Source organism: Mesorhizobium sp. B2-4-12 (assembly GCF_006441575.1).
Classification (GTDB): Bacteria; Pseudomonadota; Alphaproteobacteria; order Rhizobiales; family Rhizobiaceae; genus Mesorhizobium.
Genome location: NZ_VFVC01000051.1, coordinates 1 through 40,717 on the forward strand (window position 1 = coordinate 1; position 40,717 = coordinate 40,717).

Annotated in this window: 45 protein-coding genes and 2 pseudogenes; 12 read left to right on the top strand and 35 right to left on the bottom strand. The window is 63.6% G+C overall.

From position 1 onward, the window contains the following. Positions 1 to 247 precede the first annotated feature (247 nt). The 6 genes from FJ934_RS23785 to FJ934_RS28790 all read right to left on the bottom strand — a co-directional run bounded on the left by FJ934_RS23785 (position 248) and on the right by FJ934_RS28790 (position 4,552). Positions 248 to 1,027, bottom strand: coding sequence for a succinate dehydrogenase iron-sulfur subunit (locus FJ934_RS23785; RefSeq protein WP_140612875.1), 780 nt, complete (start codon positions 1,025 to 1,027; stop codon positions 248 to 250). Further along, on the bottom strand, positions 1,027 to 1,464 hold the full coding sequence (locus FJ934_RS23790) for a DUF3052 family protein (RefSeq protein ID WP_140612913.1): 438 nt from the start codon (positions 1,462 to 1,464) through the stop codon (positions 1,027 to 1,029). Before FJ934_RS23790 ends, FJ934_RS23785 begins: the two co-directional genes overlap by 1 nt. 2 nt (positions 1,465 to 1,466) lie before the next feature. Next, positions 1,467 to 3,302 carry a succinate dehydrogenase flavoprotein subunit gene (gene sdhA, locus FJ934_RS23795; protein WP_140612876.1) on the bottom strand — a complete coding sequence of 612 codons (1,836 nt, stop codon included), beginning with the start codon at positions 3,300 to 3,302 and terminating at the stop codon, positions 1,467 to 1,469. A gap of 1 nt (position 3,303) precedes the next feature. Continuing rightward, on the bottom strand, positions 3,304 to 3,699 hold the full coding sequence (gene sdhD / locus FJ934_RS23800) for a succinate dehydrogenase, hydrophobic membrane anchor protein (protein ID WP_140612877.1): 396 nt from the start codon (positions 3,697 to 3,699) through the stop codon (positions 3,304 to 3,306). Between the two features lie 2 nt (positions 3,700 to 3,701). Then, a complete protein-coding gene (sdhC, locus tag FJ934_RS23805) occupies positions 3,702 to 4,121 on the bottom strand; it encodes a succinate dehydrogenase, cytochrome b556 subunit (RefSeq protein ID WP_140612878.1) in 420 nt (139 codons plus the stop codon). Between the two features lie 239 nt (positions 4,122 to 4,360). Continuing rightward, on the bottom strand, positions 4,361 to 4,552 hold the full coding sequence (locus tag FJ934_RS28790) for a hypothetical protein (protein ID WP_348640945.1): 192 nt from the start codon (positions 4,550 to 4,552) through the stop codon (positions 4,361 to 4,363). 593 nt (positions 4,553 to 5,145) lie between these two features. Between FJ934_RS28790 and FJ934_RS23815 the strand changes: the two genes are divergently transcribed. Then, the gene (locus tag FJ934_RS23815; RefSeq protein ID WP_140612879.1) at positions 5,146 to 5,499 is read left to right on the top strand and encodes a hypothetical protein; all 354 of its coding nucleotides are present in this window, start codon (positions 5,146 to 5,148) and stop codon (positions 5,497 to 5,499) included. 57 nt (positions 5,500 to 5,556) lie between these two features. Here the strand turns inward: FJ934_RS23815 and FJ934_RS23820 are convergent, their stop codons facing one another. Further along, the gene (locus FJ934_RS23820; RefSeq protein ID WP_140612880.1) at positions 5,557 to 6,762 is read right to left on the bottom strand and encodes a GGDEF domain-containing protein; all 1,206 of its coding nucleotides are present in this window, start codon (positions 6,760 to 6,762) and stop codon (positions 5,557 to 5,559) included. A 76-nt stretch (positions 6,763 to 6,838) separates the two neighbouring features. Continuing rightward, positions 6,839 to 8,035 carry a GGDEF domain-containing protein gene (locus FJ934_RS23825; protein WP_140612881.1) on the bottom strand — a complete coding sequence of 399 codons (1,197 nt, stop codon included), beginning with the start codon at positions 8,033 to 8,035 and terminating at the stop codon, positions 6,839 to 6,841. Positions 8,036 to 8,184: 149 nt separating this feature from the next. Here FJ934_RS23825 and FJ934_RS23830 point away from each other — a divergent pair, with 149 nt between their 5' ends. Continuing rightward, positions 8,185 to 8,502, top strand: a complete 318-nt coding sequence (locus FJ934_RS23830) for a hypothetical protein (protein WP_140612882.1) — start codon at positions 8,185 to 8,187, stop codon at positions 8,500 to 8,502. A 36-nt stretch (positions 8,503 to 8,538) separates the two neighbouring features. Here FJ934_RS23830 and leuC read toward each other — a convergent pair whose 3' ends face one another. The 8 genes from leuC to rplS form a co-directional block, all read right to left on the bottom strand. Beyond that, entirely contained in the window at positions 8,539 to 9,948 is a 1,410-nt protein-coding gene (leuC, locus tag FJ934_RS23835; protein WP_140612883.1) for a 3-isopropylmalate dehydratase large subunit, read from the bottom strand. A 70-nt stretch (positions 9,949 to 10,018) separates the two neighbouring features. Next, a complete protein-coding gene (locus FJ934_RS23840; RefSeq protein ID WP_181165747.1) occupies positions 10,019 to 10,171 on the bottom strand; it encodes a hypothetical protein in 153 nt (50 codons plus the stop codon). 269 nt (positions 10,172 to 10,440) lie between these two features. Next, positions 10,441 to 11,076 carry a class I SAM-dependent methyltransferase gene (locus FJ934_RS23850; RefSeq protein ID WP_140612884.1) on the bottom strand — a complete coding sequence of 212 codons (636 nt, stop codon included), beginning with the start codon at positions 11,074 to 11,076 and terminating at the stop codon, positions 10,441 to 10,443. A 101-nt stretch (positions 11,077 to 11,177) separates the two neighbouring features. After that, complete coding sequence (locus tag FJ934_RS23855) at positions 11,178 to 11,984, bottom strand: amino acid ABC transporter permease (RefSeq protein WP_140612885.1); 807 nt, start codon at positions 11,982 to 11,984, stop codon at positions 11,178 to 11,180. A 201-nt stretch (positions 11,985 to 12,185) separates the two neighbouring features. After that, positions 12,186 to 12,983 (bottom strand): transporter substrate-binding domain-containing protein, encoded by a 798-nt coding sequence (locus FJ934_RS23865; protein WP_140612886.1) that lies wholly within the window; start codon positions 12,981 to 12,983, stop codon positions 12,186 to 12,188. A gap of 202 nt (positions 12,984 to 13,185) precedes the next feature. Next, complete coding sequence (locus FJ934_RS23870) at positions 13,186 to 13,728, bottom strand: MarR family winged helix-turn-helix transcriptional regulator (RefSeq protein ID WP_140612887.1); 543 nt, start codon at positions 13,726 to 13,728, stop codon at positions 13,186 to 13,188. Continuing rightward, complete coding sequence (locus FJ934_RS23875) at positions 13,725 to 14,138, bottom strand: organic hydroperoxide resistance protein (RefSeq protein ID WP_140612888.1); 414 nt, start codon at positions 14,136 to 14,138, stop codon at positions 13,725 to 13,727. The genes FJ934_RS23870 and FJ934_RS23875 overlap by 4 nt, the downstream gene beginning before the upstream one ends. A 157-nt stretch (positions 14,139 to 14,295) precedes the next feature. Continuing rightward, on the bottom strand, positions 14,296 to 14,835 hold the full coding sequence (gene rplS / locus FJ934_RS23880) for a 50S ribosomal protein L19 (protein ID WP_137930413.1): 540 nt from the start codon (positions 14,833 to 14,835) through the stop codon (positions 14,296 to 14,298). 327 nt (positions 14,836 to 15,162) lie between these two features. Here rplS and FJ934_RS23890 point away from each other — a divergent pair, with 327 nt between their 5' ends. Then, entirely contained in the window at positions 15,163 to 15,915 is a 753-nt protein-coding gene (locus tag FJ934_RS23890; RefSeq protein WP_140612889.1) for a sulfite exporter TauE/SafE family protein, read from the top strand. A gap of 26 nt (positions 15,916 to 15,941) precedes the next feature. On the opposite strand, the gene FJ934_RS28535 is transcribed toward FJ934_RS23890, so the two are convergent. From FJ934_RS28535 to rimM, 3 genes and pseudogenes are all read right to left on the bottom strand, one after another. Beyond that, positions 15,942 to 16,133: a KTSC domain-containing protein gene (locus tag FJ934_RS28535; RefSeq protein WP_281407629.1), complete on the bottom strand. Its 192-nt coding sequence runs from the start codon at positions 16,131 to 16,133 to the stop codon at positions 15,942 to 15,944. Continuing rightward, positions 16,128 to 16,802: pseudogene (gene trmD / locus FJ934_RS23895) on the bottom strand (tRNA (guanosine(37)-N1)-methyltransferase TrmD); the annotation flags it as partial. The pseudogene trmD and the gene FJ934_RS28535, both read right to left, overlap by 6 nt. Beyond that, positions 16,799 to 17,398, bottom strand: coding sequence for a ribosome maturation factor RimM (gene rimM, locus FJ934_RS23900; protein WP_140612891.1), 600 nt, complete (start codon positions 17,396 to 17,398; stop codon positions 16,799 to 16,801). The gene rimM and the pseudogene trmD, both read right to left, overlap by 4 nt. 225 nt (positions 17,399 to 17,623) lie before the next feature. On the opposite strand from rimM, the gene FJ934_RS23905 reads away from it, so the two are divergent. Together FJ934_RS23905 and FJ934_RS23910 are read left to right on the top strand one after the other, a co-directional pair. After that, positions 17,624 to 18,562, top strand: coding sequence for a tyrosine recombinase XerC (locus FJ934_RS23905; protein WP_140612892.1), 939 nt, complete (start codon positions 17,624 to 17,626; stop codon positions 18,560 to 18,562). A 376-nt stretch (positions 18,563 to 18,938) separates the two neighbouring features. After that, entirely contained in the window at positions 18,939 to 20,006 is a 1,068-nt protein-coding gene (locus tag FJ934_RS23910) for a TraB/GumN family protein (RefSeq protein ID WP_140612893.1), read from the top strand. 69 nt (positions 20,007 to 20,075) lie between these two features. On the opposite strand, the gene FJ934_RS28125 is transcribed toward FJ934_RS23910, so the two are convergent. The 14 genes from FJ934_RS28125 to mdh form a co-directional block, all read right to left on the bottom strand. Continuing rightward, a complete protein-coding gene (locus FJ934_RS28125; RefSeq protein WP_181165744.1) occupies positions 20,076 to 20,240 on the bottom strand; it encodes a hypothetical protein in 165 nt (54 codons plus the stop codon). A gap of 551 nt (positions 20,241 to 20,791) precedes the next feature. Then, positions 20,792 to 22,198, bottom strand: a complete 1,407-nt coding sequence (gene lpdA / locus FJ934_RS23920; protein ID WP_140612894.1) for a dihydrolipoyl dehydrogenase — start codon at positions 22,196 to 22,198, stop codon at positions 20,792 to 20,794. Positions 22,199 to 22,224: 26 nt separating this feature from the next. Beyond that, positions 22,225 to 22,974: an SDR family oxidoreductase gene (locus FJ934_RS23925; RefSeq protein WP_140612895.1), complete on the bottom strand. Its 750-nt coding sequence runs from the start codon at positions 22,972 to 22,974 to the stop codon at positions 22,225 to 22,227. Further along, the gene (locus FJ934_RS23930) at positions 22,971 to 23,474 is read right to left on the bottom strand and encodes a hypothetical protein (protein ID WP_140612896.1); all 504 of its coding nucleotides are present in this window, start codon (positions 23,472 to 23,474) and stop codon (positions 22,971 to 22,973) included. The genes FJ934_RS23925 and FJ934_RS23930 overlap by 4 nt, the downstream gene beginning before the upstream one ends. 35 nt (positions 23,475 to 23,509) lie before the next feature. After that, positions 23,510 to 24,181 carry a DUF4241 domain-containing protein gene (locus tag FJ934_RS23935; RefSeq protein ID WP_246671615.1) on the bottom strand — a complete coding sequence of 224 codons (672 nt, stop codon included), beginning with the start codon at positions 24,179 to 24,181 and terminating at the stop codon, positions 23,510 to 23,512. Positions 24,182 to 24,275: 94 nt separating this feature from the next. Continuing rightward, complete coding sequence (gene odhB, locus FJ934_RS23940; RefSeq protein ID WP_140612898.1) at positions 24,276 to 25,562, bottom strand: 2-oxoglutarate dehydrogenase complex dihydrolipoyllysine-residue succinyltransferase; 1,287 nt, start codon at positions 25,560 to 25,562, stop codon at positions 24,276 to 24,278. A gap of 25 nt (positions 25,563 to 25,587) precedes the next feature. Further along, a complete protein-coding gene (locus FJ934_RS23945; protein WP_140612899.1) occupies positions 25,588 to 28,575 on the bottom strand; it encodes a 2-oxoglutarate dehydrogenase E1 component in 2,988 nt (995 codons plus the stop codon). A 36-nt stretch (positions 28,576 to 28,611) separates the two neighbouring features. Continuing rightward, on the bottom strand, positions 28,612 to 29,358 hold the full coding sequence (locus tag FJ934_RS23950) for a hypothetical protein (RefSeq protein ID WP_140612900.1): 747 nt from the start codon (positions 29,356 to 29,358) through the stop codon (positions 28,612 to 28,614). A 41-nt stretch (positions 29,359 to 29,399) separates the two neighbouring features. After that, positions 29,400 to 30,302, bottom strand: a complete 903-nt coding sequence (gene sucD / locus FJ934_RS23955) for a succinate--CoA ligase subunit alpha (protein ID WP_140612901.1) — start codon at positions 30,300 to 30,302, stop codon at positions 29,400 to 29,402. A 13-nt stretch (positions 30,303 to 30,315) separates the two neighbouring features. Next, positions 30,316 to 30,735: a PIN domain-containing protein gene (locus tag FJ934_RS23960; RefSeq protein WP_140612902.1), complete on the bottom strand. Its 420-nt coding sequence runs from the start codon at positions 30,733 to 30,735 to the stop codon at positions 30,316 to 30,318. Continuing rightward, the gene (locus tag FJ934_RS23965) at positions 30,725 to 30,967 is read right to left on the bottom strand and encodes a hypothetical protein (RefSeq protein WP_140612903.1); all 243 of its coding nucleotides are present in this window, start codon (positions 30,965 to 30,967) and stop codon (positions 30,725 to 30,727) included. Before FJ934_RS23965 ends, FJ934_RS23960 begins: the two co-directional genes overlap by 11 nt. 60 nt (positions 30,968 to 31,027) lie before the next feature. Then, entirely contained in the window at positions 31,028 to 31,399 is a 372-nt protein-coding gene (locus FJ934_RS23970) for a cupin domain-containing protein (RefSeq protein ID WP_140612904.1), read from the bottom strand. A 4-nt stretch (positions 31,400 to 31,403) separates the two neighbouring features. After that, positions 31,404 to 32,597: an ADP-forming succinate--CoA ligase subunit beta gene (gene sucC, locus FJ934_RS23975; protein WP_140612905.1), complete on the bottom strand. Its 1,194-nt coding sequence runs from the start codon at positions 32,595 to 32,597 to the stop codon at positions 31,404 to 31,406. Between the two features lie 32 nt (positions 32,598 to 32,629). Continuing rightward, positions 32,630 to 33,598: a malate dehydrogenase gene (gene mdh / locus FJ934_RS23980; RefSeq protein ID WP_140612906.1), complete on the bottom strand. Its 969-nt coding sequence runs from the start codon at positions 33,596 to 33,598 to the stop codon at positions 32,630 to 32,632. 233 nt (positions 33,599 to 33,831) lie between these two features. Between mdh and FJ934_RS28720 the strand changes: the two genes are divergently transcribed. After that, positions 33,832 to 33,954, top strand: a complete 123-nt coding sequence (locus FJ934_RS28720; RefSeq protein ID WP_281407628.1) for a hypothetical protein — start codon at positions 33,832 to 33,834, stop codon at positions 33,952 to 33,954. A gap of 137 nt (positions 33,955 to 34,091) precedes the next feature. On the opposite strand, the gene zapE is transcribed toward FJ934_RS28720, so the two are convergent. Together zapE and FJ934_RS23995 are read right to left on the bottom strand one after the other, a co-directional pair. Next, positions 34,092 to 35,294 (bottom strand): cell division protein ZapE, encoded by a 1,203-nt coding sequence (zapE, locus tag FJ934_RS23990; protein ID WP_140612907.1) that lies wholly within the window; start codon positions 35,292 to 35,294, stop codon positions 34,092 to 34,094. Positions 35,295 to 35,482: 188 nt separating this feature from the next. Continuing rightward, positions 35,483 to 36,022, bottom strand: a complete 540-nt coding sequence (locus FJ934_RS23995) for a protease inhibitor Inh/omp19 family protein (RefSeq protein WP_140612908.1) — start codon at positions 36,020 to 36,022, stop codon at positions 35,483 to 35,485. Positions 36,023 to 36,277: 255 nt separating this feature from the next. On the opposite strand from FJ934_RS23995, the gene FJ934_RS24000 reads away from it, so the two are divergent. The 6 genes and pseudogenes from FJ934_RS24000 to FJ934_RS24025 all read left to right on the top strand — a co-directional run. Further along, positions 36,278 to 37,282, top strand: a complete 1,005-nt coding sequence (locus FJ934_RS24000) for an MBL fold metallo-hydrolase (protein ID WP_140612909.1) — start codon at positions 36,278 to 36,280, stop codon at positions 37,280 to 37,282. 77 nt (positions 37,283 to 37,359) lie between these two features. Next, positions 37,360 to 37,926 (top strand): hypothetical protein, encoded by a 567-nt coding sequence (locus FJ934_RS24005; protein WP_140612910.1) that lies wholly within the window; start codon positions 37,360 to 37,362, stop codon positions 37,924 to 37,926. A 75-nt stretch (positions 37,927 to 38,001) separates the two neighbouring features. Then, positions 38,002 to 38,163, top strand: a complete 162-nt coding sequence (locus FJ934_RS24010; RefSeq protein ID WP_140612911.1) for a DUF1328 family protein — start codon at positions 38,002 to 38,004, stop codon at positions 38,161 to 38,163. A gap of 98 nt (positions 38,164 to 38,261) precedes the next feature. After that, positions 38,262 to 39,146 carry a diaminopimelate epimerase gene (dapF, locus tag FJ934_RS24015; protein WP_140612912.1) on the top strand — a complete coding sequence of 295 codons (885 nt, stop codon included), beginning with the start codon at positions 38,262 to 38,264 and terminating at the stop codon, positions 39,144 to 39,146. Beyond that, the gene (mtaB, locus tag FJ934_RS24020; RefSeq protein WP_181165746.1) at positions 39,143 to 40,489 is read left to right on the top strand and encodes a tRNA (N(6)-L-threonylcarbamoyladenosine(37)-C(2))-methylthiotransferase MtaB; all 1,347 of its coding nucleotides are present in this window, start codon (positions 39,143 to 39,145) and stop codon (positions 40,487 to 40,489) included. Before dapF ends, mtaB begins: the two co-directional genes overlap by 4 nt. Positions 40,490 to 40,501: 12 nt before the next feature. After that, positions 40,502 to 40,717: pseudogene (locus FJ934_RS24025) on the top strand (signal recognition particle-docking protein FtsY); the annotation flags it as partial.

The following is a 40,717-nucleotide window of genomic DNA, read 5'->3' on the forward strand; positions in this document are numbered from 1 at the left end:
AGATCGGTCATTGGGTTGCTATCCTTGCTAAGGTCGGAGGGACAGCGCCCCCCTCTGTCCTGCCGGACATCTCCCCCACAAGGGGGGAGATCGGCAGCTTTTGCGCCGCTCGATCATTTTGCGGCCGTCGAAGATTAGCGAAAGCCGCAATGACGGCAATCTCCCCCTTGCGGGGGAGATGTCCGGCAGGACAGAGGGGGCGCGAAGGAACGCTGCCTTCGAAATTCCCGCTAACAAATCCGCGAGCCTAAACCCGTCTCTCCACCATCATCTTCTTGATTTCGGCAATCGCCTTGGCCGGGTTTAGGCCTTTCGGGCAGGTCTGCGCGCAGTTCATGATGGTGTGGCAGCGATAGAGCCGGAACGGATCCTCCAGATTGTCGAGCCGCTCGCCCTTGGCCTCGTCGCGGCTGTCGATCAGCCAGCGATAGGCCTGCAGCAAGGTCGCGGGGCCCAGATAGCGGTCGCCGTTCCACCAGTAACTCGGGCAGGAGGTCGAGCAGCAGGCGCACAGGATACATTCGTAGAACCCGTCGAGCTTCTCGCGGTCCTCATGGCTCTGCAGCCATTCCTTGGCCGGCGTCGGCGACACCGTCTTCAGCCACGGTTCGATCGAGGCATGCTGGGCGTAGAAATTGGTGAGGTCAGGCACCAAATCCTTCACCACCTGCATATGCGGCAGCGGATAGATTTTCACGGCGCCGGAAATGTCCTCGGTGCCCTTGGTGCACGCCAGCGTGTTGGAGCCGTCGATATTCATGGCGCAGGAGCCGCAAATGCCTTCGCGGCAGGAGCGGCGCAAGGTCAGCGTCGGATCGATCTTGTTCTTGATCCAGAGCAGCGCGTCGAGCACCATCGGCCCGCAATCGTCCATGTCGACGAAATAGGTGTCGATGCGCGGATTCTCGTCATCGTCCGGCGACCAGCGGTAGATGCGGTATTCCCTGAGATTGGTGGCGCCTTCCGGCTTCGGCCAGGTCTTACCCTGCTGGATCTTCGAATTCTTGGGGAGCGTCAGTTCGACCATTACCTCAGGTCCTTTCGGATGACGAGCTTCAGCCCGGACCAGATTTCGTTCACGGCGGCGACCTTGACGTCGACGAGGTCGAGTTTCAGCGCCTCGGCGCGGACAACGGCCTCGGTGACGTTGGTCGGCACTTTCGAGGCCTTCTTCGGCCAGGAGACCCAGACCATGCCGTCGCGCTTGATCGCCGTTTCGAGTGCGCCGAGGCGATCCTCGATCTCGGCGCGTTGCTTGGTGAAGGCATGGACGGCATCGTATCTCTGGTGAATGCCCGAGATACCGGACCAGTCGGCCAGCCGGTCGACCGAAGCGAAATTCGCCGCCTCGGCGAGTTCGTCGAGTTCGGGCGGCAGCGCGATGAAGGCAGCGATCATGCCGTCCTTCAGGCCGAGCTTGGCCGGAAGAGGCGTGCCGGAATACCCCGTGGCCGCCAACGCCATCATCAATACACCCTGGCCTTCGGCGCGATCTTGGCGAGGCTGATGCCGCCGTCCTTTTCGGCCAGCAGCGGCTCGGTATGCACCGGGCGGTAGCTGAGCGTCACCGTGCCGTCTTCGCTTAGGTGCGCCAGCGTGTGCTTGCGCCAGTTGGCATCGTCGCGCGCGGAAAAGTCCTCACGCGCATGGGCGCCACGGCTCTCCTTGCGCGCCTCGGCGCTGTAGACCGTGGTGATGGCGTTGGCCATCAGGTTCTCCAGTTCCAGCGTCTCGACCAGGTCGGAGTTCCAGATCATCGAGCGGTCGAACACCTTGATGTCCTTGAGCTCGCCCCAGATTTCCGAAATGCGCTTGCAACCATTTTCGAGCGATTCCTGCGTGCGGAACACGGCTGCGTCTTCCTGCATCGCCTTCTGCATCTTCTCGCGCAGCACCGCCGTCGGCGTCGAGCCGTTGGCGTGGCGCAGTTTGTCGAAGCGTTCCATGATCTTTTCGACCGAGGCTTCATTGGGCGAAGGGATGGCCGACTTGCGGTCGATGACCTGGCCGGCGCGGATCGCCGCCGCACGGCCGAACACCACCAGATCGATCAGCGAGTTCGAGCCCAGTCGGTTGGCACCGTGCACGGAGGCGCAGCCGGCCTCGCCGACCGCCATCAGACCGGGCGACACCTGGTCGGGGTTGAAGGCGGTCGGGTTCAGCACCTCGCCCCAGTAATTGGTCGGCACGCCGCCCATATTGTAGTGCACCGTCGGCAGCACCGGGATCGGCTCCTTGGTCAGGTCGACGCCGGCAAAGATCTTGGCCGATTCCGAAATGCCGGGCAGCCGCTCATGCAGCACCGCCGGATCGAGATGGTCGAGATGCAGGAAGATGTGGTCCTTCTTCTTGCCGACGCCCCGGCCCTCGCGGATCTCCAGCGTCATGCAGCGCGAGACAACGTCGCGCGAGGCCAGGTCCTTGGCCGACGGCGCGTAGCGCTCCATGAAGCGCTCGCCCTCGGAATTGACGAGATAGCCGCCCTCGCCGCGCGCGCCTTCGGTGATCAGGCAGCCGGCGCCATAGATGCCGGTCGGGTGGAACTGCACGAATTCCATGTCCTGCAAGGGGAAGCCGGCGCGCGCCGCCATGCCGCCGCCGTCGCCGGTGCAGGTGTGCGCGGAGGTTGCCGAGAAATAGGCGCGGCCATAGCCGCCCGTCGCCAGCACCACCATCTTGGCCGAGAAGCGGTGGATGGTGCCGTCATCGAGGTTCCAGGCGACGACGCCGGTGCAGGTGCCGTCCGGCTCCATGATCAGGTCGAGGGCGAAATACTCGATGAAGAACTGCGCGTTGTGCTTCAGCGACTGGCCGTAGAGCGTATGCAGGATGGCGTGGCCGGTGCGGTCGGCGGCGGCGCAAGTGCGCTGCACCGGCGGTCCTTCGCCGTAATTCATCATGTGGCCGCCGAACGGCCGCTGGTAGATCTTGCCCTCTTCGGTGCGCGAGAACGGCACGCCGTAATGCTCGAGTTCGTAGACCGCGGCCGGTGCTTCGCGCACCAGATATTCCATGGCGTCGACATCGCCCAGCCAGTCCGAGCCCTTGACGGTATCGTACATGTGCCACTGCCAGGAATCGGGCCCCATATTGGAGAGCGAGGCGGCAATGCCGCCTTGCGCGGCCACCGTGTGCGAGCGGGTCGGGAACACCTTGGTGATGCAGGCGGTACGCAGGCCTTGCTCGGCCATGCCGAGCGTGGCGCGCAGGCCCGCCCCGCCGGCGCCGACGACCACCACGTCGAATTTGTGGTCGACAAAGCTATAGCCTGCCGTGTTGGCTGATTTCGCGTCCTTGGCCAACTCAGCCTCCGAATGCCAGTTTGAGCAGGGCGAAGAGCGAGGCGACGCCGACCGCTACGGTGAAAAACGTGTTGAGGGCGATCAGCGCCAGCTTCATGCCTTCGCCATGGACATAATCCTCGATGATCACCTGCATGCCGATCCGCATATGGTAAAGCGGAGAGATCAGCACCAGGGCCAGCAGCAGCGCCACGAATGGATTGGCGAGTGCCGCGCGCACCTCGGCGTAACCGGCGCCGTTGAGCGCGATCAGGAAGCCGACGAAGAACAGGATCAGCGGGATATTGGCGATGGCGGTCAGCCGCTGGCGCCAGAAATGTCCGGTACCTTCGTGGGCGGAACCCAAGCCGCGGACCTTCGCCAGCGGCGTGCGCATGTCGATGTTGTTGCCGCTCATGATCAGGCCCCCCGCACCGTGTAGCCGACGATCCAGATCAGCAGCGTGAGCAGGATCGAGCCGGCGAGCGTCGCCCAGGCGATCCTGGAAGCCGTATGCTTTTCAAGACCGGCGCCGGTGTCCCAGACCAGGTGGCGCACACCGCCCAGCATGTGATGCATCAATGCCCAGGTGTAGCCGAAAAGGATGAGCCGGCCGAGCCACGTGCCGAACGCCCAATTGATCCAGTCGAATGCGCCCTGCGAGGTTGCCGCCGCCATCAGCCAGGCAGCGACCAGCAGGGTGCCGAAATAGAGCGCGCTACCGGTGATGCGATGGATGATCGACATCGTCATGGTGATCGGCGGCCGGTACACGCTCAGGTGCGGCGAAAGCGGCCGTTCACGTCTGATATTCGCGCGGGTGGCTGGTGATCTGCTCATGGCTCCCCCAGTTCGACGTCTCTGGAGCCTCAGGTGGAAATGCGGCAATGCCGCTTCCGGTTGCGACTTCGGACAGCCGGTTTCTAATGCTCTTTTTGCACCGCGTCAAAGCCAGAAAACCGTTTCGAAAACGTAATTTAGTCTGATTAAATGGGCCGATCAGGCTTCAATCGATTAACGCGCTATTTCGAAGCCGGCGCAGCGTCGTTGCACTGCAGCATGTCGCGATTCGGGAGGGCTTATCGCTTGCAGGTTTGCGGTGTCGACCCCTTCTTCATGACCAGCGCCTCGCGTCCGTCGATCACGATTGCGTCATGCGTCGCCGCCTGGTAGCGGCTGGTCTGGTTGGCGGGTGAGGCCGCAAACTCCTCGGTCATGCCATCCGGCCCTACCGCGCGAACCGACGTGCCGAGACTCTGGATCGTGATCATATCACCGTTGCCGCATTTATAGGTGGCCGTGCCGGTGCCGATCGCGGCACGGTAAGGTCAGTGGTGATCTTGGTTGCGGGTGCCGCGGTTGCCGGCGGCGAGGGCACCGCGGGCGCGGTGGACTGCTGAGCCAGAGCGGGCGAGACCGCGTGCGATGCCGCCTGCGGCGCACCATCTTGCGGCACACAACCTGCGGCAGCGAGAAGCAGCGGGATAATGATCACCCGAACCGTGTGGCCAAAGGTCATGCGCTGCCCCTTTCGTGCGCCGCACGCTAGAGCAATTCCAGGAAAAGTGTGAGCGGTTTTCCGCCCGGAATGGCGTCAAAACAAAGAGATATGGCATTTCGCCGTCTCCGTGAAACGGTGAAATGCTCTAGCCACGCGGCGCTGCAAGATCAGCTTCATCTGGAGCCAGCAGGTCGGAGCAGGCAAGCGGATTGATGCCTGCGTCCCATCCCGTGAAAATTAACCATATTCGTCAAGATCTGCCGCCGAAGGCCATCCGCCCCTTAACAAAGATTAAGAAAGAGTTAATTTCTCGGACGAAGTCCGGGCCGAGGCCGAAGGTCGCGCCGGTGAACGGAGGACAAAATGCGTTCGAATTCAGTGCTGGCTTGCCTCGCCGCGATTGCGGCCATGGCCGGCGGCTTCGCCGCGCCGGCATGCGCCGGACAGCATCAGGACCGTGTTTATGCCGATTCCTTCGGCAATCTCGTCATCGACAGCGCCGCCGGCTATAAGCGCATCATCGTCGGCGAGGGCAAGCTGGCCAAGAAACTGTCGGCCTACACCAGCGCCGGCCAGCCGAAGGTGATCTATCAGAACGAAGCCGACGAGATTACGGGCTACGGCGATTGCTACCGGCCGCCGGTGTTCGTGAAGGGCCGCAGCTACATGTACGGGCTTTCCGACGGCGAGATGCCGCAGCTCAGCCGCTGCCGATAGTCTGGAGTAATTCCAAGAGACGCTTTTCCGTCTGGGATTGCGTCAGGCCACAAAGAGTTAGAAGTGGCTTGCTTCGGTGCCGGCTGACGAAGGGACGCCGACTGGCCCGGCGGAGACGCGCACGCAGTCCCGCCCGGCATGCTTCGCCTTATAGAGCGCCGCATCCGCACGCCGCATGAGATCGGCGACGTTCTCGTTCGGATGGAGTTCGGCGACCCCGAAACTCGCGGTGCAGCGACTATCCGCCGGCAGGCCGTCGATGGGCAGCGCGCCGAACGCGCTGCGTGTGCCTTCGGCGAACAGCCGGGCGGCGGCGATGTTGGCCCCGCGGAGCATGATGGCGAATTCCTCCCCGCCGATGCGGCCCGCGACATGGTGGCCGGCGGCGGCCTCGCGCAACAAGCCGGCAAAGGTCTCGATAACCCGGTCGCCGGAGGCGTGGCCGAAACCGTCGTTGATGCTCTTGAAATCATCGAGATCGGCGATGACCACGGCCACCGGCATGCCTTGCCGCGTGGCGCCAAGCACCGCAAGTTCGGCCCGACGCGTGAAGGCGCCGCGGTTGAGCAATCCCGAGAGCGTATCGGTCTCCGATTTTGAAGTCACCTCAGCCAGCACGTCGCGAACCAGGATCGCCAGCATCAGCAGCGCCAGCGCAAGGCCGAAGATGGTGCCGAGCGATTGCGACACCAGGGCGTAGTTGCTTTGCAGATAGGCCTGCGGATCAGCACCCCAGCCGCCGAGCGCATGCGCGATGAACGGCTTGGAGGCAAACTGCATGCCGCTGAGCGCCAGCACGGCCATCAGGATGCGGTCGAGCCGGCCGAACCTCTGCCTTGAAGACCAGACTATACCGAGGCCGACGAACTGCATGGCGGCATAGGGAAGCTGGTAAGCCATCATGCGGGCCAGCGACTGGCGCGGTAGGTCCTGCAAGCAGTAGACCGCGATGGTGGTGGCGAACAGGAAGAACAGCATTGGCCGCCACGGCGGCGCCACGCCATATTTGTGGGCCAGCCCGCCGTTGAAACTTATAGTGGCGCCAAGGAACACGGCAAAGGCGACGGCCACCGGAAGCCGCGCATCGGTGAAGGCGGGGATGCTGAATTCGATGGCGAAATAGGCCATGCCCAGGAGATAGCCGTAGGCAAACCACCGCGCGGGGGCGCGGCCGGCATCTTGAAAGGCGATCGTCATGAAGGCGGCCGCCAGCAGGCCGGCAACCGACAAATTGATCAGCAGGATGAAATTGGCGCCGCTCATTTCTTTTTCGAACCCCCGGCCTCAGCTAACATCGACGGGCGAAAAAGACGTTAACGCGAGGTTGGAGGTTGCGGCGTCAGCCGGTCTTGGAGAGCTCCGGCACGAACGCCGTTTCCGGTCGTTGGTAGGAGAGGCGCACGCTGTCGCGGCCATTCTTCTTGGCCTTGTAGAGCGCCTCGTCGGCGCGGCGCATCAACGGCCCCAGGGCCTCGTCACCAGTGCGGGCCGCCACGCCGAAACTTGCGGTGACCTTGGTGCCGGTTGGAAGCCCGTCGACGCCTCCTGCCGAATAGAGCGTGCGCACCGCTTCGGCGAACATTCGCGCCGCGGCAAGGTCGCTCAACGGCAGGAGCACCGCGAACTCTTCGCCGCCGACGCGGCCGGCGGCTCCGCGCTCGCCGGTGGCGGACCGGAGCTTGGCGGCGAAATCGGCAATCACCCGGTCGCCGGCGGCATGCCCGTGCGCGTCGTTGAGCGCCTTGAAATGATCGAGGTCGGCCAGCACCAGCGCCACCGGAAACTTCGCCGCCGCGCAACGCTGCAACAGGAACTCCGCGCGCTCCTCGAAGCCGCGCCGGTTGAGCAGGCCCGACAGGGGGTCGGTGTGCGTCTCGGCCTTCAGCGCCTTCATCACGTCGAGCGCCGCGGCGGTGAACAGGCAAAGCGCGATCAGCAACGACAACAGCGCATGCGACAGCAGCGCCGTCGTCCAATAGGACGAGCCATAGAATCCGTCATAGGTGGTGAACGGCCCGTGCGCGATGACGACGGCAAGGGTGCGCACGAAGAAATTGAGGCTCGACAGCAGCGACAGCACGAACAGGATTTTCTCTGTCGGGCCGTTGTTGCGAACCGGCCGCAATTCGGCGCCGACCAGAAGGCTGATGCCGCCGAAGGCGAAATTCATCGCCAGGATACGCCAGGTGAGATCCGGCTCAACGAACAGGAACCAGCAGAACGATGCCAGGCCGCCCCCTGCCAGCACGCCGAGCCCCGGATAGGGCACCTTGCGGCCGTAGCGGGCGACGATGGCGCCGGACAGGCAACAGCCGGCGATGATGAAGCAGATGTTGGACACCAGCTTGGTCAGCACCATGCCAATGGGCAAGGTGAAATACTGCAACAGAAAGCCGGGTGCCGAAACACAGTAGCTGAACGCCAGCACAGCAAGATAAGGACGGTGGCGCTGATAGGTCCATAGCACGAGGAAGGCCGCGCCGAGGGCCAGCGCGATCGTCGGATTGAGCAGCGCTATCAGCAGGCCGGTGTCCAAAGGACGGTGACTTCCCCTTGCTTGACGTCGGGGAAGAGCTTAGAGGGCAAGCGCAAACAAGCGGTTAAACTCGGAGTGTCGCCACGATATGTTGCGGGGGAACCCAGCGCTGTCGGCGGCGTTCATGCATTCACCATCAGGAGCAGAGCATGGCCGACACGATCACATTGACCGACCACGATGCAATCCGTTCATGGACTGCCGGGCGCGCCGGCTTTCCGGCAATCGTCGACATATCGCCCGAGGCGGGAACGCAGCCGATGTTGAGGCTGGTCTTCGGCCAGCACGCCTATCAGGATCAGGACCAGCCGGAACGGCCGGTCAATGCCGGTGGCTATGAGCTCGTCGAATGGGACGAGTGGTTCAAGATCTTTGAGGAGCAGCAACTGGCGCTTGTCGTCGCGGCCGACGAACCTGGGCACCGGGAGGAATTCCACGAACTCATCCGGCGCGACGGGAAGGCTTGACCCGGGCCGCGCGGCCCGGGTTCCGCCCGGGCTGGATTATTTCCAGTCGCGGATATCGACAAAGTGGCCGGCGATCGCCGCAGCCGCCGCCATGGCAGGCGACACCAGATGGGTGCGGCCCTTGAACCCCTGCCGGCCCTCGAAATTGCGGTTCGAGGTCGAGGCGCAGCGTTCATGTGGCTTCAGCCGGTCGTCGTTCATGGCCAGGCACATCGAGCAGCCCGGCTCGCGCCAGTCGAAACCGGCGGCGAGGAAGATCTTGTCGAGACCCTCGGCTTCCGCCTGTTCCTTGACCAGGCCGGAGCCCGGCACGATCATGGCGTTGACACGTGGATTGACTTTTCTGCCCTCGACCACCTTGGCAGCGGCGCGCAGATCCTCGATACGGCCATTGGTGCAGGAGCCGATGAAGACGCGATCGAGCGCGATGTCGGTGATCCTGGTTCCCGGCGTCAGCCCCATATAATCGAGCGCGCGGATCTTCGAGGTGCGCTTATTCTCGTCGGTGATCTCCTCCGGATTTGGCACCACGCCCTGGACCGACACCACGTCTTCCGGCGAGGAGCCCCAGGAGACGATCGGCGGCAGTTTCGCCGCGTCGAGCACGATCACCTTGTCGAAATGCGCGCCTTCGTCCGACTGCAGTGTCTTCCAGTATTCGAGCGCCGCGCCCCAGGCCGCGCCCTTCGGCGCGCGCGGCTTGTCCTTGACATAGGCGAAGGTCGTCTCGTCGGGCGCGATCAGGCCGGCGCGGGCACCGCCCTCGATTGACATGTTGCAGATGGTCATGCGGCCTTCCATCGACAGCGAGCGGATCGCCTCGCCGGCATATTCGATGACATAGCCGGTGCCGCCGGCGGTGCCGATCTCGCCGATGATGGCCAGGATGATGTCCTTGGCGGTCACGCCTTCCGGCAGTTGGCCGTCGACGCGCACCAGCATGTTCTTGGCCTTGCGCTGGATCAGCGTCTGCGTCGCCAGCACATGCTCGACCTCCGACGTGCCGATACCGTGCGCTAGCGCGCCGAAGGCACCGTGCGTCGAAGTGTGGCTGTCACCGCAGACGATGGTCATGCCGGGCAAGGTAAAACCCTGCTCCGGGCCGATGATGTGGACGATGCCCTGCCGGATATCGTTCTCGGAATAATACTCGACGCCGAAATCCTTGGCGTTCTTGGCCAGCGCCTCGACCTGGATGCGGCTTTCCTCGTTCTTGATGCCGAACTTGCGCTCGGGCGAGGTCGAGACGTTGTGGTCGACCACGGCTAGCGTCTTTTCCGGATGCCGGACCTTTCTGCCGCTCATGCGCAGGCCTTCGAAGGCCTGCGGGCTGGTCACTTCGTGGACGAGGTGGCGGTCGATGTAGAGCAGGCAGGTGCCGTCGTCCTGGCGGTCGACGACATGGTCGTCGAAAATCTTGTCGTAGAGGGTGCGCGGTGCGCTCATGTGCGTAAATCCGTCGATTTGGAATGAGGAAAGGAGCAGATGCCGCAAGCCTGCGGCCGACCGTCGGGGATCAGCGAAGTCGGCTGGTCAGGGCGCCGGACACGCGCGCGGAGAATCGCGACGGCAGGCGTTTCCTGTCCTGCAGCACGAAACCCTTATAGGCCGGATTGCCAAAAAGCTCTTCCATGGCGGCGTAGATAGCAACGTTTTGCCTTTTCGGCAATTGGTTGATCCGATGACTCAGGCAACCGCTCAGGCTTTGAATTATCCCTCAACCCATCCAGACGTTGGCGCTGCCCCTCACCTGCCTGCCGGCATCCTCTCCCCGTATAGTGACGGGGAGAGGGAAGCTCTCTTCGCTGACTTCGCCAATCGTCTACGTCGCCAGAGAAAGGCGTCGAGGCTGCGGCCAGCCCCTTCTCCCCGTCACTATACGGGGAGAAGTGCCCGGCAGGGCGATGAGGGGCAGCGCGACTCCGCGAATTTGAGACCCTACAGAACCTCGAACACAAACGTCTTCACCAGCGCATCGGGCTCGGCGATGGCATAGCAGCGGAACCACGGGCTTTGCTCGACCAGGCGCCATTTCCTTGCCTGTGTGAGGTCGTCGAACACGGCCTGGAAACCGCCGCTTTCGAAAACCTGGTCGCGCACGGTGAAGATGGCGTGGCCGCCTTTGCGCGTGATGCGCACCAGTTCGTGCAGGCCCGACGCCGGCGCGTGGCTGATGGTGAACACGCCAGTCGAGAAGAGGGCGCGGAAATGGCCATCCGGCCATGGCAGCGGTCCGCCCAGCATCGCCTTTTTCAGCTCGCCATACGCATTGCGGCTGCCGGCGATCTTCAGCATGTCGTCGGACAGGTCGAGCCCGGCAATATCGCCGTAACCCAGCGCCTTCAGCGATGGCCCCGACAGGCCCGTGCCGCAGCCGGCGTCGAGCAGCGGCCCTTCACCCGCCGGCACATGGCGCGCTATCCAGGCGGTGATGAGGAACGGCAGGAGATAGCCAAGCGAAGCGGTCTCGCTGTCATAGGTCGCGGCCCATGCGGCATAGGCTTGCGCCAGCGTTTCCGGCGTGTCGGCTCCATAGACGGAATCCAGCGCCGCATTGGCCTTGTCGACGATCATCGGTCTTGCTTCTCCCGCTTATGCATGTCGCCCAAAAGGGCGTCGCGGTTTTGGGCCAATGACATGCATAAATGCAAGATAACCCTGTCTTTGCCCAAAAACTATTCCTCGTGCTGGCGGCGCAAGCGCCGCTCCAGTGCCCTGAGTGCCAGCGACAGGCCGACGGTCAGGATGAGATAGATGTAGGCGACGATCGAATAGGTCTCGAAGAAGCGGAACGAGCCAGCGGCATAGACCTTGCCCATCTGGGTGATGTCGGCGACGCCGAGCACCGAGACCAGCGAGGAATCCTTGACCAGGGCGACGAAGTCGTTACCCAGCGGCGGCAGGATGGTGCGGATCGCCTGCGGAAACACGACGAGCCGGAAGCGCTGGGAGCGGCTCAGGCCAAGCGCCTTGGCCGCTTCGATCTGGCCCTTTTCGACCGCCTGGATGCCGGCCCGGAAAACCTCGGAGATGAAGGCGGAGTAGCCGATGGTCAGCGCCATGATGGCGCGCCACAACAGCGAGACGTCCCGCACCAGAAGCTCGCCGAGCAGGCCGGCGCTCTGCAGCGGCGCGGTCAGCGTGTTCCAGGCCGCGACAAAGGCCGGCGCGCCGGCGAACGCGATCCAGAACAGGAGCACCAGGATCGGCACGCCACGGATGATCTCGACATAGAAGCGGGCGATCTGCCGCAACCAGGGCGAACCCGACAGGCCCATCAGCGCAATGCCGAGGCCGATCATCGAGGCCAGCGCAAAGGCGACCACCGTGACGAAGACGGTGATGCCGATGCCCTTGGCGACGGTGGCGAAGACCTGGGCGTAGAGATCGCTGGAGGCGATGAACAACGCCGCCGCCAGGGAGAGGACGGCGGCAACCGCCAGCCACCAGGGGAATTCGGGTTTGGAGGAAGAGGGCTGCATCAAAAGGATCGCGCCAAGGCACCCCCCTCTGGCCTGCCGGCCATCTCCCCCTCAAGGGGGGAGATCGAATGTCGCGTTGGCTTTCGCCGATACCCAGCATCATAAAATGAGTGACGAGGCCGCAGCTGCCAATCTCTCCCCTTGAGGGGGAGATGCCCGGCAGGGCAGAGGGGGGCGTTCAAGCGCAAAGTCAGCAGGAAATCACTGACCCATCTTGTAATCAAGGAACCACTTCTTGTTCAGCGCATCGAAAGTGCCATCCGCCTTCAGCGCCGCGATCGCGGCATTGACCGGCTTCACCAGGTCGGAGCCCTTGGGGAAGATGAAGCCGAAATCCTCGCTGCCGAGCGGTCCGCCGATCAGCTTCAGCTTGCCCTCCGAAGCATCGACATAACCCTTGCCCGCCGTGCCGTCGGTGAGCACCACATCGACGTCGCCCGACTTCAATGCCTGCACCGTGGCGCCGAAGGTCTCGAACAGCTTGATGCGCGGGTTCTGCTCATTGCCGTCGAGCACGCTGTAGACGGCGGTGTAGAAGGGCGTGGTGCCCGCCTGCGCGCCGATCAGCCCGTCCTTGAAGGCGCCGAACGTCTTGGCGTCGGTGAAGCGGCTTTCATCGCCGCGCACCAGCATGAACTGCTCCGAGCGCATATAGGGGTCGGAGAAATCGACTTTCTCCTTGCGGTCGTCCTTGATGGTGATGCCGGTCATGCCGATGTTGTACTGGTTGTCGGAAACCGCCTGGATCATCGCGTCCCAGGAGGTGTTCTGGTATTCGACCTTGAAATTCAGCCGCTTGGCGATCTCGTTCATCGCGTCGTACTCCCAGCCGATCTGCTTTCCCGTCTTGGCGTCGATGAATTGCAGCGGCGGATAGGCGTTTTCGGTCACCACCACCACCTTCTTGCCGCCAAGATCGGGCAGCGCCTGGGCAAAAGCGGCGACGGGCGCCAGAACGAGGGCCAACAGGCCGGCCAGCAGCAGTTTCGACTTGATCATGACACACCCCCGGAAATTAAAGCGCCCGGACGTCGGCCGGGCCTGCAGGAAATCCGGCGCCGACTTTAGCTTTCCGCAAGCGCCATGCAAGACGGTCCGCTGCATCAGGACAGGTGAAAACGGATTTGGCTGCCTTCAACCCCAGCTTTCCGCAACGATCCGTGCCCCGGCGGGCGGGTGCGGTGGGCGGCTGCATTGGCGGCTACAATTTTCCCATGTCCGAGATCGAAACTTCCGCGTCCGTCGACCCGTCATCAGCCGTTGCCTTGCGCAAGTCAGCGACAAGACGCGTGAGCGTTGCGTGCAGGGTTTTCAACTCGTCTGGCCCCAGCGGCACGGCGCAGGCAAGTGCCGACAACACGTCCTTCATGCGCGCGCGAAGGGCCTGGCCCTTGGCCGTCGGCTCGACCAGCACCCGGCGCTCGTCGGCGGCATCGCGCCGGCGGGTGACGAGGCCGCCCGCCTCCATCCGCTTGAGCAGCGGCGTCAGCGTTGCTGAGTCCAGGCCCAGCACTCCGCCAAGATCGCCGATCGTGCGCGGCGCGCGCTCCCACAGCGCCAGCATCACCAGATATTGCGGATAGGTCAGGCCAAGCGGCTCGAGCAGCGGGCGGTACATCTTGGTCATCAACCCGCTCGCCGAATAGAGGGCGAAGCAGAGCTGCTGGTCGAGACGCGGAACCGGGATCGCCCCGGCGGCTTCCGCCGGGACATGCTTGGCTCTCGTTTCGATTTTTGTCGTCATGCCGCCTTTACCGAAAGCGCCACATCGACATTGCCCCTGATGGCGTTCGAATAGGGGCAGATCTTGTGCGCCTCCGATACAAGCGCTTCCGCCGCCGCCTGATCAAGGCCTTTCGTTTCAGCCGCGAGCGCGACGCCGAGCTTGAAGCCCTCGCCATTGGGGAGCAGGCTGACGGTGGCGGTCATCGCGGCGTCCTGAAGCGGCAGCTTCTGGTTGCGCGCGACGAAGCGGATGGCGCTTTCGAAGCAGGCGGCGTAGCCGATGGCGAAGAGCTGCTCGGGATTGGTAGCGCCGCCCGGCCCGCCGAGTTCCTTGGGCATGGCCAGATCGACTTTCAGGAGGCCGTCGCTGGTCTCGCCGTGGCCGGCGCGGCCGCCGGTGACGTGAGCCTGTGCCGTGTAGAGTGCCATATTATGTTTCTCCATTTACCTTGTACACTATTATTTAGTACGCAAAATAATATGCCGTCAACACCCGGATCCAGCTTCCGAGAATGGAGGCGTTCACAGATTGGTGAAACGAAAAAAGGCGGCCGAAGCCGCCTTTTGAAAACATCGTCGTCGAAACTTATTCGGCGGGGGTCGCTTCCGCGGCCTTGGCTGCCTCGTCGGCTGCCTTCTTCTCGGCGGCTTCCTTGGCGGCCGTCTCGGCGGCCAGCGCCTGGGCGGCGGCGACCTTCTCGGCCTCGATGCGGGCCTTCTCGGCGTTCAGCGCATCGCGCTCTTCGTCATTGAGCTTGCGGGCGCGCACGCCGGTGTTTTCCGAGATGCGGGCCGACTTGCCGCGGCGATCGCGCAGGTAATAGAGCTTGGCGCGGCGCACCTTGCCGCGACGGACGATCTCGACGCCTTCGACCATCGGCGAGTAGACCGGGAACACGCGCTCGACACCTTCGCCGTAGGAGATCTTGCGGACGGTGAAATTTTCCTGGAAGCCGGCGCCGGAGCGGGCGATGACGACGCCCTCATAGGCCTGGACGCGGGTGCGGGTGCCTTCGGTCACGCGGACCTGGACGCGCACGGTGTCGCCGGGCTGGAATTCGGGAAGCTTGCGCTTGGCTTCGATCTTGGCGGCCTGCTCGGCCTCGAGCTGACGGATGAGATCCATCTTAAAAATCCACTTCTTGTTCTTCCGACAGTCAGAGCGTCCGACACTCGCCTTGCAGTCCCATCGACCGCTCGGCTATGTCCTTTGTCCCTGAGACATTTGTCTCCGAGACCCTCGGACAGGGGCGACTACACCGTCATTGTTGACGGGTCCGGCGGGTTTTCCAGCCAGTACGGGCGGGCACATACAGCTATTTCGGCGCTTTGTCACGCCCCGAACGGTGTATTTTTCGCCGGCATGGCATCATCGTAATCGCGCCGTGCCGGGTTGTATACGTTCGACAAGCTTTCTAAGCCAGAGATAGCACAGTTCTCCGCGGCCGCACCCATGTCTCTCTTCGACGCCATCCTTCTCTTCTTCGCGGGCTTCCTGTCAGGCGCCGCCAATGCGGTCGCCGGCGGCGGCACCTTCATCACCTTCGGCGCCATGACATTGGTCGGCCTGCCGCCGATCGTCGCCAACGCGACCTCCTCGGTCACGCAATTTCCAGGCTACGTCACCTCGACGTTGGCCTATTGGAACGACATCCGGCATTTCTGGCGCGGCGCCCTGCTGCTCAGCCTGATATCGGCGGTCGGCGCGCTGGCCGGTGCGCTGATCCTGCTGGCGCTCGACAATCCGTCGTTTCGCGTCCTTGTGCCCTGGCTGCTTCTGGGCGCAACGGCGCTGTTCGCCGCCGGACCTTGGCTGAAGCCGGCGCCGAAACCCGGCCATGAAGCGTCGGTAGGCTCATTCGCCGGCTCGCTCGCGCAATTCGCCACCGCCACCTATGGCGGTTTCTTCGGCGCCGGCATGGGCGTGATGATGCTGGCGACGCTGGGGCTGACGCAAGCCGGCGACTATCACCGGCTGAACGCGCTGAAGAACATGCTGGCCATCGTCATCGCGGCCGTCGCCATTATCGTCTTCGTCTCGGGCGGCGTCGTCGCCTGGCCGCAGGCGATCGTCATGATCCCGGGCGGTGCGCTTGGCGGCTATGCCGGTGTCTGGATCGCCAAACGCGTACCGCAGAACGTGGTGCGCGGCTTCGTCATCGCCGTCGGCCTGTTTCTCGCCTTTTACTATTTCGGCAAAGCATAACCAGCCGACGGGGTGCTCAGTACGCGCTAGTGCCCGACGCGACGGTACTTGTAGTGGTCGCGGATGAATTCGGTGAAGAACCGACCCTTAGAGAAGGCAGCATTGAATTTCGCGAAGGTCTCTGGCTCGACTCCCTCATAGTCATATTGGGTCCCGCTTGGTGCGAACCGCACCGAAAGAACCTTTGTCGAGGGGTCGTAGTCTACGACCGTCAGCAGGTCCGGCCGCCGTTCACCCGTCAGCTTCTCTGCCTCACCGCGCCGCCAGTGCATGATCTTTTTGTGGTTGCCAGAAACCAGGACATCGGGAATCTCCCGTCCTTCGAATTCCTGCGGGCGCGTGTAGTGCGGGTGTTCGAGCAGGCCGTTCTCGAAACTTTCCTCCTCGCCCGACACCGCGTTGCCCATCACGCCGGGCAGCAGCCGCACAACCGCGTCGAGCAGCACGAGCGCTGCCGGCTCGCCGCCCGACAGGATGAAATCGCCGACCGATATTTCTTCCAATGCCCGCGCGTCGATCAACCGCTGGTCGACGCCTTCGAAGCGGCCGCACAGGATGACGGCGCCCGGACCAGCCGCGAGCTCGCGCACACGCGCCTGCGTCAGCGGCTTGCCGCGCGGGCTCATCAGCAGGCGGGGGCGCACATCGCCCTCCGGCGAGGCATGGTCGATCGCCCTCGCCAGCACATCGGCGCGCATCACCATGCCGGCGCCACCGCCGGCCGGCGTGTCGTCGACGGTGCGGTGCCTGTCGGTGGCGAAGTCGCGAATCTGGATCGCTTCCAGCGACCATGTTCCGGCCTCCAGCGCCCGCCCGGCCAGCGACAGGCCGAGCGCGCCCGGGAACATCTCGGGATAGAGCGTCAGGACCGAAGCGGCAAAACTCACCGGTTGCCCCCGGCATCGCGCGGTCCGCGGGGCCTGCCCTTCGGGTCGAAGCCTTCCTCGCGTGGCGCGTCGCCGTCCTCGTCCTCGACCAGTCCGGCGGCCACCGGGTCGACGCGGACAAAACCCTCGGCGATCGACACCTGCGGCACGGCTGCCTGCGTGAACGGGATGAGCACGCCCTTGCGGCCGGAAAGCGTCACATCGAGGATGTCGCCACCACCGAAATTGTGCACCGCGACCACCTTGCCGATGGCCGCACCCGTATCATCCCGGATTTCCAGTCCGATCAGGTCGGCATGGTAGAATTCGTCCTCCTCGCCATCGTCGGGCAGCATCGAGCGGTCGACGAACAGCTCCGTGCCTGCAAGCGCCTCGGCGGCGTTGCGGTCATTGATGCCCTTGAAGCGCACCACGACGACGGTGTTGGCGGGCCTTATGTCTGTTATCTGGAAGGCACGGCCATCCCTGGCATAGAGCGGCCCATAGTCGGCCAGCGCCATCGGCTCGCCGGTGAAGGTTTTCACCCTGAGTTCGCCCTTGATGCCGTGCGCGGCGCCGATCACGGCCATCTGGACAGGGTTTTGCGGTTTGCTCATGGCGCCTTTACCTTCGTCATCCACGAGCGAAGCAGGCGCGGAGCGGCTGCGCAGACCCGAGGATCCATTCCGTTACGGTGGCCAAAACACGGCAATTCAGAAGAGGCTCACCGGTCTCATTCCAGCCAATCTCCTAGCCCCGCCGGGCCGGCATTTCAATGACGGGCTCTTCACCGCTTCCTAACCAGGCTGGCCGAAAATGACCGCGAAACCGGAACAGGCGCCATGCAGGAATTTCTCATCCCGGCGAAACCCGATCTCCAGGCGGCGCGCGAAAGCTGGCTGAAGATGCTGGCGCGCGAGCGCCGGCTGTCGCCGGAAACCGTCGAGGCCTATGAGCGTGATGTCAGGCAGTTCCTGCATTTCCTCACCGGCCATCTCGGCGGGCCACCCGGCATTTCGGACATCGCCGATCTGCGCCCGGCCGACCTGCGCGGTTTCCTCGCTGCCCGCCGCAACGCCGGCGCCGGCGCCCGCACGCTCGGCCGCGGGCTGGCCGGCATCCGCTCGTTGCTGCGTTTCCTCGAACGGCGTGGCCTCGCCAATGCGGCGGGCGCCGCCGCATTGCGCGCGCCGCGCCAGCCCAAATCCCTGCCAAAACCGCTGACGGCGAGCGACGCCAAACATGTCGTGTCGGTGGAAGGCCAACTGGCGGAGGAGCCCTGGATCGCCGCCCGCAATGCTGCCGTGCTGACGCTGCTCTACGGCTCCGGCCTGCGCATTTCCGAAGCACTCGGCCTCGCCGGCGCCGACCTGGCCTCGGAGGCCGACACTGTGCTGCGCATCACCGGCAAGGGCGGCAAGACGCGGCTGGTGCCGGTGCTGCCGGTGGCGCTCAAGGCCATCGCCGAATACCGCCGGCTCTGCCCTTACCATCCCGATCCGAAGGGGCTGTTGTTTCGCGGCGCGCGCGGCGGCCCGCTCAACCCGGCCATCGTCCAGCGCGACATGGCGAAACTGCGCTCGGCGCTCAACCTGCCCGACACCGCAACGCCGCACGCGCTGCGCCATTCCTTCGCCACGCATCTGCTCGGCCGTGGCGGCGACCTGCGCACCATCCAGGAACTGCTTGGCCACGCCAGCCTGTCGACGACGCAGATCTATACCGGCGTCGACACCGCAAGGCTGCTCGAAATCTACGAATCGGCTCATCCGAGGGCATGAACGCCCGGTGGCCCGCACCGGATCGGGGCATCTTGAAACGTTCGGGATTGGTTGAAACCTTCCCAACTTCGTTATCCCTGGGCGAAGCAGGAGCGAAGCTCCGTCGCGGAGACCCTGGGATCCATGCCGTTACCTTGGCCGAGCGCAGCGGAGCAGAATTCTGCACCGCAGCGGCGCTCGTGTGTCGCGGCATGGATCCTCGGGCCTGCGCCGCGTCGCTACGCTCCTTGCTCCGCCCGTGGATGACGAAGAATGGCCGGTTCCGCCAATCGCTGGGCATGCGCCAATCAACGTCAGCACAGGGCTGATAGCCGGTTAGGACAATTTCGTAACGCCAATTAACCGTTTCGCCGTTTTTTGGTCTTAGGAAAAAAACATGAAACGTGTCATCGCTATCGCCGACCGCGCGGCTTCCGTGTCGCTGAAGCTGCTTGTCGCGCTCAACGCCCTGTTTTTCCTGTCCTTCCTTGCCGTCCTTTTGTTCGCGGTCGGCAGGGCGCATGCGGAAATCCCGACCTGCACCGGCGCCGACATGTTGTCGGCCCTGCAGAAGAGCAGCCCTGCCACCTACAGCAAGATCGAGGCGGACGCCGCCGCCACGCTCAATGGCAAGGGGCTGTTGTGGAAACTGGAGAAATCAGGCGAACAGCCGTCCTATCTGTTCGGCACCATGCACATGACCGACCCGCGCGTCACCACGCTGCCGGAGGACGCACAAAAGGCCTTTGACGCAGCCGGCACCCTCATCATCGAGACCACCGACGTGCTCGACAAGCAGAAGATGATGACGGCGATGCTCAAGGAGCCGGACCTGATGATGTTCACGGACTCCACGACGCTGTCGTCACTGCTATCACCCGACGATGCGGCGGCGATGAATGCGGCACTGGACGCGCGTGGCATCCCGCCGGCAACCGTCGCCAAGATGAAGCCATGGATGCTGTCGGCCATGATGGCGCTTCCGGCTTGCGAACTCGCCCGCCAGTCCGGCGGAGCGCCGGTGCTCGACGTCAAACTGGCGCAGAGCGCCAAGGCGGCCGGCAAGCCGGTGGAAGGATTGGAAACGGCCGAAAGCCAGTTGCGCGCCATGGCCTCGCTGCCGCTCGCCTTTCACATGAAGGGGCTGGTCGACACGCTGAAGCTGGGCGACAAGGTCAATGATATCAACGAGACCATGATCCTGCTCTACCAGCGCGGCGATACCGGCATGTTCTGGCCGCTGTTCCGCGCCGCCATGCCTGAAGAGCAGGACGACCCAGCCGGCTATGCGGCCTTCGAGGAAACAATGATCACCAGCCGCAACAAGGTGATGGTTGATCATGCCGGGCCGATCCTGGCCAAGGGCAATGCCTTCATGGCGGTCGGCGCCCTGCACCTTCCCGGTCCAGAGGGGCTGGTCGAAGATTTCCGCAAAGCCGGTTATACTGTCACCGCCGTCAATTGAGTCGGACGGCAGTGGAGGGGGCCCAAGCGCCGCGTTTCCGGCGTTTTCCTCCCCTAGCGTGAAACCCATTCAACGGTTGCGCGTTGATGGATGTTGATTGATCATTTTCATTTTCTCGGAGGACAGATTTATGGCGAACGCACCCAATCCAAACGACCCGTACAATTCGACCACCAATGCTCCACGGCCGAGCGGCGGCGGCAGCACTTGGCTGATCGCGCTGGTCGTGGTCATCCTGGCGGTTGTAGCGTATTACGTTTTCGGAAGAAGTGGTGAACATCCGGCACCCGCCGAGCCACCGGCCGCCAGCACACCGGCCCCGGCGCCCGCACCGGCGGAACCGATGAAGCCTGCTGAACCGGCCAAGCCAGCCGAACCTGCTCCCGCCCCGGCGCCAGCACCCGCGCCGGCTCCAGCACCCGCTCCTGCGCCAGCCCCGGCTCCGGCACCCGCGCCAGCTCCGGCGCCCGCCCAGTAAGCGGCTCAGTGCCAAATCCGAGACGGCCCGCTGAGAAGCGGGCCGTCTTGTTTTGGAGCATGCGGCAAGCCGGACGGGAACCGCCTCTGCAGGATACTGTCAATGGCAGTGCCGCCCCTCATAGTCCCGCCGAGCATTTCTGCCCGTAAACGGGGAGAAAGAGGCTGGTGCCAGCGCCGGCGCTTCTCTTGCAACGCTGGCAATTGGCGAAACCGCCGGCGGCAGCCAGGGGCAGCGCGACGCTGGCAAACTCTTGCGAGCGCCGCGGAGCAGGGCAGGCGAAGCGTGGCCCGGCGAACCGTTACCTCTAGATGTGGATCGGCTTGAAGAACGTCGCCAGCGCCGCTTCCTTCACCGCTTCCGACGTCGTCGGATGCGCGTGGCAGGTGCGGGCGAGGTCCTCCGACGATCCGCCGAACTCCATCAGCACCGCCGCCTCGTGGATCATTTCGCCGGCGCCGAAGCCGACGATATGCACGCCGAGCACGCGGTCGCTGGCCTTATCGGCAAGGATCTTCACAAAACCGTCCGTGTGCAGCATGGCGCGCGCCCGGCCATTGGCGCTGAACGGAAACTTGCCCACCTTGTAGTCGATGCCGGCCTTCTTCAGCTCTTCCTCGGTCTTGCCGACCGAGGCGATTTCCGGGCTGGTGTAGACGACGCTCGGGATGACGTCGTAGTTCACATGGCCGGCCTGGCCCGCGATGGTTTCGGCCACCGCCACGCCCTCGTCCTCGGCCTTGTGCGCCAACATCGGTCCGGCGATGACGTCGCCGATGGCATAGATGCCGGGCATATTGGTCCTGAGATGACCGTCGGTCTTGACCCGGCCGCGCTCGTCGACCTCCACTCCAGCCTCCTTGAGGCCGAGACTGTCGGCATAGGCACGGCGGCCGGTGGCGATCAGCACGACATCGGCCTCGATCGTTTCAGCCGCCCCACCCTTTACCGGCTCGAAGGTGACGCTGGCGCCCTTCTTGGCCTTGGCGACGCCGGTGACCTTGGCGCCGAGCTTGAACTCGAACCCCTGCTTGGAGAGCATCCGCTGGAACTGCTTGGAGACCTCGCCATCCATGCCGCCGAGGATCGTGTCGAGAAACTCGACCACCGTGACCTTGGCGCCAAGCCGCGCCCAGACCGAGCCGAGCTCGAGCCCGATGACGCCGCCGCCGACCACGACGAGATGGCCGGGAACCTTTTCCAGCGATAGCGCGCCGGTCGACGACACGATCACCTTCTCGTCGAAATCGACCTTGACGCCGGGAATGCCGGCGACATCGGAGCCGGTGGCGATAACGATGTTCTTGGTCTCGATCTCCTCGACCTTGCCGTCCTCGCCGGTCACCGACACCTTGCCGGCCGCGACCACCTTGCCGGTGCCTCGAAAGGAGTCGATCTTGTTCTTCTTGAACAGGAAGGCGACGCCGTTGACGTTCGACGCCACCGTCGTGTCCTTGTGCGTCATCATCTTCTTCAGATTGAGCTTCGGTGCCGGTATCTCGACGCCCAGCGTATCGAAGGAATGGCCGGCCTCGGCGAACATCTCGGAGGCATGGAGCAGCGCCTTGGACGGGATGCAGCCGATGTTGAGGCAGGTGCCGCCGAAGGTCGCGTTCTTCTCGACCACGGCGACCTTAAGCCCGAGCTGTGCCGCCTTGATAGCGCAGACATAGCCGCCCGGTCCCGATCCGATGATAACGACGTCATAAGCCATAATGGTGTCCTTCTCTCGGTTGGGGCTCAGCGGCCGCCGCTGACATTCAGGATCGCGCCCGTCGTATAGGACGCGGCGTCGGATAGAAGATAGAGGACCGCGCTTGCGACTTCATCGGCCGTGCCCGCCCGCTTCATCGGCAGCATGTCCTGCATCCGCGCCACGCGATCGGGCTGACCGCCGGAGGCATGGATTTCGGTGTCGGTGATGCCGGGGCTGACCGCATTGACTCGGATGCCCTCCAGCGCCACCTCGCGCGCCAGGCCGACTGTCATGGTGTCGATCGCGCCCTTGGAGGCAGCGTAGTCGACATATTCGCCGGGCGAACCGAGCCTGGCGGCGGCGGACGAGATGTTGACGATCGCCCCGCCCTTGCCGCCGTGGCGTGTCGACATGCGCTTCACCGCCTCGCGGGCGCAGAGAAACGAACCGACGACATTGATGCGCATCATGCGCTCGAGCCGCGCCACATCCATCTCGTCGACGCGCGCCTTGACGTCGACGATGCCGGCATTGTTGACGAACGCGTCGAGCCGGCCATAGCCGCGATCCACCGCTTCGAACATGGCCATGATATCGGATTCATTGCCGACATCGCCCTTTACCGCGAAGGCCTCGCCACCGGCGGCCTCGATTTCGGCGACCAGCGCCTCGGCGGCAGCCTTGTTCGAGGCGTAGTTCACCGCGACGCGATAGCCGGCCTTCGACCCCAGCCGGCAGATCGCCGCTCCAATGCCGCGGCTGCCGCCGGTGACCAGCAGAACCTTCCCGCTCATTCCTGGCATCCCTTCAGGACAAATACATCGGACGGTATTTTCGAAAAGCCGCTGCCGCCAAAGGCGCTGGACTGGTGCAACACCGGACCGAGATCGGGCAGGATCAGCGTTTTTGGCGCCTCGACGCCTTCGACCGGCAAAAGTCCGATATTGCCCTTGTCGTCAGACGTGTAGATGACGCCATTCCACAGCGTGCAGGCGGTAAGCTCGGCGCCGGTGGTGTCGCCTTCCGGGCATTTGTACATCAGCGCGCCGTTCGGCCGCGCTACGCCCTCATTCCACATGACGATGCCGTTCAGCACGACATTGTTGTCGAGGATCAGCCGGAACGTGTTGGTCACGGTTGGCGAGGTGCCGGTCGGCATGAAATCGATCTCGCTGCCGCTCGATTCGCCACCGCTCTGGGCGTCGCCATAGACGGCGAGTTCGATCGGACAGGCGGCGAAGGCTGTCGAGCCGATGAACAGGATCACCGGCGCCCCGGCTGCGCATTTGATCATGACGGATGCCAAGGCGTCGCGCAGCATTAGGCGGCCTACTGGCTTTCGCGGCCGTCGGCGTTTTCCAGCACGCCGAAATCCGTCATCAAAAGCAACGGCTCGCCGGCCGCATTCAATCCCCAGAAAGACGGATAGATCCCATCACCCCAACCACTCCAGAACATCGCAACATTGAGCGGGTTACCAGCAACCGGATAGTGCATGACGAACCGGTCCTGGTTGGGCGCGAACTCGGTCGCCAGCACGTCGTCATAGTAATTCTGGTCGGCCTCAAGTTTGTCTCGCCGATCCGACATCAACGCCATCGCCATCTTGTCCATGAACGAACCAAGGCCGGCATCGACGGGATAGCCAAATACCTCGTCGCCCTTCAAAGTCGATGCGTCCTGGCCGGGCAAGGTTGCCAGTTCCCAGCGAATTGGCTTGCCGGGCCGGAAACGCAGGACTGCCGCAGCAACACGGCCTTGTGCCTCAAGCAGCGAGACCGGGTAGCGCCCCGGTTTGATCTTACGGCTCAATGCTGGCCAGTCGATTCCGGTAGTCAGCGGATCGCAGGCAATGATTTCGCCTGTCGGCAAATCCAGCTCCCCGATCGCAGTGACGGTTATCTCTCGCTCCGCCATTTGCGCTTCGCTCAGGTCGAAGAGGCCGAGATTGCTGCTCGCTTGCGCCGGATTCCATTCGGCCGGCGCGGTCGGCATGGTCATGGAAGTCCAGGGCTCACGCCGCAACATCCGCAGCGCACGGCCTAGCCTGAACCCTAACTCCTCTACCCAGCTGCCCATTGCGGATCAGCTCCGATCACAGATCGAGCACCAGCCGTTCCGGATCCTCCAGGCTTTCCTTGACCCGCACCAGGAAGGTCACCGCTTCCTTGCCGTCGACGATACGGTGATCATAGCTGAGCGCCAGGTACATCATCGGCCGGATCACGATCTGGCCGCCGACCACGACCGGCCGGTCCTGGATCTTGTGCATGCCGAGGATGCCGGATTGCGGCGCATTGAGGATCGGCGTCGACATCAGCGACCCGTAAACGCCACCGTTGGAGATCGTGAACGTACCGCCCTGCATATCCGCGACCGACAGCTTGCCGTCGCGCGCGGCGATACCCAGCCGGCCGATCTCCTTCTCGATCTCGGCGATGGACATCTGGTCGGCATCGCGCACGACCGGAACCACGAGGCCCTTTTCGGTGCCGACGGCGACGCCGACATGCGCAAAATTCTTGTAGATGATGTCGGTGCCGTCGATCTCGGCGTTGACCGCCGGGATTTCCTTCAGCGCGTGGGTGACGGCCTTGGTGAAGAAGCCCATGAAGCCGAGTTTCACACCGTGCTTCTTCTCGAACACGTCCTTGTACTTGGTCCTGAGCGCCATCACCGCGCTCATGTCGACCTCGTTGAAGGTGGTGAGCATGGCGGCGGTCGACTGCGCTTCCTTGAGCCGGCGCGCGATGGTCTGGCGCAGCTTGGTCATGCGCACGCGCTCCTCGCGTGACGCGTCGTCACCCGAGGATGGGGCGCGGGCAGCGGCCGGAGCCACCGGAGCAGGCACCGCCTTCGGCGTCTCGGCCGGCTGCGATGGCGCACCCTTGGAGATGGCGTCGAGAACATCGCCCTTCAGCACCTGGCCGCGCTTGCCCGAGCCGGAAAGCTGGTCGACCGACAGATTGTTCTCGGCGATCAATTTCGCAGCCGCCGGCGCCGGCGGCATGGTGCGAGGCTCGACCGGGCCGGCATCGCCGGCGATCTTGGCGGTCTCGGCGGCGGCCTGCTTGGTGGTCTGCGCCGCGTCGGGGCTCGACGCCTGCGCCACCGCCTGCGGCTTGGCCGCCGGCGCGGCCGCGCCTCCAACCGAAATCGAGCCCAGCAATGCGCCGACGCCGACCGTCTCGCCTTCCTTGACGGTGATTTCGCCCAGCGTGCCGGCGGCAGCGGCCGGAACCTCGACCGTCACCTTGTCGGTTTCGAGTTCGACCAGCGGCTCGTCGACGGCAATGGCATCGCCGACCTTCTTGAACCATTTGCCGATGGTCGCCTCGGTGACGGATTCGCCGAGAGTGGGGACGCGGATTTCGGTAGCCATTGTGCCTGTCCGTTGTTCCTGAGTTCTATTCGCCAAGCGCGTCTTCGAGCAAGGCGGCGAGCTGGGCAAGGTGCTTCGACATCAATCCGGTCGCCGGCGACGCGGCCGCCGGGCGGCCGGTGTAGCGCACCCGCTGGTGCTTGGCGTCGATATGCGCCAGCACCCATTCCAGATACGGGTCGATGAACGACCAGGCGCCCATGTTCTTGGGCTCCTCCTGGCACCACACCATCTCGGCATTGCGGAAGCGCGACAATTCGGTGATCAGCGCCTTGGCCGGGAACGGATAGAGCTGTTCGACGCGCAGCAGGTAGATGTCGTTGATGCCGCGCTTCTCGCGCTCCTCGTAGAGGTCGTAATAGACCTTGCCCGAACACAGCACGACGCGGCGGATCTTGCTGTCCTTGACCAGCTTGATCGCCTGGTTGGGCAACAGCTGGGCGTCATCCCACAACAGCCGGTGGAACGAGCTTTCGCCCGACATTTCCGGCAGCGTCGACACTGCCCGCTTGTGGCGCAGCAGCGACTTCGGCGTCATCAGGATCAGCGGCTTGCGGAAGTCGCGCTTCAGCTGCCGGCGCAATATGTGGAAGTAGTTAGCCGGCGTCGTACAATTCGCCACCTGCATGTTGTCTTCGGCGCAAAGCTGCAGGAAGCGCTCCAGCCTGGCCGAGGAATGTTCCGGGCCCTGGCCTTCATACCCATGCGGCAGCAGGCAGACGAGGCCCGACATTCTGAGCCACTTGCGCTCGCCCGACGAGATGAACTGGTCGAACACCACCTGGGCGCCATTGGCGAAGTCGCCGAACTGCGCTTCCCACAGGGTCAGCGCCTTCGGCTCGGCCAGGCTATAGCCATATTCGAAGCCCAGCACCGCCTCTTCCGACAGCATCGAATTGATGACTTCATAGCCGGCTTGCGCCGCCGACAGATTGTTCAGCGGGATATAGCGGGTCTCGTCGCGCTGGTCGTAGAGCACGGAATGGCGCTGCGAGAAGGTGCCGCGTTCAGAATCCTGCCCCGACAGGCGGATCGGATTGCCGTCCAGCAGGATGGCGCCGAAAGCCAGCGCCTCGGCCGTCGACCAGTCGATGCCTTCGCCGGACTCGATCGCCTCGCGGCGATTCTCGAGGAAGCGGATGATCGTCTTGTGCGCCTCGAAACCCTTCGGCACCTCGGTCAGCTTCTTGCCGATTTCCTTCAGCGTCTTGACCGGCACGGCGGTCTTGCCGCGCCTTTGCTCATCCTGGTTGTCGGCCGTGCGCAGGCCCGACCAGGCGCCGTCCAGCCAGTCGGCCTTGTTGGGCTTGTAGTGCTGGCCGACTTCCCATTCGGATTCCAGATGCGCGCGCCAGTCGGCTTTCATCTTGTCGAATTCGGCCTGGGTGATGTGGCCTTCGGCGATCAGGCGGTCGGCGTAGATCTGCACCGTCGTCTTGTGGGTGCGGATGTTGCGGTACATGATCGGCTGCGTGAAGGCCGGTTCGTCACCCTCATTATGGCCGAAGCGGCGGTAGCAGAACATGTCCACGACCACCGGCTTATGGAACTTCATGCGGAATTCGATCGCCACCTTGGTGGCATGGACCACGGCTTCCGGGTCGTCGCCATTGACGTGGAAGATCGGCGCCTCGATCATCTTGGCCACGTCTGACGGATAGGGCGACGAGCGCGAGAAGCGCGGATTGGTGGTGAAGCCGATCTGGTTGTTGATGATGAAATGCAGCGTGCCTGCGACGCGGTGACCGCGCAGGCCGGACAGGCCGAGGATTTCGGCGATCACGCCCTGGCCTGCGAAGGCGGCGTCGCCATGCAGCAGGAGCGGCAGCACCTTGGCCCGTTCCTCCAGCGGCACGATCTCCTCGCGGCCACGGGCGAACAAATAGTCCTGCTTGGCGCGCGCCTTGCCCATCACCACCGGGTCGACGATTTCCAGGTGCGACGGGTTGGCGGTCAGTGACAGATGCACCTTGTTGCCGTCGAACTCGCGGTCCGAGGAGGCGCCGAGATGGTACTTGACGTCGCCCGAGCCCTCGACCTCGTCGGGGGCGGCCGAACCGCCCTTGAACTCGTGGAAGATGGCGCGGTGCGGCTTTGCCATAACCTGGGAGAGCACGTTGAGGCGGCCACGATGGGCCATGCCGAGCACGATTTCCTTCAAGCCGAGCTGGCCACCGCGCTTGACGATCTGCTCCAGCGCCGGGATCAGCGATTCACCGCCGTCGAGGCCGAAGCGCTTGGTGCCCTTGTACTTGACGTCGATGAATTGTTCAAAGCCTTCCGCCTCGACCAGCTTCGACAGGATCGCCTTCTTGCCGGCGGCGGTGAACGAGATTTCCTTGTCGGCGCCCTCGATGCGCGCCTGGATCCAGGCCTTCTCCTCGGGATCGGAGATGTGCATGAACTCGACGCCCAGCGTCGAGCAATAGGTGCGAGTCAGGATTTCCAGCATCTGCCGGATGGTGCCGAATTCGAGCCCGAGCACATTGTCGAGGAAGATCGGCCGATCGTAATCGGCTGCGGTGAAGCCGTAATTCTCCGGCGACAGCTCGTTATAATCCTCGAGCGGCTTGGCGATGCCGAGCGGGTCGAGATTGGCGTGCAGATGGCCGCGCATGCGGAAGGCGCGGATCATCATGATGGCGCGCACCGAATCGCGCGTTGCCTGGTGCACGTCGGCGTCGGACAGCACGACGCCATTGGTGACCGCCTTGTCCTTGACCTTCTTTTCCAGGTGCTTTTCGACGATGCCCCAATTGCCATCGAGCGCCGACACCAGTTCGCCATTGGCCTGCAGCGGCCAGGAAGGCTTTGCCCAGGACGCGCCCTTGGCGTTCTTGCGCACGTCGCCGGCATCGTCCTTCAGCCCGGCGAAGAACTCCTGCCATTCGGGATTGACCGAGGCGGGATCGTCCTCATACGCCGCGTAGAGCGCGTCGATATAGTCGGCGTTGCCGCCATAGAGGAAAGAGGTGAGCGAAAATTGGTCGTTGGTTTGATCTTGTCGTGCCATTTTGCCTAGCGGAGCTCTGCTCCGTTCTCCCTATCCCTAATGCGCCAAAACACGGCTAAACCGCCACATGCCAAAAGGGTTTGTATGTAGATTGTGTTCCGCGTCGGGCTGCTGCGTTTCCACACTCAAACGATATCGCGGCGCTCCTGCTTCCAGCCCAAACGTCTGACCAGCCAAAAGCTCGGGGCTTTCGTAAAGTTGATACATGTTGAAGCCGCGAAGCAACTTCACGGCAGACTGAAACTCGTCACCTGAAACGATAGCGTCCCAAAGCCCCAGATTACGCAGGCCGCAGCTGTAGGTCGTGGTACCGTCCGTGACGGAATCCAGAACCATCAACTCATATATCTCAACAAAACCACCGCTTGTCCGTTCAAGCCATTGATCCGCTGAGAACGCCTTGCCAGCCGTTTCGATTTTCACACCAAGACCGCCGGCCTTGACCAGATGAGCTGCCGCCTTCGCGATGGAAATCGATGTTTCCTTCGTTTGAGGGGCGGTGGAAAGCAGGTAGACGACGCTCTTATGCGAGTCGATCTTTTCGATGACATCCTTACCGAGCCCATTGGCGAGCCCTGCGCTTGCGAAGGCTCTCGTCATGTCCTCGTCGCGATCGCAGAAATCAAACTCGAACGCAGCTTTGCTCGGGCCATGCATCATGACCATCCCGGCGGCGGCATAATCCTCTGAATGCATCGACGCCTTCGCAACAGCACGCACGAAGGCCGACTTGCCTTCCCACGGGCCAGGTATGCAAACGATGATGCGCTTCTCGTCTTCCATGTCCTGCTCACCGGCACTCGAAAGCTCAACTGCCCACGGTCTTAACCCTTGATGGCTTCCACCAGCGTCGTGCCGAGCCGTGCCGGCGACGGCGAAACTTTTATGCCGGCCGATTCCATCGCCGCGATCTTGTCTTCCGCGCCGCCCTTGCCGCCGGAGATGACCGCGCCCGCATGGCCCATGGTGCGGCCGGCCGGCGCCGTGCGCCCGGCGATGAAGCCGGCCATCGGCTTGCCGCGGCCACGCTTGGCTTCGTCCTTGAGGAACTGTGCGGCGTCTTCCTCGGCCGAACCGCCGATCTCGCCGATCATGATGATCGACTTGGTCTCGTCGTCGGCAAGGAACATCTCGAGCACGTCGATGAACTCGGTGCCCTTGACAGGGTCGCCGCCGATGCCGACGGCGGTGGTCTGGCCGAGGCCGACATTGGTGGTCTGGAACACAGCTTCATAGGTAAGCGTTCCCGAGCGCGAAACAACGCCGACCGAACCCTTGCGGAAGATGTTTCCGGGCATGATGCCGATCTTGCATTCGTCGGGGGTGAGCACGCCCGGGCAGTTCGGGCCGATCAGCCGTGAGGCCGAGCGGTCGAGCCGCGCCTTGACCTTGATCATGTCCATCACCGGAATGCCTTCGGTGATGCAGACGATGAGCGGGATCTCGGCCTCGATGGCTTCGATGATGGCTTCGGCAGCACCCGCCGGCGGCACATAAACGACGGACGCATTGGCGCCGGTCCTTTCCTTGCCTTCGGCAACCGTGGCGAAGATCGGCAGGCTTTCGCCCTTCGAGCCGGTCCAGGTCTCGCCACCTTTCTTGGGATGGATGCCGCCGACCATTTTGGTGCCGTGATAGGCCAGCGCCTGTTCGGTGTGGAACGTGCCGGTCTTGCCGGTCAGGCCCTGCACGAGAACCTTGGTGTTCTTGTCGACGAGAATGGACATTTTTGCGACCTGATCAGTGAGTACGGAAGGGGTTGACGGCGACCACGGAACCGTAAGTCTGCCCGTGATTGAGATCTTCGGTGTAAAGTACCTTGACGCCGAGGCGTTCGGCCGCGGCGATGATTGCGCCGTCCCAATAGGAAATCTGGTACCGTTGCGAATTCTCGATGCCTCGCATCACAACGGCGCTGTCCAGATCCTGGCAGGGCTTCATCGAAATCGCAGCGACCCACTCGGCCGCCTTCGCTGGCGCGAGGACGACCTCCGCTCGTTTGGTCACATTCACGTAGAACTCCTGCAGCACCTGCGCGGAGGTCGAATAGTCTTCCTTGGCGATCAATTCCACGGCGCGTTCATACTTCGCACGCTCGGATTTGTGTCCGATGGCGGCATAGACGAGAACGTTTGTGTCCAGGAAGCAGTCAGCGGTCATAGAGATCTTCCCGGTTCCACTTTTTGCTGCCCATATCTCCCGCCGCATCTCCAGCCGCCTCGCGAGCGAGCCGCAGAAGGGCTTGCCGTGCCTCGTCCGTGGCGCGCCGCTTCGCCGCCACTGTCGCGAAAAACTCCCGCACCATGCCGTTGACGGTCGTTCGCTGTTCGGCGGCCGTCAGCTTGACCTGCTCCAGAATCTCGTCCTCGACTGCCAGGGTGATATTCTTCATTTCGTTTCTCCCGCGAATGCCACACAGTATATGTGTAACTGTGTGGCCATCGCAAGTTCCTCACAGCCGCTTCAGGTCGGTGACGGTGAGATCGCTCTTGGCATTCCCGGTGTTGAGCGTCGTCGTCGGCTCGAACATCAGCACCACAGGCTCCACGGTCAGCGAACGCGGCCGGTGCTCCACGCCGCGCGGCACGACGATGAAATCGCCCTCGCCAAGCTCGACCGGACCATCGCGAAAATCGATAGCGATCCGGCCGCGCAGCACGAGAAAGGCCTCGTCCTCATTCTCATGGGCATGCCAGTCGAACATCTCGCCGAACTTGGCGACCTTCGCCTGGCTGTCATTGACGTCGCCGGCAATGTGCGGATCGAAGACCTTGCTGATCTTCCGGTCCGCCGCCTCGACCAGGTTTATCTTGCGCGGAGGCATCCGCTCAGCCCTTCACCGCCTTGACGATCTTCTTGGCCGCGTCGTCGAGATCATCGGCGGAGACGACGTTGAGGCCGCTGTCGTTGATGATCTTCTTGCCGAGCTCGGCATTGGTGCCTTCCAGGCGCACCACCAGCGGCACCTTAAGCCCGACTTCCTTGACCGCGGCGATCACGCCCTCGGCGATGATGTCGCACTTCATGATGCCGCCGAAGATGTTGATCAGGATGCCCTCGACGGCCGGATCCTTGGTGATGATCTTGAACGCCGCCGTCACCTTCTCCTTCGACGCGCCGCCGCCGACATCGAGGAAATTAGCCGGCTCAGCGCCGTAGAGCTTGATGATGTCCATCGTCGCCATGGCAAGGCCGGCGCCGTTGACCATGCAGCCGATATTGCCGTCGAGCGCGACATAGGCGAGGTCGTATTTCGACGCCTCGATCTCCTTCTCGTCCTCTTCGGTGGTGTCGCGCAGCTCCATCAGGTCGGGATGGCGGAACAGCGCGTTGTTGTCGAACGACACCTTGGCGTCGAGCACGCGCAGCCGGCCGTTCTTCATGACGATCAGCGGATTGACCTCGAGCAGGCTCATGTCCTTCTCGACGAATGCCTTGTAGAGGATCGGGAACAGTGTGCCGCCATCGCTGGCCGCGTCGCCGTCGAGCTTCAAAGCGCCGTTCAGCTTCTCGATGTCGTCCGCCGTCACGCCCTTTTCGGGATCGATGGCGACGGTAATGATCTTCTCCGGCGTGTCATGCGCGACCGCCTCGATGTCCATGCCGCCCTCGGTCGAGACGACGAAGGCGATCCGACCGACCGAGCGGTCGACCAGAATGGACAGATAGAGCTCGCGCTCGATGTCCGCGCCGTCCTCGATATAGAGCCGGTTGACCTGCTTGCCGGCCGGGCCGGTCTGCTTGGTCACCAGCGTGTGGCCGAGCATCTCATTGGCGTTAGCGACCACTTCGGCCACCGACTTCGCCAGCCGCACGCCGCCCTTGGCATCGGGCCCGAGCTCCTTGAACTTGCCCTTGCCGCGGCCGCCGGCATGGATCTGGCTCTTTACCACATAGAGCGGGCCGGGCAGCGCCTGTGCCGCGGCTTCCGCCTCGCTCGCCTTGAACACCGGCACGCCTTCGGCCACCGGCGCGCCAAAGCTCTTCAGCAGCGCCTTGCCCTGATATTCATGGATGTTCATGGGGAACTGTCTCCAGATCGTTTTGGCGGGGTTTACTTCGAGGCGAGTTGCGGCGCGATCTTGACGCAGGCCTCGGTCAGGCCCTGCACCGCGGCCACCGAGCTATCGAACATCTTCTGCTCGGCCTTCGACAGGTCGATTTCGATGATGCGCTCGACACCGCCGGCGCCGATCACCACGGGAACGCCGACATAGGTGCCCTTGACGCCATACTGGCCAGAGAGGTGCGCCGCGCATGGCAGCACGCGCTTCTTGTCCTTGAGATAGGCTTCCGCCATCGAAATCGCCGAAGCCGCCGGCGCATAATAGGCCGAGCCGGTCTTGAGCAGGCCGACGATCTCGGCGCCGCCGTCGCGGGTGCGCTGCACGATCTGGTCGAGCTTCTCCTTCGAGGTCCAGCCCATCTTGACGAGGTCGGGCAGCGGAATACCTGCAACCGTCGAATAGCGGATCATCGGCACCATGGAATCGCCATGGCCACCCAGCACGAAGGCGGTGACATCCTCGACCGAGACCTTGAATTCCTCCGCCAGGAAATATCGGAAGCGCGACGAGTCGAGCACGCCGGCCATGCCCACCACATGGGTCTTGGGCAGGCCGGAAAACTTCTGCAGCGCCCACACCATGGCATCGAGCGGGTTGGTGATGCAGATGACGAAGGCCTTCGGCGCGTATTTCTTCAGGCCGGCGCCGACCTGTTCCATGACCTTCAGGTTGATGCCGAGCAGATCGTCGCGGCTCATGCCCGGCTTGCGCGGCACGCCGGCGGTGACGATGCAGACATCGGCACCCTCGATGCCGGCATAGTCGTTGACGCCGGTCAGCCGGGAGTCAAAACCATCGACCGGCGACGACTGCGCGATATCGAGCCCCTTGCCCTGCGGAATGCCCTCGGCGATATCGAACAGCACCACATCGCCGAGATCCTTGAGGCCGATCATATGGGCGAGCGTGCCGCCGATCATGCCCGAGCCAATAAGCGCTATCTTGTTGCGTGCCATGTGAGGATGATGTCCCTTTGTCTGTGACTGCGCCCAAATCTTTGACGACTTGATGACGGCGTCGAGGAAGAGGCCGGAAGGATGCGAGAACCCGCGAGATTTCGCCGCACCCATAGCCTCGGCGCAAGATAAATTCAAACGATTATTTTGGAGCGAGCATTTTCAATCGGTTAGACCAGTTGGGACTTACGTAAACGTCAAACTTTATAAGCCGACTTGGGAGAAGTTACACAATGACGATCGAGATCAGAAGGCTCTTTCCCGGCGATGACGCCCTTGTGATGTCGGTGGCCGATGTGTTCGGCGAGCCGGTGCGGCCCGTGCTAGCTATCTCGCGCAATCGGGCCATTTCATGATCATGGCCTGGGCGAGGGCATTGTCGTCGGCCAAATGCGCGGCGGTCATCCATCGCCATCCGGACAAGCCGACCAAACTTCTACGAGGTCGGCGCCCTCGCCAACCTTCCGGAACGCGACAGACCGGCTTTTGATATCTACGCCTGCGCCCGCCCCGCTTCCGCTGGTATCGTCCGCGCCTTCCGCCGCTCCGCCCAATCCTCCAGCCAGTCGCGGCTTTGCATTTCGATAAGCCGTGACGCCGTGCGTTCGAACTCGAACACCTCGACACCGCGCTTGGCCACATAAAGCTCTTGCGGCGGCGCCTCGGCGCTCACCACCAGCCGGACATGGTGGTCGTAGAGCGTGTCGATCAAGAGGATGAAGCGCTTGGCTTCGTTGCGCTTGCCTTCGCCCAGCACCGGCACGTGATCGATGAAGACGGTCGAGAAGCGCCCGGCAATGGCCAGGAAATCGCGCGCGCCGAGCGGTTTTTCGCAGAGGTCGGCGAAGGAAAACCGCGCCGCGTCGCCGGCGGCGGCCGGCACCACCACTTGCCGTCCCTTCAGCGTAAGCGATGTCGCCGCTGTCGGCGCGCCGCGCGTCATCGTCCGCCAGGCCTCGTCGAGCGCCCGGTCGGCCGCGGCATTGGCCGGCGTGACATAGACCGGCGTGCGGGCAAGCTTTTCCAGTCGATAGTCCTTGTCGCTGTCGAGCGACAGCACCTGCGCGTGCCGTTCCAGAATGCCGATGAAGGGCAGGAAGAGCTGGCGGTTGAGCCCGTCGTTGTAGAGGTCTTCCGGCGCCACGTTCGAGGTGGCGACCAGCACTACGCCATTGGTGAACAGCGCCGAGAACAGCCTGGACAGGATCATCGCGTCGGCGATGTCGGTGACCGAGAACTCGTCGAAGCACAACACCCAGGCCTGCTCGGCGAGCGCCTTGGCCACGGGCGGGATCGGATCGTCTTCCCTGACGTCGCCGTTCTTGCGCGCCTGCCGGTGCTTCTGGATGCGGTCCTGCACCTCGGCCATGAAGTCGTTGAAATGGACGCGGCGCTTGCGCCTGACCGGCACCAGCTCGAAGAACATGTCCATCAGCATGGTCTTGCCGCGGCCGACACCGCCATGGATGTAGAGGCCCTTGACGGCCGCATGCGTCTCGCGCTTGCGGGCAAACAGCCAGCCCAGCGCACTGGATTTTTGCGCCAGCCGCTTGGCCGAGATCTCGTCGATCAATCGGTCGAGCGCGGCGACGATTCTCTCTTGCGCCGCATCGCGCCCGATCACGCCGGTTTCCACCAGATGGTCGTAGCGCTGCCTGACGGTCACATGGGTCTGGAGGCCGTCACGCAGATGCATCGGTCACGTCGTTTGTTCAGAGCAGGATGCTCCGGGGAGGACTAGGTGTGTTGAGATTCAGGTCAGGCCGAGCCGAGAATGTCGGCTTTCGAGAACCGGAGCGGAGCGTACTTTTGGGTACGTGGGCACCGGAAGCGCAGAAAGCCGCCGCTCGCAGGCCGGCATCACCTGAATATCGGCACATCTAGCTACCTTGTAAGCGAAATCGGCTGCCCGTTGGAAGTCTGGCCGTCGAATTTCGAGCCGCCGGAGGAATAGAGCCGCGCCAGCGAGCCGCCATTCTCGTCATAAAGCGTCAGCTGCTTGCCGGTGACGTTCCACGACTTGATGCCGTCGATCGGCGCCGGACAGTGCAGCGGCCCGGCGCGGAAGCCGGCGCCGAACTTGGTCTGCGGCGTCGCAATCTTGCAGCTCTGGCCGGAAACGCTGGCATTCCACACGCCCGCGACGCTTGCCGCGCTGAGGTCCGCGGCACCGGCCGGCGCGGAGCCGTCCGGCGGCAGCGAAGCCACCTGCGTGTTCTGCGGCGCGGTCGGGAACTGCGACGGGTCGGTGGTGCCGGGCGAAGCCGGTGGCGGCAATTGGTTGGAGGTCACCTGGCCGGAAGGCGCCGGCTGCAGCGGCGCCGGCTGCTGTTCGTCCATCGACGAGAATCGCGAGGTCGTGCAGCCGCTTGCAAAAAGCGCAGCCAGGGATACGGCCACCAGGCCGCTTTTCGAAAAATTCATTACCAACCTCCGTCGGATCCGGCTGGGGGGAACGCCGTCCGCGCAATCTCACCTCCACCAAAATGGAGAAGGTGGCGAAATTTCAACCCGATATGGTTAAAATAGGGTTTGCAGCAGGATTTGTTGCAGATTTATCACATAATGCGTGTCGCCAAAAATGCGCGGCCGCCCTGACCGATGGCATTCGGCCGACAAACGCTTGCGCCAAGCCAGGCAGGACCTATGTCAGGGAGCGAATCCTGCCGGAGCAAAGATTTGATCGCGAGAAAGAGAGCCGCCAATCGCTACTACAGCGGCCCGGCCAGCGACCATTTCGACGGCACTTTCTTCTTCAATCCCGATGGCAAGCCGCCTGGCCGCTTTGCCGATCTCCTGAGATGGAAGCTGAATGGCCGGCGCTCGAAATGGCCGGCGGCGCAGCCGAGCCCGTTTCAGCGGGCAAGGCCGGCTGCACGGGTCGAAGGCTCCGATCTGAAGGTCACCATGGTCGGCCATTCCACATTGCTGATCCAAACGGTTGGCCTGAACATCCTCACCGATCCGGTCTGGTCGCAGCGCTCGTCGCCGTTTTCCTTCGCCGGTCCCAAACGCGTCAGTCCGCCGGGCATCGCTTTCGCCGACCTGCCGCCGATCGACCTCGTGCTGGTCAGCCACAACCATTACGACCATCTCGACCTCGCCACGCTGAAGCGGCTGAAGGAAAAGCACGACCCGCTGGTGGTGACGCCGCTCGGCAACGACACCATCATCAACGCCGCCGTGCCCGGCATGCGGCTGACGGCGCATGACTGGGGCGACAGGATCGCCGTTGAAGGTGGCACCGCCATTCACGTCGAACCCGCGCATCACTGGTCGGCGCGCGGCGCCCGCGACCGGCGTATGGCGCTGTGGGCCGGCTTCGTTATCGAGACACCGGGCGGAAAGATCTATTTCGCCGGCGACACCGGCTTCCATGAAGGCATTAACTACCGGCTGATCGCCGGGAAGCATGGCGGCTTCCGCTTCGCCATCCTGCCGATCGGCGCCTATGAGCCGCGCTGGTTCATGGCGCCGCAGCACCAGAACCCGGAGGAGGCGGTGGAAGGCATGCTTTTGTGCAACGCCGCCTTGGCCGCGGGTTGCCACTGGGGCACCTTTCAGCTCACCGACGAGCAGTTCGACGAGCCGGTCCGCAAGCTGGCCGAAGCACTGGACGATCAAGGCATCTCGCGGGAGCGCTTTCGCGCCTTGCGGCCCGGCGAGGTCTGGGATGTGCCTTGAGGCGCATCGGCAATTGCCATTTACGCCGTGGCTGTTTTACCCCACCATGCCGGCTCAAAGGAATGGAGACGCGTCTTGTGAAAACAGTCCTGGCAGCCCTGCTCGCCACCGCCATCTGCACGCCGGCGGCTTTCGCGGGCGAAATCAGCGACCGGGCCGCCGAGGCCGAGAAGTTGCTCCAGTCGGGGGATGGCCCCGGCGCGATGGAAAAATTCAACAGCGCCGAGGAAGCCTTCTGGAAGGCGATGCCGCTTGGCGTGCTGAACGTCAAGCAGGTGGACAGCGCCACCGGCTTCGGCATCTACAGCGAGCGCACCAATCACATCTACAAGCCCGGCGAGAAGATCGTGCTCTACATGGAGCCCGTCGGCTATGGTTATGGCTCGGACGGGCTCGGCAACAGCTCCATTGCGCTTTCGGTCGACATCACCGTCGTCTCCGCCGCGGGACAAACGCTGGGCACGATGGAAAAGGTTGGCCGTGTGCAAGTCGCATCGCGCTCGCACAACCGCGAGTTGTTCTTCAAGCTGGACCTCTCGCTTGATGGCCTGCCGCCCGGCAAATATCGCTGCGACTTCCTCATGCATGACGAGAATTCGACCAACACGGCGCCGTTCAGCACCGACATCGAGATCGCCGGCTAATTTCGTAGCCTGGAACCCAAATGCCATGAGGACGTTTTCAAACGGTTTCAAAAATCCGACGTCTGAGGCATCCCCATGATCAAATGGATCATCATTCTTCTCATCATCGCCGCCGCGGCGAGCCTGCTCGGCATGCCGGCGCTCGCTGGAGCCGCGGCCACCGGCGCGCGCGTCCTCATCGGCATCGTTCTGATCATCTTCCTGCTGATGGTGCTTGGCATCTTCGCGGTGACGTAGGGCCGGCGCCTTCAGCGCGGCTGAACACGCCGGCAGACTGGTAATTCCCGCCCGTTTCCGCCATATAGCGCCAAACGGATATGGAATGACCGCAAGAAATGGCAGGCATCGCCCCCTTCGCCAAGATGAACGGCATCGGCAACGAGATCATCGTCGCCGATATGCGCGGCCGTGCCGACCGGGTGACGGCGGCGGCGGCGATCGCGCTCAACGCCGATCCCGCGACCCGCTTCGACCAGATCATGGCGATCCATGACGCGAAGACGCCGGGCACTGCCTACTATGTCGACATCCTGAATTCCGACGGCTCGGGCGCCCAGGCCTGCGGCAATGGCATGCGTTGCGTCGTTCAGGCGCTTGCCGCCGAGACCGGCCGGAAGACGTTCACCTTTGAGACCCGCGCCGGCATTCTCAATGCAGAAGAGCATGCCGACGGCTTGATCTCGGTCGATATGGGCATGCCGCGTTTCGGCTGGCAGGAGATTCCGCTGGCCGAAGAATTCCGCGACACCCGCATGATCGAATTGCAGATCGGGCCGATCGACGCGCCTGTGCTGCATTCGCCCTCCGCCGTCTCGATGGGCAACCCGCACGCCATCTTCTGGGTCGACCGCGACGTCTGGTCCTATGAGCTCGAGCGCTTCGGCCCGCTGCTCGAAAACCACCCGATCTTCCCCGAGCGCGCCAACATCACCATCGCGCAGGTGACGTCGCCCGAAACCATGGTCATCCGCACCTGGGAGCGCGGCGCCGGCCTGACCAAGGCCTGCGGCTCGGCGGCTTGCGCTGCCGTGGTGGCGGCGGCCCGCACCAGGCGGACCGGGCGCAGCGTCAGCCTGCTGACCCCCGGCGGCGGCACGCTGCATGTCGAATGGCGCGACGACGACCACGTCATCCTGACCGGTGCGGCCGAATGGGAGTTTTCCGGCAGCTTCGATCCGTCCACGGGCACCTGGGCCCGCGACACCGAAAGCGCGGCCTGATGTCGGCTCTGTCCAAGAGCCCGGTCTTCGAGGGCCCCCTCTCCGAGGCTCCCCCTTCCGATGGCATTGACGTGGTGACCTTCGGCTGCCGGCTGAACACCTACGAATCCGAGGTGATGCGCCGCGAGGCCGAAAGCGCCGGCCTCGGCGCGCTGGCCGGCGGCGCCGTGATCTTCAATACCTGCGCCGTCACCGGCGAGGCGGTCCGCCAGGCCAAGCAGGCGATCCGCAAGGCCCGCCGCGACAACCCTCGCGCGCGCATCATCGTCACAGGCTGCGCCGCGCAGACCACGCCGCAGGATTTCACGGCCATGGACGAGGTCGATCTCGTTCTCGGCAATGAGGAGAAGCTGAAGGCGAACTCCTACCGTGCGCTGCCGGATTTCGGCGTCAACGACACCGAGAAGGCCCGCGTCAACGACATCTTTTCGGTGCGCGAGACCGCCGGCCATATGGTCGACGCCATCGAGGGCCGGGCACGCGCCTTCGTCCAGGTGCAAAATGGCTGCGACCACCGCTGCACCTTCTGCATCATCCCTTACGGCCGCGGCAATTCGCGCTCAGTGCCGATGGGCGCCGTTGTCGAGCAGGTCAAGCGGCTTGCCGGCAACGGCTATGCCGAGGTCGTTTTGACCGGCGTCGACATGACGTCCTTTGGCGCCGACCTGCCGGGCGCGCCGAAGCTCGGCAAACTGGTGAAAACCATCCTGAAGCAGGTGCCCGACGTGAAGCGCCTGCGGCTGTCCTCGATCGATTCGATCGAGGCCGACGACGAATTGCTCGACGCCATCGCCACCGAACCACGGCTGATGCCGCATCTGCATCTGTCGCTGCAGTCGGGTGACGACATGATCCTGAAACGCATGAAGCGTCGCCACAGCAGAGACCAGGCGATCCGCTTCTGCGAGGATGTGCGCAGGCTGCGCAAGGACATCGTCTTCGGCGCCGACATCATCGCCGGTTTCCCGACCGAGACCGACGACATGTTCGAGAACTCGATGAAGATCGTCGCGGAGTGCGGCCTGACCCATCTCCACGTCTTCCCGTTCAGCCCGCGCGAAGGCACGCCCGCCGCGCGCATGCCGCAGGTGCGCCGCGAAGTGGTCAAGCAGCGCGCCGCAAGGCTGCGCGCCGCCGGCGAGGCGGCTTATCGGCGCCATCTGGCCTCGCTTGCCGGAACGCGCCAGTCGATCCTGATCGAACGCGATGGCCTTGGCCGCACCGAAGGGTTCACGCTTGCCGCGCTGGGCATGGGCGCGCCGGGCGAAATCGTCGAGGCCGACATATCGGGCCATGATGGTATCCGGCTGATCGCGACACCCCTTGCGGCCCGCGCCGCCTGAGAAACGCAAAGCATGGCTGGTTTTTTCAAGAAGATATTTTCGTTCGGCAAGAAAGAGGTTGTCGAGGAGCGGATCGACGAGACCGCCCCGCTGCCGCCGATCAAATGGGAAGCACTGGACGCGCTAAAGCCGGCGGCCGAGCAGGCCATGCCGGAATTTTTGAAGCGCGAAGAACCGGAAGCAGCGCCCCACCCTCCCCTCGATGGGGGAGGTCCCGAGCGCAGCTCG

Coding starts and splice junctions, on each gene's coding strand:
- FJ934_RS23910 (WP_140612893.1), top strand. CDS start 18,939: ATGAAACGTGTCATCGCTATCGCCGACCGCGCGGCTTCCGTGTCGCTG.
- leuC (WP_140612883.1), bottom strand. CDS start 9,948: ATGAGCGCACCGCGCACCCTCTACGACAAGATTTTCGACGACCATGTC.
- FJ934_RS24010 (WP_140612911.1), top strand. CDS start 38,002: ATGATCAAATGGATCATCATTCTTCTCATCATCGCCGCCGCGGCGAGC.
- FJ934_RS23995 (WP_140612908.1), bottom strand. CDS start 36,022: ATGAATTTTTCGAAAAGCGGCCTGGTGGCCGTATCCCTGGCTGCGCTT.
- FJ934_RS23865 (WP_140612886.1), bottom strand. CDS start 12,983: ATGATCAAGTCGAAACTGCTGCTGGCCGGCCTGTTGGCCCTCGTTCTG.
- FJ934_RS23815 (WP_140612879.1), top strand. CDS start 5,146: ATGCGTTCGAATTCAGTGCTGGCTTGCCTCGCCGCGATTGCGGCCATG.
- FJ934_RS23960 (WP_140612902.1), bottom strand. CDS start 30,735: ATGACCGCTGACTGCTTCCTGGACACAAACGTTCTCGTCTATGCCGCC.
- FJ934_RS28790 (WP_348640945.1), bottom strand. CDS start 4,552: ATGATCACGATCCAGAGTCTCGGCACGTCGGTTCGCGCGGTAGGGCCG.
- FJ934_RS23855 (WP_140612885.1), bottom strand. CDS start 11,984: ATGCAGCCCTCTTCCTCCAAACCCGAATTCCCCTGGTGGCTGGCGGTT.
- dapF (WP_140612912.1), top strand. CDS start 38,262: ATGGCAGGCATCGCCCCCTTCGCCAAGATGAACGGCATCGGCAACGAG.
- FJ934_RS23925 (WP_140612895.1), bottom strand. CDS start 22,974: ATGAGCGGGAAGGTTCTGCTGGTCACCGGCGGCAGCCGCGGCATTGGA.
- FJ934_RS23905 (WP_140612892.1), top strand. CDS start 17,624: ATGCAGGAATTTCTCATCCCGGCGAAACCCGATCTCCAGGCGGCGCGC.
- lpdA (WP_140612894.1), bottom strand. CDS start 22,198: ATGGCTTATGACGTCGTTATCATCGGATCGGGACCGGGCGGCTATGTC.
- sdhC (WP_140612878.1), bottom strand. CDS start 4,121: ATGAGCAGATCACCAGCCACCCGCGCGAATATCAGACGTGAACGGCCG.
- FJ934_RS23790 (WP_140612913.1), bottom strand. CDS start 1,464: ATGGCGTTGGCGGCCACGGGGTATTCCGGCACGCCTCTTCCGGCCAAG.
- FJ934_RS23970 (WP_140612904.1), bottom strand. CDS start 31,399: ATGCCTCCGCGCAAGATAAACCTGGTCGAGGCGGCGGACCGGAAGATC.
- FJ934_RS28125 (WP_181165744.1), bottom strand. CDS start 20,240: ATGACCACGACCAGCGCGATCAGCCAAGTGCTGCCGCCGCCGCTCGGC.
- sdhD (WP_140612877.1), bottom strand. CDS start 3,699: ATGAGCGGCAACAACATCGACATGCGCACGCCGCTGGCGAAGGTCCGC.
- rimM (WP_140612891.1), bottom strand. CDS start 17,398: ATGAGCAAACCGCAAAACCCTGTCCAGATGGCCGTGATCGGCGCCGCG.
- FJ934_RS23870 (WP_140612887.1), bottom strand. CDS start 13,728: ATGACGACAAAAATCGAAACGAGAGCCAAGCATGTCCCGGCGGAAGCC.
- FJ934_RS23890 (WP_140612889.1), top strand. CDS start 15,163: ATGTCTCTCTTCGACGCCATCCTTCTCTTCTTCGCGGGCTTCCTGTCA.
- FJ934_RS23935 (WP_246671615.1), bottom strand. CDS start 24,181: ATGACCATGCCGACCGCGCCGGCCGAATGGAATCCGGCGCAAGCGAGC.
- FJ934_RS28720 (WP_281407628.1), top strand. CDS start 33,832: ATGACGATCGAGATCAGAAGGCTCTTTCCCGGCGATGACGCCCTTGTG.
- mdh (WP_140612906.1), bottom strand. CDS start 33,598: ATGGCACGCAACAAGATAGCGCTTATTGGCTCGGGCATGATCGGCGGC.
- zapE (WP_140612907.1), bottom strand. CDS start 35,294: ATGCATCTGCGTGACGGCCTCCAGACCCATGTGACCGTCAGGCAGCGC.
- sucD (WP_140612901.1), bottom strand. CDS start 30,302: ATGTCCATTCTCGTCGACAAGAACACCAAGGTTCTCGTGCAGGGCCTG.
- FJ934_RS23875 (WP_140612888.1), bottom strand. CDS start 14,138: ATGGCACTCTACACGGCACAGGCTCACGTCACCGGCGGCCGCGCCGGC.
- odhB (WP_140612898.1), bottom strand. CDS start 25,562: ATGGCTACCGAAATCCGCGTCCCCACTCTCGGCGAATCCGTCACCGAG.
- FJ934_RS23785 (WP_140612875.1), bottom strand. CDS start 1,027: ATGGTCGAACTGACGCTCCCCAAGAATTCGAAGATCCAGCAGGGTAAG.
- FJ934_RS23930 (WP_140612896.1), bottom strand. CDS start 23,474: ATGATCAAATGCGCAGCCGGGGCGCCGGTGATCCTGTTCATCGGCTCG.
- FJ934_RS23950 (WP_140612900.1), bottom strand. CDS start 29,358: ATGGAAGACGAGAAGCGCATCATCGTTTGCATACCTGGCCCGTGGGAA.
- FJ934_RS23820 (WP_140612880.1), bottom strand. CDS start 6,762: ATGAGCGGCGCCAATTTCATCCTGCTGATCAATTTGTCGGTTGCCGGC.
- FJ934_RS23850 (WP_140612884.1), bottom strand. CDS start 11,076: ATGATCGTCGACAAGGCCAATGCGGCGCTGGATTCCGTCTATGGAGCC.
- FJ934_RS23945 (WP_140612899.1), bottom strand. CDS start 28,575: ATGGCACGACAAGATCAAACCAACGACCAATTTTCGCTCACCTCTTTC.
- FJ934_RS23830 (WP_140612882.1), top strand. CDS start 8,185: ATGGCCGACACGATCACATTGACCGACCACGATGCAATCCGTTCATGG.
- sucC (WP_140612905.1), bottom strand. CDS start 32,597: ATGAACATCCATGAATATCAGGGCAAGGCGCTGCTGAAGAGCTTTGGC.
- rplS (WP_137930413.1), bottom strand. CDS start 14,835: ATGGATCTCATCCGTCAGCTCGAGGCCGAGCAGGCCGCCAAGATCGAA.
- FJ934_RS23965 (WP_140612903.1), bottom strand. CDS start 30,967: ATGAAGAATATCACCCTGGCAGTCGAGGACGAGATTCTGGAGCAGGTC.